This window comes from Pandoraea soli, from assembly GCF_902459595.1.
Lineage (GTDB): Bacteria > Pseudomonadota > Gammaproteobacteria > Burkholderiales > Burkholderiaceae > Pandoraea > Pandoraea cepalis.
The window spans coordinates 114,932-172,602 of the sequence record NZ_CABPSG010000009.1 but is presented as its reverse complement, the minus strand read 5'-3'; the positions used below and the strand labels follow the sequence as shown (position 1 = coordinate 172,602).

The window sequence follows — 57,671 nt, the reverse complement described above, 5'->3', positions numbered from 1 at the left end:
AAGGCTCGGCACCGTCCGCACAGACGGCCGGCGCCCAACCGGGAGCCCAGCGGTGAACACACGCTTTTGCCTGATGAGCGCCGTGGCAGCGGCCGCCGCGCTCGTTGCCGGATGCACGACGGTGGGGCCTGACTATCATCTGCCCGACAACGCGGTGATGCGCTCACCCGAGGCGAACGGCCCCATTGCGCACGCGGCCCAACACGGTGTCTCGATGGGTGCGGTGCCCGACGACTGGTGGCAACTCTACGACGACCCCAGGCTCGACGCGCTCGTGAAAGCGGCGCTGGCGGCCAACACGAACGTTCGTGTGGCGGCTGCCAACGTGCAGCGCGCGCTCGCGATGTACCACGAAGTCGAATCGGAGAACCTGCCGCAAGGCGGCGTGCAAGCCGAAGCGGCGCGCGCCCAGATGTCCGGCGAGAGTTTCCTGAAGGAAGAAAAGCTGCCGGTGGTTAATCTGGCGGCTGCCGCCCTGTCCATCTCTTATCAGATTGATTTCTTCGGCAAACTGGCCCGCGCGGATGAAGCCGCGCTGGCGGCTGCCGAAGCCAGTCAGGCGGCCCTCGACGTCGTGCGCGTGAGCGTGGCCGCCGAAACGGTGCGCGCCTATGTGCAAGGCTGCGCAGCCAACCACGAGTTCGACATCGCCAACGAGCAACTGACGTTGCAGGAAAAGAGCGTCGCGATTACGCGCAAGCTCGTCGACGCCGGGCGCGATCAGCCGACCGATCTGCTGCGCGCGCAAGCGCAGGCCGACACCTTGCGCGCCGCCTTGCCGCGTTTCCAGGCGCAGCATGACGCGGCGACGTACCGACTGGCCGTCATGCTCGGCAAGGTGCCGGGCACGCTCGACCCAAGCGCGGCGCAATGCCGCCGCATTCCTCAACTCGTACAATCGTTGCCGGTCGGCGACGGCACGGCGCTGCTCAAGCGCCGCCCCGACGTGCGTCAGGCCGAACGCGAACTCGCGTCGGCCACGGCGAAGATTGGCGTTGCCACGGCGGATCTCTACCCATCGATCCGTATCGGGGCGTCGGTCGGGGCAAGCGGTGTCCTGGAACACTTCGGACAAGGGCGCACCGAACAGTGGAGCGTTGGACCGATGATCACGTGGTCGCTGCCGACCAATGGCGTGCGATCGCACATCAAGGGCATGGAAGCCGGCGCCGACGCCGCACTCGCGCATTTCGACGGCGTCGTGCTCAAGGCCCTGCAAGAAACGCAGACGTCGCTCTCGGCTTACACGCGTGAGCTGCAGCGCGACGACGCCCTGCGCGACGCACGCGACAAGTCGCGCGCCGCCGCCGAGCAGAACCACAAGCTCTACCAGGCCGGTCGCGCGCCGTATCTGACGAGTCTTGACGCCGAACGCACGCACGCCAGTGCCGAGGCCGCGCTGGCCGCCTCCGAGACACAAGTCGCGCTGGATCAGGTCAATCTGTTCCTGGCGTTGGGCGGTGGCTGGCAATCGAGTGCCGCGAATGCCACGCGCGAGAAGGCGTCGCCGACGGTATCCCGTGTTACGGCCGGCGGCCCCAACACGCCGGCAACCTCCACGGCATCGTCGGCATCCACTCGTTGAGATGAGGCAGGCGGCGTCTTCGCGACGCCGTGCCTCCAGAAACACACAAGCCCCGTCGGGAACGAATCCTCGGGCGGGGCTGTGGTAGGACGCGCTACGGCGTCGGTGGGGTGATTCGCGCGGCGCAGGCGGGACTCGGTGGCGAGTCAGGCGGGCCGTCGGCGAATCCAGGCACTGCCATCGATAACCTGTCGACGGTTATCGCATCACCTTCAGTTGGCGGCCGGGGTCGCCGTCTGCTTGCGCGCTTCAATCTGGGCCGTCAGGTTCTGCAATTGGACCGACTGCTCATAGGTGTACGGGAAGTTGAATTCCGTCACCGGCGAGAGGCCCAGTTCACGGGCTGCCTGAAGTTCGGCGCGCACATGGGCGCGGGTGACACCGGTCGTTTGCGCCTGACCTTCGGCGAATACCGAGCCGGCAGCCATCGTCAAGCCAACGAGGGCGACAGCGCTCAACAGGTTCTTTTTCATGGAAAACTCCTTTTATCGTTCATCGGTTACGCATGGACACGAAAACCGCACTCAATCAGTTTTCGCCATAGGTAAATTATAGTTTTCCCTCATTAATGAACCAGCCCTAAAGCGACAACACACTGTTTCACAAACGCTGTGAAATGCTCGTAATCCGATGAAGGAATTACGCGAAAACGAAACAAAACCGGGGCGGAGATGGCAGGCGAAACGACCGCGCGAGCGTCAAGTCGAGGACGCTCACGGGAGATGACGGCATCGACGATGCCTCAGGGTGATATCGCCCCACTGCTGATCGCCGCGGCAATGGCCTGGTGCCGATTGACCGCACCGAGCTTGCGCTTGGCGTTATTGAGGTGAAACGTCACCGTATGCTCGGAGATACGCAGAATCAAACCGATCTCCCACGCGGTTTTGCCGCGTGCCGCCCACAGCAGACTTTCGATCTCACGCGGGCTGAGTTTGCCGGTGCTGCGACTCGCCACCCATTGCATGTCGAGCTGCTGAATCGCCTGGTGAAAATACACTGCCGTCAGATAAATCTCGCCGAGCATGCGCGCTTCGTGCTCGGCCGATGCTGCCGGCGACGCGGCCGTCGCGGCACTGAAGATCGCGCGCTCGCCGGTCGCACCATAAATCGGAATCGACACCCCGGACCCGAGGCCGTGTGCGCGCGCGTCCGCGAAGATGGGGTGCGGCCGCGCCTGTGCGAGGAAGGTTCGCCAGAGAATCGGCAGCGGCGACAAATTCGCGGCAATCAATACGGGATCCACTTCGGCATATCCCACGCTTTGATAGCGCTCGATCCAGGCGGCCGGAAACGTCGTGAAAATGTGCCGGCTAGGCATTCCCTGCGAGGTAATGCGCTGGTCTCCCATCTGGAATGCAGCCGCCTCCCGTTCGCGACGCGGTGACAGCGGCGCATAGAACAACGCTTCATATCCCAGGGATTGCGTCAGCTTCTGAAACTCGGCGTCGAGTGCATCGACCGAACGGGCACCGAGCAGCCCTTCATATCGATAAAGGTGATGGTGCATTGCGAATTGCGCGCTTCTCAATGATTTCCGGCAAATTTCCCGTATTCTCGCATGGTAGTCCTATCTTTATGCGGTCACGGTTGGCAATTCTACGTTACCGGGCCACAAACTGATTTACCGTGAATTACCGATCATTTCCGCATTGCCATCACATCGCCCTCAGGCGGCATTGCCCAACGCCTCAAATGCCGACGCGACCCTGCGCAATCCCGGTGTCAGCGGTTTGTCGCGGCGCATGACGACCGCAAGCGTTCTCGTCAACCCCGGTGTGAGCGTCGAGACACGCAAGCCCCGCCGGTAGTGCGCCGCGTTGACGGAAAGCCTGGGCACGATGCTGTAACCCAAGCCGGCCGCGACCATTTCCTTGATGGCTTCGATGCTGCCCAGCGCCATGACCGGCCGCACGCGCAATCCCGCTTGCAGAAACCATTCATCGATCAACAGCCGGGTGCTGCTCCCCGGCTCGAATGCGACCATCGGTGCCGCGGAGAGCATCTGCGGCGTGACCTCCGTCGCCCAGTGCGAGTCGCCTGCCGGCGCGATGGCGACGAACGCGTCGCGCAATACGGGCGTGATATGCAGGCTCCGCCCGGCGGTGGGCAACGTGACAAGACCGATATCGAGCCGGTTCTCGCTCACGGCGGCGACCACCTCGTCGGTGTTCCCGGTGCTCACGCGGATGTCGAGCATCGGGTAGCGCTTGCGCATCGCTCGCAATATCGGCGGCAGCAAATGAATGCAGGCCGTCGCTCCGGTGCCGATCGCCACTTCACCGACTTCGCCGCTCGCATGGCTGGACAGCGCATGCATGGCGTCTTCGACGACAGCATCGATGCGGCGGGCATGGTCCAGCAGCGCCAGCCCGGCGGACGTCGGCTTGAGCCGCTTGCCAACGCGCTCAACCAGCCGGACGTTCAATCGCTGTTCCAACTGGCGAACCTGCAAGCTCACGGCGGGCTGCGACAGATCGAGCCGCGCGGCGGCCGCGGAGAAACTCCCCGCGTCGAGGACTTCGGAAAACGTGTGAAGCTGATCCAGATTCAGGCGGCGCATCTCAAGGTTTTCCTTATGAACCGTGTGGCATTCCAAGACTTTACCAAGAGATGCTTTCGATGCGCCATGTCGATGTTCTGCCCGCCATTCGGTCCCGCCGCTCACCGTCTCAGGACGTGCCACCCTCCGGCTGCCATCCTCCGCCCAACGCTCGGTACAGCGCCACATGGTTGACGAGTACCCGCTGCTTCACATCGATCAACTGTTGCGCCGCATGAAACGCACTGCGCTGCGCGTCGAGCAGTTCGAGGTAGCTCGCCACACCGTTGGTATAGCGATGATGGGCCAGACGAAGCCGCTCGCGCTCGCCGTCCGACACGCGCTTTTGCGCCTGGAACTGGCGCGATAGCAGCCCTTGCGCTGCCAGGGCGTCATCCACTTCGGCAAACGCCGTCTGAATCGCGCGCTCGTACGACACAACGGCCATCTCCTTGCGCACGTTCGCCAAATTCAACCCTTGCCGGTGACGCCCGCCCGCAAAAATCGGCACGGTAATCTGCGGCAGGAATGACCACACTCCGGTGCCCGCGCCGAACAGATCCGCAAAGCCCGCGCTGGCGGTGCCGACGTCGGTCGTCAACCTGATCGACGGGAAAAAAGCCGCACGAGCCGCGCCGATATCCGCGTTGGCCGCACGCAGTTGCGCTTCCGCCTGCCGAATATCCGGACGACGCATCAGCAACGACGACGGCAATCCGGCGGCCACGGGCACGACGAATGCATCGTCGAGCGACGCCGCCGCGACCGGCTTCGCACTCACATCGCCGGTCAGGACCTGCAACGCGTGCACGATCTGGCTGCGTTGCCGCTCGCGCTCGGCGAGCGATGCCCGCGCCACGTCGACCTGCGTGGTCTCGGCATTCAGGTCGAGATCGTCGACCAGCCCGCGCTCGGCGCGCAGGCGAACCACGCGAATGCCCTCCTCGCGCGCCGCCAGCACCTCGCGCGCGTACGCGATCTGTTCGTTGATGGCCACCAGTCCAATGTAAGACGTGGCCACTTCCGCCACGAGACTCACCTGCGCCGCCCGCTGCGCTTCCTCGCTCGCCAAATACGATTGCAGCGCCGCGTCGCTCAGGCTGCGCACGCGCCCGAAGAAATCGAGTTCAAATGCGCTCACGCCGAGCGTCGCTCGCAAGTCGTTGGCGACGTAACCTGCGGCGGTGCCTCTGCCCTCAGGCAGCCCCGCCGCCCCCGAGTACCGCTGACGGGAGAATGCACCGCCTGCCTGCACGCTCGGCAGCAGATTGGCCGCCTCGATGCCATACAGCGCACGCGCTTCCTGCACCCGTAGCGACGCCAGACGCAAGTCGCGATTCTGTGCGAGCGAGCGACGGATCAGCGTCTGCAAGGCGGGATCGGTGAATACGTCGGCCCAATCCGCGTCTGCCGCGAGCGACTCGGCGAGCGCCAGACGCGCACCGGTGCCCGACGGTGCCGCCTCGTACGTGGTCGGCACCGGTGCCGCCGGGCGCTCATAGGTCGGCGCCAACGTGCATCCGCCGACCAACGCCAGCAAGCACACGCCGGGCGCAGCTATCCCGCGCAAGCGGGGTCGAAACGTCTTCATACCTTCCCCTCGATGGCCGGTGCGGCATCGCCCGACGCGTTCGTCTTTGGCCGGCGCACGAAGCGACCGGCCCACAGGAAAAACAATGGCACCAGGAAGATCGCCAGCACCGTGGCCGTCACGATCCCGCCGAGCACCGCCACACCGATGGCGCGCTGTGCGCCCGATGCCGGGCCCGAGGCAATGGCCAGCGGCACCACGCCGAAGCCGAAGGCCAGCGACGTCATCACGATCGGGCGCAGGCGCAGACGCGCGGCTTCGACCGCCGCATCGAGCCAGGCCATGCCCTGTTTCGTCATATCGTTGGCGACTTCCACGATCAGGATGGCGTTCTTCGCCGACAGGCCGATGGTCGCAATCAACCCCACCTTGAAATAGATGTCGTTGGGCATGCCCAGCAAGCTCACCGCGCCGAGCGCCCCGATCACACCGAGCGGCACCACCATGACGACGGCCGCCGGAATCGCCCAACTTTCGTACAACGCCGCGAGCGCGAGGAAGACCACCAACACCGACAAGGCGAACAGCACCGGCGCCTGCGCGCCCGAGGTGCGCTCTTCGAGCGACTGGCCGCTCCACTCGTAACCGATGCCCTGGGGCAGGTCGGCCATCAGTCGCTCCATGCGCACCATCGCCTCGCCGCTGCTCTTGCCCGGTGCCGATTCGCCCTGGATCGTGAACGACGGGTAGCCGTTGTATCGCCTGAGCTGTGGCGAGCCGAGTTTCCACTTGAGCGAGACGAATGCCGAAAGCGGCACCATTTCGCCATTCGCGTTGCGCACGCGCAGATTGCCGACGTCCTCCGGCGACACGCGCTGACGTCCGTCCGCTTGCACGATCACGCGGCGATTCTCCGCGCCCAGCATGAAGTCGCCGACATAGTCGGAGCCGAACATCGTCGCGAGCGTCGTGTTGACGTCGTCCATCTTGACGCCGAGCGCTTCCATCTTGTGCCGGTCGATGGCGACGTCGATTTGTGGCACGTCGCCCTGACCGGCAAAGATCACGTTCCTGAGCACGGGATCTTGCGCCGCCTTCTTGAGCAGCGCGTCGCGCGCGGCGGTGAGCGCGTCCTTACCCACGCCGGCCCGGTCCTGCAAGCGCAGATTGAAGCCGTTCGACGAACCCAGTTCCGGCAGCGCCGGGCTGTTCATCGCCATCACCATGCGATCGGGCCGTCCGCCGAACTTGGCGTTGACGCGCTCGACAATGGCGCTCACCGCATCGTGTGCGGACGTGCGCTCGTGCCAGTCGTTGAGCGTGACAAAAAGCATGCCGCCCCCCGGGCCTGACCCGAACTCGTTCCACCCGCCCAGCGCAAAGACGTGCTTGACCGGCTCGTGCTGCATCAGATAGTGCTCGATGCGCTCGAGCGCCGTCATCGCCTCGGGCAACGTGGCGCCCTGCGGCTCGGACGCCATCACCATGAAGCTGCCGGTGTCCTCGTCGGGAATGAACGACGAGGGCAGACGCATGAACGCGAGCGGCACGGCGATCAACACCGCGCCATACACCAGCACCGCGCGCCACGGACGGCGCAGCGTCTTGCTCACGGTCCGTGTGTAGCGCTCGGTACCCAGCGCGAAAGTGCGATTGAACCAACCGAAGAAACCACGTTTGTCGTGATGACCGGCCGCGATCGGACGCAGCAGCGTGGCGCACAGCGCGGGCGTGAGCGAGAGGGCCAGGAACGCCGAGAAAGCAATCGACACCGCAAGCGTGATTGCAAACTGTCGATAGATGTTGCCCACCGCGCCGGGGAAAAACGCCATCGGCACGAACACCGCCACCAGCACCACCGTGATCCCCACGATGGCCCCGCTGATCTGCTTCATCGCCTTGACCGTGGCGGCATAGGGTGAGAGCCCCTCTTCCACCATGATGCGTTCGGTGTTCTCCACGACGACGATCGCGTCGTCGACGAGAATACCGATGGCCAGCACCATGCCGAACATCGTGAGCGTGTTGATCGAATATCCGAGCCCCAGCAGCACGCCGAAGGTGCCGAGTAGCGCGACCGGCACCACCAGTGTGGGAATAAGCGTGGCGCGCAGGTTCTGCATGAACAGGTACATCACCAGGAACACGAGCACCACGGCTTCGAGCAGCGTCTTCACGACCTTCTGGATCGAAACCTTGACGAACGACGCGGTCTCGTACGGGATCTGGTACGAAACACCGGCCGGAAACAGCGCCGATTGTTCGTCCATCACCTTGCGCACCGCCTTCATCACCGCGACGGCGTTCGAGCCGGCGGCCAGCTTGATGCCCATCGCGGTGGCCGGCATGCCGTCCACGCGCGACGAATAGGCGTAATCGGCCGCGCCCAATTCCACGCGAGCGACATCGCCGAGCCGGATCGCCGAGCCGTCGGCACGCACGCGCAACGGAATGCCGGCAAAGGCTTCGGGCGAGGAAAGCGAGCCTTCCGACACCACGTTGGCGTTGATCGGGGCCGACGCGGGCGTCGAGCCTGCGCCGATATCGCCGATGGTCACGCGCACGTTGTAGGCCCGGATCTTCGAGACGATGTCCGAAGCACTCAGGTCGAGGGCGACGAGCTTCGCTGTGTCGGGCCAGATACGAATCGCTTTCTCCGTGCCCCAGAACTGCACCTGTCCGACGCCCGGCACGCGTTTGAGCTGGTTGATGACCTGCGCCGCGGCGATCTCGCCGAGATCGGATTCGCCAATCGCTGGATTCGCAGACGCCAGCGTGACCACCATATGAATATTGTCGGCGGCGCGCTCGACGACGACGCCATCGCGGCGCACGACTTCAGGCAGCCGCGATTCGACCGTCTTCAACCGGTTCTGCACCTCGACGGCGGCCAGGTCGAGATTGGTGCCCTGCCGGAAGGTGAGGTTGACCGACGAACGACCGTTGCCGCTGGACGCCGACGTATACATCAGCCCCGGCGCGCCGTTCATCTGGCGCTCGATGATCGCCGTCACGGCGTCTTCGACCACCTTGGCCGACGCGCCCGGATAGCCGCTCCAGACACTGACCGTCGGCGGGGCGATGTCGGGGTACTGCGCAACGGGGAGCGCCCGGATCGCGAGCACGCCGACGAGCGTAATCAACAGGGCGATCACCCAGGCAAAGACCGGGCGATCGATAAAGAAGCGAGCCATGATTATTGCGTCTCCGCGTGGGAGGCCGGTCCGGCGCGCGCAGGCTCGACCGGTCCGCCATTGTCTTGCGGCTTCGCGTCACGGGACGTCACCGGCGTGGCCTTCGTGTCTTCCGTCTGCGTGGCCTCGGCCTTGACCTTGACGTGCATGCCGTCGGAGAACTGCGCGACGTTCTGCACGATGATCGTCTCGCCGCCCGCGAGGCCCTCCGTGACGAGCCACTCGCGGCCGTCGATCTCATCCGCATGCACCTTCGTGTCGCGCACCGTGCCCTGTGCGTCGACCACGCGCACCACGGCGCCATTGGCCGTGCGCGTGAGCGCCTCGCGGGGCACGCGGACAATATTCGGATTCACCGCCCCCTGCAGGCGCACCTGCACGAATGCGCCGGGCAGCAACACGCCGTCGGGGTTCGGCAGCACGGCGCGCATGGCGATCGTGTCCGTGCCCGGATCGACCGCCAGATCGGTAAAGAGCAATTTGCCCGGTAGCGCGTATCCACGGCCGTCGGGCAGCGTCACATGCACCGGCGGCGCGGCCGACGCGTTGCCGTGCTGCAGCTTGCCGGCGCGCAAATCGCGCGTCATCGCATACACCTCCGCGGCCGGCTGCGAGAAATTCACGTAGATCGGGTCGATCTGCTCCACGCGCGTGAGCAGCGTGGCCGAGTCGAGACCGACCAACGCCCCTTCCGTGACTTCGGCACGGCGCACGCGCCCCGCAATGGGCGAGACGACGCGCGTATAGCCGAGATTGAGTTCCGCCTTGCGGACCTCCGCGCGAGCGGCCAGCACCTCCGCGCGCGCACGCGCTTCGGCCGAGCGAGACTCGGCGTCCTCCCGGGCGCTGATGGCGCGCGCGTCTAGAAGGCCGCGATATCGCTCGACCTTGTCGCGAGTCGAGTCGTGGTCAGCTTGTGCCTTGGCGAGTGCGCCGCGTGCGGCGTCCAGCGCGGCCGACAACGGTTGCGGGTCGATGCGGAACAGCACATCGCCTTTGGCGACGGTCTGCCCTTCCTGATATCGGCGCTCGACGACGACCCCGCCCGCGCGCGCACGAACATCAGCGCTGCGGTAAGCGGCCAGACGTCCCGGCTGCTGCGTCGTAAGGGTCTGTGCACGGCGCTCGACGGTGCGCACGACCGCTTCCGGCGTCGCATCTGCCTCGTCCTTCGGGTCTCGGTCGATGCAGGCGGCGAGAACGAGAGCACTGGCGATCAGGCTGGCTGACACGCCGGTTAGCCGTCCGAAGCGAGTTCGGTAATGAATATTCGATGACATGTAAGTACGTTGGATTGACGACAACCGGTCGGGGTGTCGAGACCGCGCTTCGTGCGCGGCGTCGACCCATGGCGGAGCCACGGATGGGGTACCGGGGGCCCGCATCTCTCCAGGCTCGCCGTGGGTGGCAGGTGCGCATTGCGCGAAGGGGTCAGTACCCGAGACCACCGGACCGGAAGATCCGGTCGTCTGCCGCCTCGCCTATGTTGGCGATTCAATCTGGCGTCCTACATTGGAGAAGCGCGATTCTGCCGCGAAACTTCTGTTAGAAAAAGTTGGAACCTATCGATAAAATGGATGAATGAACTGGACAATAGAGCAATTGCGCTACTTTGTGGCTGCCGCGGAGGAAGGATCGATATCGGCTGCCGCCCGAAGACTCGGCAAAGCCCAGTCGGCGTTGAGTTCGGCGATTTCGCTGCTCGAGGCCGATTTGGGATTTGAACTATTCGATCGTAGCCGTCGCAACGCGAGACTCACCGCGCAGGGGGAGGTGATGTTGCTCGAGGCGAAGGAGTTGCTGCGTCAGGCGGAGGGCTTGAACCATCGGGCGAATGCGCTGGCGTTCGGCGAGCAGCCGCAGTTGTCGCTGGCGATCGACGAAGCGTTGCCGTATCAAGTCGTGAGCGAACTGGTGCGCGATCTTGCGTACCAGTTCGCTTATTTGGAGCTGACGATACTCAACGGGACCTCGACGGAAGTGGCCGAGTATGTGGAGAAGCAGCGCGCGGACATTGGCTTTCACGTGGATCGCGGCGCGATCTCGTTGGCGCTGGGGCACAAATATGTTGGGTCGGCCGTGCAAGGCGTATTTGTCGCTGGTGATCATCCGCTCGCTTACCGCGATCAGGTCACGCGCGGCGATTTGGCCAAGTACCGCCAGATTCTGCTGCAGATGGACGATTTCACGCCGTGGCAACTGAGCCCGTCAATCTGGCGGGCGGACAGTTCATACCTGATCGCCAGCATGGTGCTCGACAAACTCGGCTGGGCCGTGCTGCCGATCGACATTGCGAAGTACGATGAACTTCACGAACTGCGCTGCGACGACCTCGGCCTACCGCAACTCCCCGTGCGCATGCTCTGGCGTTTTGGGCGAGAGCCCAACGATGTGATGCAATGGTGCAACACTCGGTTTGGCGAACTGTTGCGGGCGAGTTCGGAAGCGGAGTAAGCCCGTTTTAGCGCGTTCCGGCGCGGATCGCTTACCGGCGCGACGCGCGATGACGGGCGAGGAAGCGATCGAGTTGCCCGGCGAACGATTGGCTGTCGCGCGCGCTGAAGGGGGCAGGACCGCCGGTCTCGATGCCCGCATTGCGCAGTTGATCCATCATGTCGCGCATGCTCAGTCGTTCCTCGATGTTTTCACGCGTGAACCAATTCCCGCGTGGATCGAGCGCCAGCCCCCCTTTGTCGAGCACCAGGGCGGCAAGCGGGATGTCCGCGGTAATCACCAGATCGCCCAGGACGACAAGTTCGACGATGCGGGCATCGGCCACATCGAAGCCTGCCGGCACCTGAATCGCCTTGATGAACGGTGACGGCGGCGTGCGCAGGAATTGATTCGCGATCAGCGTCACCCGCACCTCCTCACGTCGCGCGGCCCGGAACAATATCTCCTTGATGGCAAAGGGGCAGGCGTCAGCATCGACAAAAACTTGCATGGAAAGGTCGTTCCAGGGGAGTCAAAGACCGTTCATCATATGCCAACCGCCGATCTGCCACCTCGGCAGCAGGCGTTGTTGCCCCACTGGCAGGCCATGCCGACGCGCTTGCGCAACGCCCATTCATCCAATGATCTCTCGGCGCCCGGCCTCAGCCCGTATCGCCGCCGGCGACCGGCAAGACCGTACCGGTGATGTATCCGGCTTCGTCGGAGGCCAGGAAAAGAATGGGTGCGACTTGCTCGTCGAGGGTGCCGTAACGTTTGAAGAACGTCGATTCGGTCACCTGCGCGACCGCCTCGTTCATCCAGGCAACCTCTTGTTCGGTGTCGCCCGCGGCGTTACGTGGAGTCCGGCGTGGCGGCGCCGTGGTGCCCCCCGGCGCGGTCGCCGCGACGCGAATATTGTGTTCGGCGTATTCCATCGCCAGCGATTGCGTGATGGCGTTCACCCCGCCCTTCGCTGCGGAGTACGGCACGCGTCGAATTCCCCGAGTCGCATTCGACGAGACGTTGACGATCGTGCCGCCGCCACGCGTGAGCAGGTACGGCAGCACCGCGTGGCAGGTGTAGAGCGTTGGCATCAGCGAGCGGCGAATCTCCGCGTCGATCTGCGCCGGCTCGAACTCGGCGAACGGACGCATGCGAATCGCCCCGCCCACGCCGTTGATCAGAATGTCGATGCCCCCGAAGCGTTCGTTGGCGAACGCCATGGCCGCGGCAGCGCCTTCATACGTCTCGAGATCGGCGATGAATCCGGCCGACTCGCCGACCGCTTCGGCCGCCACTTCGGCAACGAATTCCGCACGATCCACGAAGACCACGCGCGCCCCTTCGGCCGCCGCGCGCAGCGCCACCCCGCGACCGATGCCTTGGGCCGCGCCGGTCACGACCATGACCTTGCCGGCAAATCGTGGTGTCGTCGTCATGCGTTCACCGTGGCAGCGTTGGGCGTGAATTTCTCGTAATGGAAGCTGTTGGGCTTCACGCCGTTGTCATCGAAGTATTTGCGCACAGCGTCGACCATCGGCGGCGGTCCGCACAAATAGACGTCAACGTTGCCGTCGTTGAGCGCATCCGCCGGGATATGTTGCGTCACCCAGCCCGTTCGCGGATGCTTCGATTCGGCGTCCGCCACCACCGTGGCAAAGGTGAAATTCGGCAGCTTGGCCGCGTAAGCCTCGATCGCTTCGACCTGGACCAGATCGAGATCCCGCGTCACGCCGTAGATCAGATGCACGCGCTGTTGCGACGACGAGCGCGCGAGGACTTCGAGCATCGACAGGAACGGCGCCAGCCCCGTGCCGCCCGCGAGGAACAGCAACGGGCGCTCGACGGCGCGCAGATAGAAGCTGCCGAGCGGGCCGGTCATCTCAACCGCATTACCGGGTTGCGCATGATCGAGCCACGAACTCATGGCCCCGCCCGGAATCTTCTTGATGAGAAAGCCGATACGCGACTCCCCCGGCGCGGACGAGAACGAATACGAGCGACGCACACCGCTGCCGGGCACATCGATGTTGACGTACTGGCCGGGCAGGAACACGGGCGCGGCGGCGCCCACATCGAGTTCAAGCACGACCGCCGCGTCGTTGTGCGTCTCGACCTTGGTGACGGTCGCGGCAAATCGGCTCTGCTCGGTCTTGCACGCCGTTGACGACGCCGGCACGGCAATCACGCAGTCGCTCTGCGGCACCATCTGGCATGTGAGCACGAGGCCGCTGTCCTTCTCGTCGGCGCTCAGGGCGTCCTCGATGTAGTCGTCGCCCATGTCGTAACTGCCGCTCTCTGCACGGCACTTGCAAGTGCCGCACACGCCGTCGGAGCAATCCATCGGCAGATTGATCTTGGCGCGGAAGGCCGCGTCGAGCACCTTCTCGCCGGCCTTGCATTCGACGAAGCGGGTTACCCCATCTTCAAAATTGAGCGCTACGTTGTAGCTGGACATATAGCCTCCTCGACTTCCAGTCCTGATGCGATAGTCAACGTCAAACGTGATAAACGTCGAGTACCTGACGGATATAGTCGTTCTTCAAAACGATCTTCTTCCTGGCGATCAACAGCGCATCGCCGTCGTGGCGCAACGTGACGAACATCGTGCCGAAGAACTGATCGGTCGCCTTGTAACGATGGCTCAGCGTGCTGAAGTTGTAGCGCACGTCGACTTCGTCGTCGCGTTGCGCCAGCACTTCCACATTCGCGACGGTGTGCGCGGTGCGGGGCTCCGGCATCGAGGCGCTGCTACGCTCGGTCTTGATGCGGAACACGCGATCCTCCAGCCCCCCACGGTCCGGGTAGTACATGAGCGAGATCTGGCTCTGGGGGTCGTCGGTCAGGCGATCGTCGTCGTCCCACGCCGGCATCCAGTACGTGACGTCGGTGGCGTAGCACGCCAGCCACTCATCCCACTGTCGGTCGTCGAGCAGACGGGCTTCGCGATACAGCGTGGCGCAGATCGTTGCGTAATCGAAGCTCATGCCGTGGCCTCCGTCTGTGCTTTCTTCAGGGCGTCGCGCATCACTTCGACCCAGTATTCGTGCTGGCAGACGAACAACCCTTCGTCTTCGCTACGCTCGCCGGACAGGCGCGGCGCCAGTCCCATCTTTTTGGCGTTGTCGTCCGGTCCGTCGATCCAAAGCGGTGCGCCGCGCGACAGGTCGTTCCACAGCGCCGTGGTGCCGGCATAGCCCGCCTGGCAGGCGCGGAATTCTTCGAGGTCGTCGGCCGTGCCCATGCCCGTGACGTTGAAGAAATCCTCGTACTGGCGGATGCGGTGGGCGCGCACTTCGGCACTTTCTCCCTTGGGCGCAAAGCAGAAGATCGAGACTTCCGTCTTGTCGACGCTAAGCGGGCGTACCACGCGAATCTGCGTACTGAACTGGTCCATCAGGAACACGTTCGGGTAGAGGCAGAGGTTGCGCGTCTGGTTGACGATGAAATCGGCCTTGACGTCGCCGACGCGAGCCTTGATTTCGTCACGATGCGCGTAGACCGGGCGAACTTCCGGATTCATCGTGTTGGTCCACAACAGGATGTGACCATGCTCGAAACCGTAGACACCCGCCACCGACTTGCTCCAGCTGTTGGCGTCGACGGCCTTCGTGCCTTCGTCCTTGCGTCGGCCCATGGTCGCCGCGTAGTTCCAGTGAACGGTGCTGACGTGATAGCCGTCGCAGCCGTTCTCCATCTGCATCTTCCAGTTGCCGTCGTAGACGTAAGAGGAATTGCCGCGCACGACTTCCAGCCCTTCCGGCGCCTGGTCGACGATCTGGTCGATGATCACGCGGGTCTCGCCGAGATAGTCCGCGAGCGGCATCGAATCGGGGTTGAGGCTGCCGAACAGGAAGCCACGATAGCTCTCGAAGCGCGCGACCTTGCGCAGGTCATGCGAGCCGTGCGTATTGAATTGCACCGGGTACTGCGTGGTCTTCTCTTCCTTCACCTTGAGCAACTTGCCGGTGTTGGAGAACGTCCAGCCATGGAACGGGCACGTGAAGCTGCCCTTGTTGCCGTGTTTGCGACGGCACAGCATGGCCCCCTTGTGCGCGCAGGCATTGATGACCGCGTGCAGCTCACCGTTCTTGTCGCGCGTGACGACCACGGGCTGACGGCCGATCCACGTCGTGTAGTAATCGTTGTTGTTCGGGATCTGGCTTTCATGCGCCAGATAGACCCAATTACTCTCGAAGATGTGTTTCATCTCGAGTTCGAACAACTCGGCATTGGTAAAAATGTCGCGACGGCAGCGGAAGACGCCGGCCTGCTTGTCGTCCTGGACGGCCGTATCGAGCAGCGCATCCAGTGGCGAGCGGGTTTGGGTGATGGAGGACATGGGGGCTCTCCCCGCGCGTGCTCCCACCGGGGAGCGATCGCGTCGGTATCAAAGGTGGAACGATGAGATGGGCGGCTGCGCACTGGCGCCGCCGCCGTGGCGGGCGGTTATGCCGCAGCCGAAGCGCGAAGGCGATGGACGATCTGGTTGTCCTTGCCATGCGTGAGCGGGCTCAACTGGATATCGAATTCGATTTCCTTGTAGTCGTCCGCCTTGAGACCGAGCCTGGCGCCACCGGTCTTCTCGACCACGTGCGGGATCAGGTCCTCGCGCGTCGCGTAGGCGAAGTCGTCCCAGATCAGCGGGTCGCCCTCGATGTTGATCTGCGTCGTGAGCTTGCGATGCGGCTCGCTGGTCACGAAGAAGTGCACGTGCGCCGGGCGATTGCCGTGACGGGCCAACGCGTCGAGCAGTTGCTGGGTGGCGCCTTGCGGCGGGCAGCCGTAGCCCACTGGCATCAGCGTGCGGAATTCGTACTGGCCTTGCGCATCGGTGCGCACGGCGCCGCGCAAATTGAAGGGCGATTGCGCGCCCGTCGGATCGAAGTGCGAATAGAAGCCGTTCGAGTTGGCATGCCAGCACTCGACGACAGCGCCCGCCACCGGTTGACCGTCAGGGCCGGTCACCTTGCCGCGAATCACCAGCGGGCCAGCGTCGGCATCTGCATCGAGGTCGATCTTCGACACCGTGTCGCGCAGCGGCGCACCGGCGACATAGAGCGGGCCTTCGATCGTGCGCGGCGTGCCGCCTTCAATCTCGGCGGCCCGGTCCTCGGCGTCCATGCGCACGTCGAGATACTTCTCGAGGCCGAGGCCGGCGGCCAACAGTGCCGCCTCGCCATCCTGGCCCAGTTTGTTGAAATAGTTGACGCCGGCCCAGATCTCATCGGGCGTAATATCGAGGTCGTCAATCGCCTTGAAAAGGTCGCTCAGCAAGCGATGCACGATTTGCTTGGTGCGCGCATCGCCGGACGGATTTCCGAGATTGGCAGCGGCGCTCAACAGCGCTTGCACTTCGCTCGTGTCGAATACTTTCACGCTCATGTCTTCTCCTACCTCTATTCGAATTTTGCTGGGGTTAACCCGTGCACCAAGCATTCATCGTCCATACGCGATAGGTATAATCGAGCACTGATGCAGAGCATGAAGTCAGGATAATGACGGGGTATAGCACCGTCCAACACTGATTTAGTATCGGCGCGATATCTGAAAGGTATGAAATGAATATTGAGTTGCGCCATATGCGCTACTTCGTGGCGGTTGCTGAAGAACGCAACTTCACGCGCGCCGCCGCACGGCTGCATATCGCACAGCCGCCGCTCAGTCGCCAGATTCAGCAACTCGAGGAGTTGCTCGGCGTTCAACTGTTCGAGCGCGACTCGCGTCCGCTCAAACTGACCGACACAGGGCGCTTTTTTTATTCGCACGCGGTGCAGTTGCTCGCGCAAACCTCCGAACTCGAATCGATGACGCGGCGCGTGGGCAAGATCGATCGCAGCCTGTCGGTCGGTTTTGTCGGCTCGACGCTCTACGGCATGCTGCCGAAGATCATCCGGCGTTTTCGCGAGGAGAACAGCACGGTTGCGCTGAGTCTGCACGAGATGTCGACAATGGATCAGATCCAGGCGCTCAAGGAAGGCCGCATCGATGTCGGCTTCGGCCGCATTCGCCACGAAGATCCGAGCATTCGTCGCGTGGTGCTGCGCGAGGAGCGCATGATCGTCGCCCTGCCGCTCGGCCATCCGCTGATCGACACCAAGCCGGTCCTGTCGCTGCACGACCTCGTGTCGGAAACGCTGATCATTTTTCCCCAAGCCCCTCGCCCGAGCTACGCCGATCAGGTGCTTGCGGCCTTCCACGATCGCGCACTCAAGCCGGAGCGCATCTACGAGACGCGGGAATTGCAGATTGCGCTCGGACTTGTCGCGGCCGGCGAAGGCATCGCCATCGTGCCGCAGAGCGTCAATGGCCTCAAACGCGACGACATCGCCTATAAGGAACTCGACGATCCCAATCTCGTATCGCCGATTATCCTGAGCATGCGATTGCTCGACGAGTCGCCCGATATTCGCGCCATGCTCGAATTGATCTACGACCTCTACGCCGAGGGGAACATGGAGCACCTCCCGCCCTCGGACCTCGGCTCACCCTAATCGACACCATACCCGGCAGGTATTGAACAAGACGCCATCGGTCTTGGACAGCGACATAACGCGGCTTGCATACTGCGATTCACTGTCCAACTGTATCTCCCGGGTATGAAACCAACCGTCAGCTCCATCGAGGCCATTCTGGTCGACCTGCCGACGATTCGCGCGCACCAGCTCGCGATGACGACGATGCAGAAGCAAACACTGGTGATCGTCAGGCTGCGTTGCAGCGACGGCATCGAAGGCATCGGCGAGGCCACCACGATCGGTGGGTTGTCCTACGGCGAGGAAAGCCCGGAGGGCATCAAGCTCGCGATCGACACCTATCTCGCGCCCGCATTGAGCGAGGTCGACGCCACCAATGTGCACTTGGCCATGGTGCGCCTGGACAAGGTCGCGCGCGGCAATCGCTTCGCCAAGTCTGCGCTGGAAACGGCCCTGCTCGATGCCCAGGCGAAACGTCTTGGCGTGCCGCTCGTCACGCTCCTCGGCGGCGCGGTGCGCGAGACGTTGCCGACGCTGTGGACGCTGGCCAGTGGCGATACCGCACGGGACATCGACGAAGCTGAGCGCCTGCTGGCCGAGCGTCGTCACAACACCTTCAAACTCAAGATCGGGCGGCGGGCCGTAAGCGATGACGTGGCCCACGTTGCCGCGATCAAGCGCGCCCTCGGCGACCGTGCGCGCGTCACGGTGGACGTCAACCAGGCATGGAACGAAGCGGAAGCGGCCACGGGCATCGCCGCGCTCGAAGCCGCCGGCGTCGACCTGATCGAGCAGCCGATCCCGCGCGACCAGCGCGCCGGTCTGGCGCGACTGGCCGCCCGCTTTGTCGTGCCGATCATGGCCGACGAAGCGATCCTCGGTGCCGAGGACGCCATTGAACTCGTGCGCGGCGGTTGTGCCGATGTGTTCGCGCTGAAGATCGCCAAGGCCGGCGGTCTTTACGGCACGCTGCGTGCCGCCGCCGTGGGCGATGCCGCGGGTGTCGCGCTCTATGGCGGCACCATGCTCGAAGGCACGATCGGCTCGATCGCGGCGGCGCACTGCTTCTGCACGCTTCGTCAACTCGCCTGGGGTACCGAGCTATTCGGTCCGCTGTTGCTCAAGGACGATATCGTCGTCGAGCGGCCGACCTACCGCGAGTTCGCCCTGCACCTGCCCACCGGCGTGGGCCTGGGCGTCACGATCGACGAAGACAAGCTCGCCCACTTTCGTCGCGACGCACAGCGCATCGTCACTGGCGCGCGATAAACCACGGTCTGCGAGCGACGTGCCTGTCGCGGGTCGTCAGGTGCTGCGCCGAGCGACACATGTACACATCCATCGCGTCCCATCCAAACCCTATGGCGCATCGAATTGCGGCGCACGCTTGCCGCATTTCACGCCGACCTTAGCGAGACACCGTATGCCTGCCATCCTCGACACAGCGAGCGCAACGCCTGGCGACACCCACATCGAAACGAGAAACGGCCGCTTTCGCGTCGCCATCTCCGGCCCGGCTTCGGCGCCAGTGCTGGTGCTGAGCAACTCGCTCGGCACGACGCTGGAGATGTGGGACGCGCAGGTGCCGGGTTTGGCGCGCGACTTCCGTGTCGTGCGATATGACACGAGGGGGCACGGCGGCAGCATCGTCACGCAGGGGCCTTACACCTTTGATCAATTGGGCGACGACGTCGTCGCGCTGCTCGACGCGCTGGATGTGCATCGCGCGAGCTTCTGCGGCGTGTCGATGGGCGGGCATACGGGCTTGTGGCTGGGGCTGCATGCGCCAACGCGCTTCAACGCGATTGCTGTGTGCAACAGCGCCGCCAGGATCGGCACGACTGAGGGCTGGACGGCCCGCGCCACGCACGTCCGTACGCATGGGAAGGCCGCGATGGCGGAATTGGCTGCGTCTTCGCCGTCTCGCTGGTTCACCGAGGGCTTCATCCATCGCGAATCGGCACGTGTGGCGCTTGCGCAGGCGAGAATTGCAACGCTTGCGCCGGAAGGCTACGCGTCGTGCTGCGATGCGTTGGCGACGTCGGATCTCAGTGACGAGATCTCGGCGATCAAGGTACCGACACTGTTGATCGCCGGCGAGTTCGACCCGGTGACGACGGTGGCCGATGCGCAGGCGATGCAACGCGCCATTGCCGGATCGACGGTGGTGTCGCTGCCCGCTTCGCACTTGTCGAACATCGAGGCGCCGACCCAGTTCGAGGCAGCGCTTGCGCAGTTCCTTGCCAAGGCACTCGCCTGACGCAAGGCACACCGGCGGTCGCATCGGGGGTGGTGCGGACCGTCGAACACGACAAGGGACCCGCCGGCGCCGACAGGTCCCATCAGAACAACCAGAGACACACGTCATGACAAAAATCACAAGTTTCTTTACCGAGCTGATGCGACGGTATCTGCCCGATCCGTTCGTCTTCGCCATCTTGCTGACGATCCTCACAATGGCACTGGCCATCGCGGTCGAAGGCCGCATGCCGCTGATGACGACCGTGGATTGGGGCAAAGGCTTCTGGAGCTTGCTGGCGTTCACGACGCAGATGGCCGTGATTCTCGCGATGGGATTTGCGCTGGCGGGCGCGCCGTTGGTCGAGCGGCTGCTTGACAGGATTGTGACGCGCGTGAGCACGCCCCGACAGGCGATCATCGTCGCGACGCTGGTCGGCTGCATCGGCAGTTACCTGAACTGGGGCTTCGGGCTGGTGATTGGCGGCATCATGGCCAAGAAGCTTGCGCGCAACGTCAAGGGCGTTCACTACCCGCTCATCATTGCCGCCGCGTACAGCGGCTTCACGATGTACGGACTTGGCTTGTCCGCCACGATCCCGGTGCTGATCTCAACCAAGGGACATGCGTTCGAGGGCAAGATGGGTATCGTGCCGCTGACGCAGACGATCTTCTCCGCACCGATCCTGACAGCCAGTCTTGCCGTGCTGGTCTTGCTGCCGCTGCTCAACGCCGCGATGCATCCGAAAGCCGGCGAACCCGTCACGGAAATCGATCCGGCGATCGACGGCGACGAAAAGAATTCGTCCGCCTCAGCCGATCTGCTGGGCGACAACACGCTGGCGTCGAAACTCAACCATAGTCGTCTTCTGAGCCTCGCCATTGGCGTGCTCGGCATGCTCTACGTCGGCCAGCACTTCTTGCAAGGCGGCACGCTGGACCTGAACCTGATCAACTTCTTCATCCTGTTCCTCGGCATCCTGCTGCTTGGCACGCCGATCCACTACGTCGAGAAACTCAACGAAGGTATCAAGACGGTCGGCGGCATCATCCTCCAGTTCCCGTTCTATGCCGGGATCATGGCCATCATGGCGGCCTCGGGCCTGGTGGGTCCGATCTCGGAGATGTTCGTCCATATCTCGACGCCCGCCACGCTGCCGTTCTGGGGACTGATCAGTTCGTTCGTCATCAACTTCTTCGCACCGTCGGGCGGCGGCCACTGGGTCATTCAGGGCCCGTTCATGATCGATGCGGCCGCGTCGATGGGCGCATCGATGGCGCAGACCTCCATGTCGGTGATGCTCGGCAACGCCTGGAACGATCTGGTCCAGCCGTTCTGGATCCTGCCCGCGCTGGCCCTGTCCCGGCTCAAGCTCAAGGACATCATGGGCTACACCGTCGTGTCGATGTTCCTGGTCGGGGCGATCTATATCACCGTCATTCTGGCGTGGCCCCACGTGTAACTGTCAAGGGCGCTACGCCCGCGTTTCAAGGAGAGTGAAATGCTGTATCTGGTTCATATGATCGTTCGGATTCCCGATACGGTGCCGACGGAAGAGGCTGCGCGTATCAAGGCGGCGGAAAAGGCGTATTCGCAATCGCTGCAACGCTCGGGCAAGTGGTCCAGCATCTGGCGCGTGGTCGGGGAATATGCCAACTACAGCATCTTCGATGTCGAGAGCAACGACGAGCTGCACACGCTGCTGAGCCAGTTACCCCTGTTCCCGTACATGGACATCTCGGTGACGCCGCTGGCGCGCCACCCGTCGGCGATTTGAGTTTGGGGCGGCGCGCCTGTCGCCGCCCTCGTCAGACAAGCCAGCGGAAATTCCGCCACTAGGCTCGCTCGCCCAGCACCGTGGCTCGCGTGAATGCCTCGATATTGTCCAACAGCGCATCGAGGGCGTCGCCTGCACGCTTCACTTCGCCCGCGGCAATCGCTTCCGCGACTTCCGCATGCAGGCGGGCCATCGTGGGCAAATCGGCCGCTTCCTTGTAGTGGTAGTACCAGAAGCGGCGCGCCAGTCCGTGCAATAAACGCATCGCTCCTTCGGCGAACTCGTTGCGCGCGGCGACCAGGCACAATTCATTGAATTCGCGGTCGGCACGGATAAACTCCACATCCTTACCGCTGCGTGCCGAACTCTTGAATTCCTTCGCCAGACGCGTGAAATGCTCGCGTTGTTCCGCCGTGGCTTTCTTCGCGGCGCTCCGGGCAATCAAGCGCTCCACCTCACGCCGCGTCTCCAGCAAACGCAGTTGCTTGGCGACGTCCATCGGCGGAATGAGTAGCCCGCGCTGCGGCAGCACCACGATCAAGTGCTCTCGGGCCAATCGCTGGACAGCTTCCCGGATTGGCGTTCTGCCAAAGCCCGTCATCTCGCTCAACTGCAACTCCGACAACGTCGAACCCGGCGCGAGCCGCAACGTCACGATCGCCTCTTCAATCCACTCGTAAGCCATGTCGACCATGCGACCTCGCGGGATGGATTCCCGCGCGTCGTCCGGTGCTTTGGTCTCCGGCTTCGCCGTGCGTTGCGTCGCTTTTTTTGTCGCCATTTGGTCAATGCTTCAGAGCAAATATTAATTGTATATCACCTGCTCTCAAGGCTTCGATGACGCACTGCGCTCAGCACGCCCAACGTTCGGACAGCCACGTGCGCCTTCCCTTCGTGACCCCACGCTCCCCCATCTACGCGTTTTCCCTCAGTATCGCCGACTTGCCCCATCCATCTAACATGCTATTATTAACCAACTAACATATTACTAATGCAAAGGGCGCTCGATGGATATACGTCGCATGGGAAAACCCGATGGCTTCCCGGTTGTCGCGCTGCACGGGATTCAAGGCACGAGCGACTCGTGGATCCCGGTGGCGACCGCGTTAGGCGACACGTTTGATTTCGTCTTGCCCAACATGCCGGGTCGCGGCGACGCCGAATCGCCAAACGAGCCAAAGGCATGCAGCGCCGACAACTTCGCGCGGATTGCCAGCTTGTCGATTGAACAGGAAATCGGCGCGCGTCCCTATGCGCTGGCCGGCTGGAGCATGGGTGTATCGGTCATCCTCGAGTTGATGGCGCAGTTGGCGAACGGCACGGCGCGTCATCACCCGCCGGCGGCCATTGTGCTGTTGTCCGGCACCGCGCAGTTGGACGAGGTTGCCTGGTTCAAGGCTTCCGAAGAGACGGCCCTACTCAACGAAATTCGGCACAGGCAAATGCGCTTGGGTCTGACGCAAGCGGCGGATCCGCTCACTGTGTCGTGGACATGGAATGCGCTGAAGCGGATTTCCCACCTCCGGCATCTGGCGCACGTCGACGTGCCCACGCTGCTCATCCACGGCAGCGACGACGAAGACTGTCCCGTCGAGCACGCACATCGCATGCGAGAGGGAATTCGCTGCGCAACGCTGCAAGTGATTCCGGGCGCGCGCCACTCGATCCTGACGCAGAACACGCAAGCGGTCTGCGTCGCCATGCGGCAATTTCTCACGCAATACAGCACGGCATCCCGATGCCCGAGCACCCCGGAGACGACTTCATGAGGCTTGACGATTGCATCCACTTTTGCGCCCCCTCCCGACTGATCATCGAGCGTGCCTACCGTCAAAAGCTTCCTGGTCTTTTGCAACGCATCGGCTATCGACGTGGCTTGCTCGTCACCGATCGCTTCTTTGCCGAGCAAACCCCTTGGGTGAGCGACTACGTGACGGCCTGCGAACGCCTCGGCATTCACGTCGATGTCTTTGCGGGCGGCCAACCCGACCCCACGACCGATCTGTGCGACCGTGCAACCGCCGAACTGCGCGTCCACCTTGACGGTCATCTGCCCGACCACATCATTTCCCTGGGCGGCGGCAGCAACATCGATCTGGCCAAGGCGCTGTGCGTCACCCTGACTGCAGGGCGGCCCATTCGCGACTTCAGTGCCGGCATTACGAGCGATACGCCGGTCATCGACCACGTATCGGTGCCCACGACGGCGGGAACAGGCTCTGAGCTGACCCCCGGCACCATTCTGTTCGACACGTCCACCGGTATCAAGACCGCCGTGATGGACAATCGGCTTCGCCCTGTCATCGCCGCCATCGACCCCGAACTCACTTTCACCTGCCCGCCCAAAGTCACCGCGGAATCCGGCATCGACGCCCTGACGCATGCCCTCGAGTCGTTTGTCACCCTTGACTCAAGCCAGTTCGAGCGAGGAGGCAACGTCGACCCGGGCTATAGCGGTCGCAGCGGCTTGACCATGATGTTTGCGCGCGAGTCCATCCAGCTTTGCGCCCGGTATCTGCTTCGTTCCTATCAGGATGGCAACGATGTCGAGGCGCGCGTGGGCATGTGCTATGCCAGCGTCTATGCGGCGATGTCCTACGGCAGTGCGGGGCTGAATGCGGTGCATGGCATCGCTTACGGCGTCGCCGCTCTGACGCACCAATCCCACGGGGCGACGAATGCCGTTGTCTTGCCCTATGTCATCGACGCCCTGCGCGAGTCCCGACATGCCGAACTTCTGGAGGTCGCCCGAATGTTCGGCATTCAGACGACCGACGAAGTCCAGGCGGTGCGCGCGTTACCGCACCAATTACGCGAACTGGTCGGCAAGCTTGGGATTCCCACCGATTTGAACGCGTTTGGCGTGGCGCGGACATCTCTACAGGACTTGCACACCGATTCGCTTGGCGTGACTCGGTTGGCGAAAGCGTTCCCGGTTGGGAATATTGAAGACAGCTATGCGGACATTATCAATAACGCGTGGCATAGCCGTTTTCAAGACGAGACGACAGCGAGATTCGCCGCAGACTGAGCATTTCGGCCCGGTGCTGTAGCGACGCAAAGACACCATTAAAATTCGGCCGGGCCTACCGGCCTCTTTGCGCCTCGATGTCTAACATGTTAGCTGATTATCAGCAACATACATTGGAGGAGACACAAGTATGGATATGTCCGTCGCCGCTTCGCGGCTGGGTGTTGGGGTTGCCGCGCGTCTAGAGCGGCTGCCGATGACCCACTACCAGAGAACGTTGTTCTCGATCATTGCCACCGCCTGGTTCTTCGATTCCATGGACCTGGGTCTGATGACCTTTGTTCTGGGGTCGATCAAGACGGAATTCGGTCTCTCGGCCTCGCAAACTGGACTGCTGGCCAGCGCCAGCTTCCTTGGGATGTTCGCCGGCGCCGCGATAGCGGGCCTGCTCGCGGACAAATTTGGCCGAAAGCCGGTCTTCCAGATCAGCATGATCTTCTGGGGCGTCGGTAGCCTGATGTGCGGCTTCGCGCACAACGTCGATTCGCTGATGTTGTATCGGGTGGTTCTGGGCTTTGGCATGGGCATGGAGTTCCCCATCGGCCTGTCGATGGTCTCGGAGATCGTGCCGGCCAAGAGCCGCGGCAAGTATGTAGCGATCCTTGAAGGTTTTTGGCCCATCGGGTTCATCGTTGCAGGCGCGCTCTCTTACTTCATGCTCCCGGTCATCGGGTGGCGTGGCATTTTCATCGCCTTGTCGGTCCCGGCCGTGTTTGTGTTCGTCATCCGGCGCGTGGTGCCCGAGTCGCCTCGGTGGCTCGAAGACACCGGACGGATGACCGAAGCCTCGGACGTGATGGACCGCATCGAGGCCAAGGTGGAGAAAGCCTACGGACGCAAGTTGCCCGCGCCCACATTGACACCGAGCGCCCCTCGCGCCCAAACCGGCAGGAAGGCGCTGTTCGCCGAGCTTTGGACCGGCATGTATGCCAAACGGACGGTCATGCTCTGGACCACGTGGTTCTTCGCCTTACTCGGTTACTACGGACTGACGACTTGGCTGGGGGCGCTGCTTCAACAGGCCGGCTATGAACTGACCAAATCGGTTCTCTACACGGTCTACATCTCGCTGGCGGGGATTCCCGGGTTCATGTTCTCGGCATGGTTGCTGGAGAAATGGGGCCGCAAGCCAACGTGCGCGCTGATGCTGCTGGGGAGTGCCGTGGCCGCCTATCTTTACGGTCAGGCCGCTGGCACCAAGGCCCCTATCGAACAATTGATTGCCGCCGGACTGATGATGCAATTCTTCCTGTTCGGCATGTGGTCGGTGCTGTACGCCTACACGCCGGAGCTCTATCCGACCCGCACGCGCGCGACAGGCTCCGGATTCGCGTCGTCCATCGGACGCGTCGGCTCCCTGGCGGGCCCCTTTGCCATCGGCGTACTGCTTCCTTCGTGGGGACAGGCGGGCGTCTTCACCCTGGGCGCCCTCTCCTTCGTCATTGCAGCGCTCGCCGTGTTGCTGCTGGGCGTGGAGACCAAAGGCCGATCGCTTGAGGACGTTTCGCATTAACGCGCGGGTATCGGCGGGCAATCGTGCCCACCGATACCCGCTATGCAGTGGCGGATGACCTGCCGAACCATAAGCGCCATCCGATTGATTTAAACGCAGGAGACAACCCATGATTACCGAGCGTCAACTGAAATTCCGAGAGCAGTACAAATCCGACATCAGCCCGATGTACAACGGCCTGTTGCACATCGTCGTGATGTATATCGTGGCCATCGGCGCGGTCGCCTATGCCGTCAGCCGATTGCAGCATCCGACCTGGGAATGGCTGTTGATCATTCCTGTCTTCCTGGCGGGCAACTTCGTGGAGTGGTTCATGCATCGCTTCGTGATGCATCGTCGCGTGAATGTCTGGGGCTTGCGCGAGATCTACAACCGCCACACTCGCCAGCATCACCAATACTTCAGCGACCAGTTGTCGACGATCGACACGACGCGCGAATTTCGCATCGTCTTCTTTCCGTGGCGCGTGCTGATGACGCTGGGTGTGGGCGGCGGCGCCCTGGGCTACGTGACCTCACTGATCCTGGGCACGAACGCCGGCTGGATGGTCTTTCTGACGATGGTCGGCCAGTATGTGATCTACGAGACGTTCCATTACTGTTGCCACTGCCATGAGAATTGGTTCGTGCGCAACATGCCGTTCATCAATACGATTCGCCGGCATCACACCGCCCACCACAACATGGGCATCATGATGAAATACAACATGAACCTGACGTTCCCGATTGCCGACTGGTACATGGGAAGCAGCGACTTGCGTCGGGGCCTGCTCGGCCACCTGTTCAACGGCTACAGCGAAAAGCACATCAAGAGCGAACTGAAGCCGATCATCGCGAAGTTCAAGGACGACCACTCCCAAGTCACTTTGGACGGTCCCATTCTCACGGAAGAGGAGCGGAGGGCGATGACAGCTATATGAGGTACTGATGTGCGTGGCAGCGGCGAGGGCGATCTCGCCTGAGTCGATCTGCGCCAGTAGATTGAGCGGCATCCCGGAACAATGCGAATTCGCCAACCCGGCGGTGCCTCACGGAATCGCTGAATCGCACTGGCCAGGATCGACGTCTGCGACGACTGTCAGTTTTCTCCACAGAGTACCCTTTGGGCACCCGCCGCGAACTTGTTCGGAGCAAACTCAATGATCTGATATTGAGCGATGCCTTCTCGGTAGAACGGATCCTGCGCCAACACGACATCCAACGCGTCCCGTCCTAGATTGCGCACAATGATAACGCCGCCAACCCGAGGTACTTGAGGCCCAGACGCCACGAAATGGCCGGCAGCGTATTGACGCTCAAGATACTCGCGATGCTCTTGAAGGAACGCCTCGATTTCGGCCAGCGGCTGAAGGTAATGCAAGAGAACAACGAACATTTTTCCTCCTGAAACGATCCGTGGAATTCTACCGAAAACCGAGCTTGCCTCATTTCGCTCAAGTTCCGAACCGGCTCATCCACGCCCACACAGTTCGGATGAAGAAATCGCCTTCGTCGATCCAACGACGACTTCCCGATATTCTCGCTTTGGCATGCAATACAAACACATCATGCTACACAGAAATAGTAGAGAACCCGCAATCGCCATTGCCGCGTGCATGCCATGCAAGAACGCGTGTGAAGCCGTGTCGCGAACCAGATAGCCAAACACGGCGACCCCTAACATTCCGCCGACCTGGCGCGCGGAATTAAGAACGCCGGATGCGATGCCTGCGCGCGACGCCTCCACCGATGAAAGTGTCACATTGGTCATGGTGGGAATCGTCAATGCGACGCCGCTACCCGCGATTAACATAGGTACGATCAGCATGCCGTAGCGCCCGTCGAAGCTTGCCAACAGCATCAGCAAATATCCACACGCGGCCAGCCCCAAACCAAGCACCATGATGCGACGCGCCCCGAGGCGTGTGATGAGCCTTCCCGCCACAATGTTTGCCGCGACCAATATGACGGTCATCGGCAAGAAGGCGAGTCCTGTCTGCTGAGGCGAAAACCGACACTGCGACTGGAAGAAAAGGCTCAGCACAAACACCAGGCCGTAATACGAGAAGTTCACGATCAGACCCGAAGCCGTTGAAGCCGTGAACGTTGGCGCACGAAACAACGTCATTGGCAACATCGGGTCTTGCGTGCGCCACTCGATCCAGATAAAGACAAACAGCGCGGCAACAGCCAGCAACAACCCCGATTGAACCCGCGTATCGCCCCATCCAAGGCTACTGGCTTCGATAAGGCTGGCAGTCAGCGACGCTAGTGCAAACACCACCGTTGCCTGTCCGGGCCAGTCCAAACGCCGTCGGTGACCTTCCCCGTCAGGCGTTACGTAGCGCAAGGTCAGGTAAATGCCAATCAACCCGACGGGTAGATTGACTAGAAAAATCGAGCGCCAACCCAAATGCGTCACCAGCAGGCCTCCCAGGACCGGACCGGCTGCCAGTGACAGGCCTCCCACTGCCCCCCACCATCCCACTGCGCGGCCACGCTCCTCACCCGGTTGGAACGCCCTTTGTAGTATCGAAAGCGAGTTGGGCACCAGCATTGCGGCACCCACACCTTGAAGCAGCCGCGCGGCAACTAACCCGCTCAGTTCATCCGTGAGCCCGCAGATGAGCGACGCCAATGTAAAAAGGATCAACCCCCAGGAAAAGACGCGCCGCGCCCCAAAGCGGTCGCCCATCGCTCCGCTAGTCAACAGCAACGCGGCAAACGCCAAGGTGTAAGCGTTGACCACCCACTGCAACCCAGCAACATCAGTCGAAAATTTCTGTCGCAAGGCCTCCAAGGCGACATTGACGACGCTAACGTCCAACAGCACAACGGCCAATCCCAAGGCGGAAGCCGCCAACGTACCACGCGACGAAGGTCTGGAAGAGAGCATGACGCACATCCTTGACGTAACAAACTGATGCCATGTTAGGCAGCCGATGTCTGTGCGTAAATTACCTATAATTGCAACTCAACCTGGAGAAAATGCACAGATGTTCGATTGGGAGAATTTACGTCATTTCATGGCCGTCGCTCATGCAGGAACCCTTTCCGGCGCAGCGCGTGCGATGCACGTCGATCACGCGACGGTGAGTCGGCGATTGAACGCTCTCGAGGCTGAACTGCAAATGTCTCTGATTGAACGGCTGCCGCGCTCGTGCCGATTGACGCCCGACGGAATGAAGGTTCTGGAACTCGCCAAGCATATGGAGACGGCTTCCTTTGACATTGCCCGACTTGCCCGTGCTCAACATGCCCCACTGGACGGGAAGGTCGCCTTGAGCGCGCCGCCGGTACTGGTCGCCCACTTCCTGGCAAAACGTCTGGCCAGCTTGCGTGAGACGCACCCCGGAATTCAACTCTCTCTATTGGCCCAGGCTCAGCAAATATCCCTTAGTCGCGGCGAAGCGGACATCGCACTGCGGTTGGTTCGGCCCAAAGAGCCCAGCAATGTTGCGCGGCGCATCGGCCGCATGCCCTTCGCGCTATACGCGCACAAAGATTACGCGCGTACGGTGCCGCCGGCCGATTGGACGTTTATTGCTTACGACGCATCGTTGGCCGACATGCCTCAGCAACATTGGCTATTGAAGATTGCCAACGGCCGCCCGGTGGGATGCACATTGAGCGACATCAGCGGCCATCTCGCCGCCGCGCGCGGTGGCGCCGGTGTCGCTGGACTTCCGTGCTTCATGGGCGATACCGAAGGGGATCTGGTTAGGCTGGAACACGACGGAAGCGCGTTCGCGCGAGATATTTGGCTGGTGGTTCATCGCGACTTACGCCGATCCAAACCTGTTCGCGTGGTGATGGATTACATCTCGACCATCGTTTCCGAAACCCCGATGTTGACCATCTAGATGCCTACGCTACGAGTTGTGTGCTAGCTGCCCGTGGACATGACGATGGTGCATTGGAAGATCGTTTGCGTCACCGATTATCGTCGGTCTTGGGGGGACTGCGTTGGGGTCGTCGACTGCGAGAAAGCCGGCGATGCGCCAGCACCGTCACGCAACACCAGCTTCACTGCTTGGTCTCAAAACAAGTTCGGACGAACCGACTGATGCATTCGATTCAGTCGTGCCGCAGATTCTCGAATTGTAGAAGCGTTGGCTTCCACACTTTCGGCCAACCTCTGCGCATGGGATTGCCGGAATCGCAGGCGGCCCCGGGGCAGCCCGGCTATGGAAATGCCCGCGTTACTGCTTCGTCCAAGAGACGCGACGCGCAAACTTCGCAATTTCGTCGGCCATCGCCTTCGGTTGCTCCGGGGCAAACGCATGACCGGCATTCGGCACGACCACTACGGTTACCCGATCTCCCAACATGGACTTGAGCACCATGGAGAAACGACGGGGAGCCACAGGATCGCTCTCTCCCTGCAAATCGAGAATCGGCGCGCTGCCGGCCGCAAAGTAGTCATCCACCGGCGTCACGTTTCGCGCGTGCGATTCAGCCTCGTGGGTATCGTGATGCCATCCGTCCAGCCAAACGGTCGGGTCATTGCCTGGCGCAAAAAATGCTTCCTTCAGGTAGATCAGGCGCTGGGCGCGCGATAGTCGAAGGTCTCCCGCACCGTCAATCGCCTTGCGCATTTCTGGACCAATCGGCTTCTCGGTCGAACCCGGCGGAACCTTGCCGGCGGATGCTGCGACGAGTACAACACCGCGAACCAAATCCGGGCGATCCGTCGCCACCTGGCGAGCCGGGAAGTTGCCCCATGCGTGCCCAACGACGACTGCTGGGCCCGCATGCTCGTTCTCGATCACGGCAGCGACGTCACGCGCAAAGTCGTGCATGTTCAGAGATTCCATCGGACCCACGCTTCGCCCAATTCCGCGCGGCTCAGGACGGATTACGCGGAACCCGTCAGCAACGAGTCGTGCCGCAACATCGTCATAGTCGCGTGCCGAGCGGCCAAGCGATGGCAACATCACGATCAACGGGCCTTTACCCTGGCGCATGACGTCAATCTGCACGTTGTCGTGCTTGACGAGGGTATGTTCCACGTTAGCGGCAAGCGCCCCGAAGCTCACGCCCAGCGCAACGACGGCAGCAGAGATGGTACGGATACAGGTCATTTTTCAAATCCTCAGTGAATGGTCTGGCAGTCAGAATGAATAACGATGGGTGGACTGGCGCTCCGGCTCAGTTGCGCGACGCGACGACCGAAGCACCATGTACGGCTCACAGCGCTGGCACAGTAGCCGGGGCTACACGTTGATGTAGTGAACTGGCGAGTGACGCACGTCCAAATTGGCGACGCCCCAAGCGATCAGCGATCGCGCGGTTGGATGCTGCGCATGCGTCGTCTCGATGACGGTTGAATCACCAGATCCCGTCATTGCTTCTGGCGACACGAGACACGGTCAGCGAAGCGTGTCCGACTGACCCGCAACGCCGTGAAAGCGTGGGGGAGCGGCCTACTTCGAGATCGGGTCCAGCCCACTGTGCGCCATCAGGGCACGCGCTTCGGGCGTTCGCAGATAGTCGATGAACGCCTGACCGGCTGCGCGTTCTCTAGCGTGCACGCCAATGGCCGCGGCAATCACGCTGGCCTTCTGCACTTGCGCAGGCAGCGGCCCCACGTACTGAATGCCGGAGATAGCGCGCAACTCGCTGATTTGCTGCAGACCCAGCTCCGCGTCGCCGCGGGCCAGTGCCGTGCCGACGAGTTCCTTGCCGCGGATAAGCACGCTCTTCGATTTCATCTGCTGTGCCACCCCAAGTCTCTCGAACAACGTTTGCGTGATGTAGGTACCACTCGCACCTTCCGAGAACGCCACCGACTTCGCCGCCAACAACGTCTTGCGCAGATCGTCGACCGTTGCCACGTTCGGCTTCGCCGCACCGGGAGCTACCGCAACACCAATGCCGCTACTCATCAGATCCACTAGCGACGCGGGGTCGAAGTAGCCTTGCTTGACATGATCGGTAAGCGCTGCGCCGATCATGAAACAGACATCCATGGGCTCGCCTGCGCGAATCCGCGTTGGAAGCGCATCGGCTGACGTGCCGTACGAGGGCCCCCACTCGATATCGACGTGATTGCCGGTCTCACGTTCGAACGCCGGTACGACCTGTGCAAAGGCAGCTCGCAACGCGCCGGTGGCGAGGACATGGACTTCCGCCGCCTGAGCAGCCACTGAAGCCATACACATGGCAAACCCACACATGCCAGAGGCAATAGCCGCGCGAGCGAATGGACGACGAATCATCAAGTTGTCTCCTACGTATCTCTTTTCTATTTATCGGTGGTCGGCGAGTCTGCTAGAAATCAGGTCATTCCGCGTGTGTTGACGAACAGGGAATATAGCGACGACGTCGCCGCCATGAAGAGACGATTGCGATGGCGACCACCGAAGCACAAGTTGGCGCAACGCTCAGGCAAGTCGATGTGACCGATCGGCGATCCGTCAGGCGCGAATACCCGCACACCATCGAGTTCGGCACTGCCTGTGCCCCAACCACACCAGAGGTTGCCATCGACATCGACACGGAAGCCGTCCGGCGTTCCGTCCTTCGCATCGATCAACACGCGCGGATGACGCAATGCCGCGCCACCCACCACATCAAACGCCATGATCGTTCGCGGACGCGCGCGTGACGCCACCACGTAAAGCATCGTCTCGTCGGGAGAGAACGCGAGCCCGTTGGGTCCCGGGATGTCGTCCGCCATACACGCGAGCTCACCGCTATGCGGGTCCAACCGGTAGAGGCCCCACGGCAGTTCGGCTTCCGCAACTTGCCCCATGTAGTCGCTTACCAGACCGAACGGCGGATCGGTGAACCACACGGCGCCGTCCCGCGCGACGACCACATCGTTGGGCGAGTTCAAGCGCTTGCCCTGGTAGCGGTCGGCGAGCACCGTGATACTGCCGTCGTACTCGGTGCGCGTCACTCGACGCTCGCCATGTTCACAGGCAATCAGGCGTCCTTCGCGATCACGTGTCAGCCCGTTGGCCTTGGTCGATGGGGCGCGATAGGCGCTCACGCTCTCGGTCACTTCGTCCCATCGAAGGATTCTGTCGTTGGGCAGATCGGTCCAGTACAGTGCGCGGGCGTCCCCAAACCAGACGGGGCCTTCCGCCCAGCGCGCGCCGGTCCACAAGCGCTCGACGCGCGCGTGAGGCAAGCGGTAGTGCGCGAATCGCTCGTCCAGGACCCGAATCGCCGGATCGGGGGTACGCAAGTTGGGCTGCCACGTATCGATCATGGTGTGTCAGGCCTCCTTGACCTGTGTCTTGAGATAGGCCGAGAGCAGCGTCGCGAGAACGAGCATCCCGCCCATCCCCATCAAGCCGGCATTGAACGATCCGGTTACGTCCTTTAGCCAGCCGACCATGGCCGGCCCGACCAGGCCGCCCAGACTGCCCACTGCGTTGATGAATGCGACGCCACCGGCCGCTGCCTGCTTGTCGAGGAAGGTCGCCGGAATGCTGTAGAAGCAGGTCCGCACGGACGACAGGCCCACAATCGCCACTGTCAGGCCGAACATGGCGGGCAACAACGAGCTGGACGCCACCGACGCAAAAAAGCCGATGGCCGCCACGGCGCACGTCAGCACGAGATGCTTGACGTAGCGACGCTTCCTGGCGAGCACGCGCGCCCACGCCAGCATTGCCAGGCTGCCGACAATGTACGGAATGGCCGTTGCAAGGCCAACCTGCATGTCGGTGAGATGATGTGTCTTGAGGATCGTGGGCATCCACACGCCGATCCCCAGAATCCCGATGATGTAGCTGAAGAGAATCGCGGCGAGCAGCCAAACGCGCGAATCCTTGAGCGATTTGCGGAAATCTCGCTCGTGCGTCGTTGAACGCTCGCGCTCCAATGCGTCCTGCAGCGCCCGCTGCTCGTCATCGGTAAGCCACTTCGCGTGCGCAGGCCCGTCGGGAAGCGCGAACAGACACACCACGCCAAGCACGCACGCGGGCAGACCTTGCAGAACGAAGAGCCACTGCCAACCGTGTAGTCCGAGGACGCCGTCGAGTTGCAGCATCGAGACGGAAAGCGGGCCGCTGAACACCGACGACAACGGAATGGCGGCTAGAAAAATGGCCATCATTCGTGTGCGAAACTGCGACGGAAACCAAAGCGTCAGGTAGAAGATCACGCCGGGGAAAAAGCCGGCTTCGCCAATGCCGGCCATCAATCGGATGAACGCGTAACTCGTCGGGCCGACGGCGAAGCTCGTGGCGGCCGCGAACAGTCCCCACGTAATCATGATACGGGCGAGCCAGCGACGCGCACCGTACCGATAAAGTGCCAGGTTGCTGGGCACTTCGAATAGGCAGTATCCGACGTAGAAGATCCCGGCGGCCAATCCGAAGGCCGATGCGCTCAGGCCCAGGTCCCGGTTCATGGTCAACGCGGCAAAGCCAACGTTGGTGCGATCCAGATAGTTGACGAAATAAGCAAACGCCAGCAGCGGGATCAACCGCCACGCGGCCTTTCGGCATGCGCTTTGCTCAGCGCTGTCTCTCGACGTGGAATTCAGAGCAATCGGTGTGGACATCGATATTCTCTCAGACGTACAACTTCAGCGGGTTATCGCAGAGCACCGCTTGCGCGGTAGCCTCGTCGGCGCACACCAGGCGAACGAATGCTAGTAGCGCATCGTCGTCAGGCACATCCCCCTTAATATTCGGATGCGGCCAATCCGAGCCCCAGATCGCCCGATCGGGCGCCACCGCGAGGAGGCGACGCGCGAGCGGCAACGCGGCATCCCACGGAGGTGGCGTGCCTTGCATCAATCGGTCGACGCCGGAGAGTTTGACCCAGCGCATTGGGTTTTCCAGGTGTCGTTCCAACGCTTTCATCGCGACTTCGTCGATCGGCAGCGTAGCGTCCTGCCGCCCCATGTGATCTACGACGATAGGAATATCCAGATCCGACCACGCGTCGAGCACAGGAAGGATCTGATCGAGACGACCGTGAACCAGAACGTGCCAATTCAATGCCTTCACACGCACCGCGGTCTCACGCAGTCGAGCGAAGTTGCGCTCGCCTGGCAGGTGCCCCATGAAGTTGAAACGAACGCCGCGCACGCCCCCTTGGTCGAGACGATGCAGTTCGGCGTCCGTGGTGGCATCGTCGACGAGCGCAACGCCGCGGTACCGCCCCCCCGACATGGCGATACCGTCAAGCAAGGCGCTGTGATCGCGTCCATAGCAAGCCGCTTGGACCAGCACGCCATGCGATACGCCAATGCGATCGTGCATGGCCAATAGATCGTCCATGGGCGCGAGAGCAGGCAGATAGGCGGCACCGTCAGGGAGCGGGAACGCTTTCCAAGGTCCGTAGATATGGGTATGGCAATCCCAGACGCCGCGATGTGTCGACATACGTCTGCGCTACCTCAATCGCAACGTGCGGTCATGCCGCCGTCGACCACCAGTTCGGTTCCCGTCACAAAACGGGCCTCGTCGGAGGCAAGGAACAATGCGGCATAAGCGGTATCTCGACCGTCGCCCATGAAGCCCAGCGGAATACGTGCAAGGCGGGCTTCCAGCAGCTTGTCGATATCGCCGCCCGTACGCTGACCGGCCAGACGCACTTCCACCATCGGCGTGTGCAATTGGCCAGGAACGACGGTATTCACACGAATGCCCTTCTTCGCATATTCGACCGCGACAACCTTCGAGAGCTGGATCACGCCAGCCTTGCAAGCGGCGTAGGCCACTTGCGCGGAGCCCGTCCAGCGAATGCCGGACGTCGATGCCGTATTGACGATGGCACCGCCCCCGGCACGTTCGAGTTCTGGAATAACGTGCTTACATGCCAGGAAGACGCTTTTCAGATTGAAAGCGACTTGGGCGTCCCACTTCTCTTCAGACAGATCTACCGGACCACCGGAGGCGGAGCCGCCCACGTTATTGACGAGTACGTCGACCTTGCCGTAGGTTTCGACACACGCCGCTACCATGGCCTTGACGGCCACAGAATCGGTGACGTCACACGTGTAAGGCGTCACCTCTCCGCCGGCCTCACGCACACGGCGAATGGTTTCCTCCATTGCGTCGAGACGCTTGTCGACGGCGAAAACGCGTGCGCCGGCCATTGCAAACAGCACGGTCACCGCACGACCGTTGCCCCAGCCCGGCCCGACGCATCCGGCGCCAGTCACAATTGCCACCTTGCCTTGCAGACGACCATTAGCAAGCGCGGCTTGCAGCTCAGTATTCGATTGCACGATTGATCCTTGTTACAGAGAAATGGGCAGTTCAGGCGCGACGCCAGCCGGCGCCGGCACGTTGAAGACCTTGATAGTCATGGAGATGAGCGTGTAGTAGCCCGCGATGCCGACAAGATCCACCAGGCCGTCCTGACCGATCTCGTCGATCAGCGCGGCATACAGCGCATCTCCGATGCTGCGTTGCGCGTGAAGCTGCGTCATGAATTCGTAGATCAGCGCCTCGTCGCGATTCACGAACTGCGGCGCCTTGCCGTCACGCAACGCATCGAGCACCTCGGGCGCAACCCCGGCTTCCAGCGCGAACGGCTTATGGGCGGCCCACTCATATTCGGCAAGCCAATGGCGGCCCATGCACATGATGGCAAGCTCGGAGAGTCGCGGCGGCAGGCTGCTGTCATAACGGCAGTAGCGCCCCAGTGCTTGCGCGCGATCAGCCAGAAGCGGTCGATGCAACCAGACCGCGAGCGGACCACGCACGCCCTTGCGGGGACCCGAGGCAATGGCGTCGTAGACGATGCGCTGCTCCGGCGAGAGTTGCGTCGGGTCGATGTCGGGAAGACGAAGTTCCATGGTGATTATTTCCGGCAGAATCAATTCGCCTGCGCAGCGGCTGCCGAATCCGGCGCGCCAGCAGACAGTTTCAGAAGCGAAGGGCGCGCGCGACGGCCGGTTTCCTGAGCAAACGCGTCGGCATCGAATGCGCCTTCCCAGCGGGCGATGGCGAATACGGCGACGGTGTTGCCGACTACATTCACGAGCGCTGTGGCGATAGCCATGATCCGGTCAATCCCGAAGAGCAGGCCGAGGCCGGCTACCGGCAGCGTGCGCATCGATTGCAGCGTGGCTGCGAGCTTCACGAAAGCACCGCCCGCGACGGTGGTACCGCCCTTGGAGGTCAGGCTGAGAATCGCCAGCAGGCCGAGCTGCTGCCAGAGCGAGAACGGCGTATCAGTGGCCTGCGCAATGAAACCGACAGCGATAGCCATGTAGATGGAAGTGCCGTCGAGGTTGAAACTGTAGCCCGCCGGCAGGACGAAGCCGACCACTGCCTCGTCACAGCCCGCACGACGCAGCTTCTCAATCAGTCGCGGGAAGGCCACTTCACTTGATGCCGTGCCGAAAATCAGCAGGATCTCGTCACGAATCAGGCGCAACACGCCGAAAAACGGCAGACCAATACCGGTGCTGATCGCGCCAAGGACGCCGAAGACGAAGATCAGGGATGCGGCGTAATACAGAATGATGACCTTGAGGAGGTACAGGAGCGTCGCGCCGCCGTAGCTGCCCACCGCTGCGGCCATCGCACCGAAGGCGCCGAGCGGGGCCAACTTCATGATGAAGCCGAGCATGCGGAACAGCACCGACGTGGCTTCGTCAATTCCGCGCAACAGCACCGAATCCGCACCGACCGACAGGTTCAGAGCCAGGCCGGCCAGCACCGAGATGATCAGCACCTGCACGATATCGCCCTTGGCAAAGGCATCGACCAGCGTGTGCGGAATCAGGCTAAGCAGGTAACTGACTGCGGAGACGTTGTGCGCACCGGAAGTGACCTTGGCGGCGTCGGCGGCTTCGGCCAGATTGCTCGCGTGCAACCCGACGCCCGGTTGAAAGACGTTGACCAACACAAAACCGAGCACCATCGCGATCGTGCTCACCACTTCGAAGTAGATCAGCGATTTGATGCCCATGCGTCCAAGCATGCGCAGATCACGCACGTGGGCCAACCCCTGGACGAGGGTGCAGAAGATGATCGGCGCCAGCATCATCTTGAGCAGCGCGATAAAGGCAGTGCCGATCGGTTTCATGGCGATTGCCCACGCGGGCGCCACCAGGCCGAGCGCGATCGCGCACGCAAGCGCAATGAGGACCTGAATGTGTAGCTTCTTGAGATGCTTCATGTTGTCTCCTGAGCCGACAGTACGTTCTCGCGCAGCGATCGCTGCAAACGCCGTCCGACTTCTCATATCGTTAGGTGCGATCCGACCATCAAGCCAGGATCACTGCGGAACAGCGTCGTCAGCTTTGTGAACTACCACGCTGCTCGCCATTCTCGGTATTTGTTAAAAGCATAGTTCTACGTAGATCCGCTGACAAACACCGTATAATCATAAGAAGCTATAACATGCAGGAATATCTTAGACGCTATGGAAATCAGGGAGCTGCGTAGCTTTATTCGGGTGGCCCGTGCCGGCAGCCTGAGCCGAGCGGCCGCCGAGCTTTATGTGGCTCAGCCAGCCCTCAGCCGGCAGATCGCGAAGCTTGAGGCCGAAATTGGTGTTCCCTTGTTCGTGCGCCACGGTCGTGGGGTTCGGATGACAGCTGCCGGCGCTCGATTGCTTGAGCGCGCAGAGATGATCACGCACCTGCTCAACGAAACGACCGAGGAGGTACGGGCAAGTGCCGATGAGGAGCGAGGTCACTTGGCAGTCGGCCTGCCTCCGACGATGAGCGTGCTGATCGGCGCAGAATTGACGCGCGAATTTCGCACTCAGTGGCCTAATGTGTCGTTGCATGTTCGCGAAGGGTTGAGTACTTCGTTGCAGGAGTGGGTAATGGACCGACGTGTAGATCTTGCCGTGGTCTACAACCAGCCGCCCCTCGAGGCATTTCAGATCCAGCCGCTCTATAGCGAGCCCATGATGCTTATCGGACCGCCTGGAGACGGCGGTGGATCTCGCAGCTACCACATTCGAGATCTGGCAAACACGCCACTAATTCTTCCCGGCATGCCCCACAGCAACCGTCTTCTGGTTGAACAGGCAGCGGCTCAGCATGGCGTGAGGCTCAGAGTTGCACTCGAAGTGGACAGCGTTGCCCTTACCAAGCAGTTGGTGAAGTCTGGCGAGGGGTATTCGATACTTGCCTATATCGCGGTTCAGCAGGAAATAGCGTCAGGCGAGCTCATTGCGCATCGCATTGAGCGACCGTCCATTCGGTCCAGCGTTGCCGTGACAACCCTGAGGGATACGTCTGCGTCGCGCTTCGCTCTGGCCTGGATCGAGTTGCTTCAGCGACACTTGAAGCGTTTTTTGGCGCTAGCACCGTGGGGTGCGGAGGTGCAGTGGATGGGCGTTCCCCTTGAGAAGTGAATCAACACGGCATGTGTCACCACCGGGAGGCGGGCTTCACAATGCTCCCAACGCCAAAGTCATTGCACGATCCGGGGGCGAACGTCGCGAGTCTTGGGCGTCGGAAAGCCGAAATACGGAAACGGCTTCCCTCAGGTTTGACGCTTGCTCCTCAAGCGATTGTGCCGCCGCGGCGGCCTCTTCGACGAGAGCGGCGTTCTGCTGGGTGCTTTCATCCATCTGCATGAACGCCTGATTGGCCAGTTCTATGCGCTTGCCCTGATCCGACGAGGCGGCGGCGATCTCTCCGACAATACTGGACAACTCGTTTATCGCTTGCCTTACGCGCCCCATTGTCGTGCCGACGTCGTGCGCCTGCCGCGAGCCGTCTGCGACGAGCGTTGACGAAGTCTCTATCAGCGCTTTTATGTCGCGCGCCGCACACGCTGCGCGCTGTGCCAATGCTCTCACCTCAGATGCAACGACGGCGAAGCCACGCCCGTGGGCGCCGGCGCGGGCCGACTCGACGGCGGCGTTGAGCGAAAGAATATTGGTTTGAAACGCGATCGCTTCTATCATTCCCGTAATCTCCGAGATCTTCGCCGAGCTTTCGCTGATTCGCCCGATCGTCTGGAGCATCGCTGCCACGGCCTGATCACCGGCATCAGCCAGACCGGCCACATTCGCAGCGAACATATCGGCGCGGCAGGCGTTATCGGCGTTATGTCTGATCGTACCGGCCAACTCGGCCAGGTTGGCGACAGTCTGGTTGAGCGAGACTGCCTGCGCCTCGGTTCGGATCGACAAATCGACATTCCCGCCGGCGATTTCATGTGCGGCAATAGACACCGACTCAGCAGACACCTTGATGACGCGAATCGTTTCCGCGAGGTGGTCCCGCATCCGCTTCATCGAGTGAAGCAAACTGCCGCTGCCCGCACGCTCGTCTTGCACTACAAACGCCAAGTCGTTCTCCGCGATGCGCGTGGCGATCTCAGCCGCGTACTTGGGCTCCCCGCCAAGCGAGCGCCATATCCCGCGGTTCACCCCGACGACGGCGATGCTCAGAAGCGTGCCGATGACGGCAAATACACCCAGGCTCCGCACGAGCGACGCGTAGAAGGCGGCATTGATGTCGTCGACATATACGCCCGTCATCAATATCCATTGCCATGGTCGATACGCGTCGTTGTAGGAGATTTTCGGAAAAATTCCGGTCGCGCCCGGCTTGCCGAAGGCGTATCGGGTAAAGCCGCTACCGTCCCGGTGGATCTGGTTCAGCACGTTCTGATTGAATGGTTCGCCATTCCGATCTCTGAAGCCACTGACGTTTCGCCCTTCGTCCTCCGGTTTCGTGGCACTCATGAGCAGGACACCGTCCGGGTTGAGGATCGTGAAATAGCCTTTCCCCCCGGCGTAACGCATCTTGCGGATCACACCGATCGCGCTGCGCTTGGCTTCATCGATCGTCAACGTCCCGGTGGCTGCCTGGTCCGCGTAGCTTTGGATGACGGACTTTGCAAGCTCCATCGCGTGAACGAGACCGGATTGCCTCTCTTCGAGACGAATTCCCCGACTACTAATGGCATCCGATATCGAAAGGCACGCAAAGCACGCGAGACTTAAGATCAGCGGCAGCCACAACTTCTGCGAAAACGACAACTTCATGTCTTCTCTCGAAAGGGAGCTTCAATCACAGAAACAGGTCAGTCCTGCACCTTCGTGACTCGTCGCTGCATGCGCAAGCGAAAGCGCATGAACAACGAATCGGAACCCCACGCGAGATATGAGCCAGCCTGCCAGAACACGATGATTGCGCCGATTCCAAGGACGGTCGCGCTGATGGGGCGATTCACGAAGACTCCCAGATCTCCATGCGACAGCAGGAGCGCGCGGCGTACATTCGATTCCAACATCGGGCCGAGCACGAAGCCCAGCACAATGGGCGCGATGGGAAAATCCAGGACCATGAACAACGCGCCAACGAGTCCAAACGCGGCAACGGAAGCGACGTCGAACAAGTCATTGCGCATGCTGTACACGCCGACGCAAACGAAAAAGACTGCGGCAGGATAAAGAATCCGGTAGGGGACCTGCAGCAGCTTGACCCACACCCCAATGAGCGGGACGTTCAGAATCATCAGGATGGCATTGCCAATCCAGAAGCTCGCGATCAAACCCCAGAAGATGTCGCGATGCTCGGTAATCAGCAACGGTCCGGGCTGGATGCCTTTCAGAATCAAGGCCCCCATGATCAGCGCCATAACGGCGTCGCCTGGGATACCAAGTGTCATCGTGGGGATGAAATCGACCTGTGTCTTTGAGTGCGAAGCCGCCTCCGGGCTGGCGACGCCTTCAATGGCGCCCTTGCCGAAACGACTTGGATCCTTCGCGATCTTTCGTTCCAGCGCGTACGCGATGAAGGTCGTGATTGTCGGCCCCGTTCCCGGCATGCCACCAAACAGAACGCCGACCAGCGTGCCACGAAGCGTAGGCGCGACCGCCTTGCGCAAATCGGCAAGCGAGGGGCGCATGTCACGCGCACGTACCTTCGCCCGCGTCACGACAATCTTCTCCCGATTAACGTGCATCAGAAAATCGGCGATGGCGAATACCCCCATGCAGATCGCGCCAAGTTCCACGCCGTCGTATAACGAAGCGCTGCCGAAGGTAAACCGGAACGTGCCTGTGATGAGGTCAGTCCCAACCGTTCCACACAGCAGCCCGAACAGCGTCATGGCGATCCCCTTGAGCGGCGAGCCCCGCGACATGGTCGAGCCGGAGATTAGTCCGAGAACCATGATGGCGGCAATCTCGGTGGGGCCAAACTTGAATGCCACACTCACCAGCAGCGGGGACAGGAAAATCATCACCAGAATGCCAACGGTGGCGGCAAAGAATGACGACAGCATGGCGACACCCAAGGCGGCGCCGCCCTTACCTGCACGCGTGAGCGGATAACCATCGATGCATGTGACGGCGTGAGGCGGATGACTTGGCAGATTCAGCAGGATTGCGCCAATTGCCCCACCGTACTGCGATCCATAGAAGATCCCGGCGAGCATGATGATCGATGGCACTGACGCCATAAAATAAGTCAGCGGCAGAAGGATCGAGATCGCAGTAATGGGCCCCATTCCAGGCAGCACGCCGATCAGGTTTCCCAACAGCACCCCAACGACAGCCCACATTAAATGAGTCGGCTGCAACGCGACGCTGAAGCCGTACATGAGATCCATGATGGTCTGGTGCATGATTACCACTCCCAGCGAAACGCCGGAAGTTGCAGGTGCAGCCCCCAACTGAAAACGACAAAGCAGAATACGGTAAGCACCGCGGCCATCAAAAACACGTCGCGCACGGGGTTACGCTGATCGGCAAAGCCCGCGATCACAACGGAGATGAACGTCGCCGGCAGCAATCCCATGTGCGCGGCAATGCCAACAAATGCCAAAACAGACAACAGCACAAGCCCGGCACCTCGCCATGCCTTGACAGACGGCTTCGCCAGTACTTCGGTATTTTTCGACGTCGCTGCAATCAGCGTTCCGATTAGCAGCAACAGGACGCCCAGGGCGGCGGGAAAGAAGCCCGGCCCCATCTGACCAAGCGTGCCGAAGCCGTAGCTCTTGCTCTCGAACAGTACAGCGCCCCCCAATAGAACGAGCAGCAACCCAGCCCACAAGTCCCGCCTTATCCACGCGTGTCTAGTCATTTTGTGTCTCCAATCTGTTCTGTATTGCTATTCGGCGCCAGGCCCTCGATCGGGGTCTACGGCGAAATTCAGGTGTTCAACGCAATCGTCACCGAATCTATTGCGGCCGCGTCCCCAACAACGATTGACGCATTCCGCCGTATGCTCAAGCGCCTCCGAGCCCAGCGACGTCGGGTCGATCTTCAAGACTCCACAACTGGCCCAGCAAATTGCGGGCCGACACCGCGCCAACGACAGGCGACACCAGTTCCATGAACTTCGCGTTCAATTCTTCGTCGCTGAGCGGTAGCTCGGGATCGCCCCTGCGGTGGCGCTGTACATGAACCAAACGCTCTCCCCCTTCCAACGTCACTTCCACGCGTGCTGAACGCTCACCCGGAAACGCCGCGTCCAATTCCGGACTCACGGTGACTTCCGTACAGGTCATCAAACGGCGAACAGTTGGGTCTGTCAGTTGCGCGGGCGAAAACGCCTGCTGGCGCACACTTCCATTGATCAGTGCTGATGCGACCATGTAGCGCATGCTGAAGCGGGCTTCATTGGGCGTCAGCGGGTTGACGTGGCACGCGATCTCGACGGCGGGGCGATACGTCTCGATGGCGATGCTGCGAACCTCATCAACGGCGAAGGACGCATTCCGGCGCAGTTCGATTGCCGCGTCCACTGCTGCAAACGTGTGACCACACCCGACGTGGTTTTTGACCGTGAGTCGAGCGATGTGAAAATCGCGTCCCAAGGTCAGCGCAATGTCGGACCAGTCCGCCTGACCGCTCATCGCCACCCCAAGACCGCCCTCCCCTTCCAGCACATCTCGTCCGCCCGTAACACCGACAGCGGCGAGCTGTGCTGCTAGATATCCCCCCTCGGCGGCCCGGCCGGTATGGAGGGGTTTTGACATCGAGTCTGTCCGGAACGCCTGCTGCAGTCCGGCCGCAAATGTTGCGGCAGTCGCGAGTGCATGCCCATGGCCGGCTTCACCAAGTGACAGGGCGACCCCGGCGGCAGTCGCTGCGCCGAACGTTCCCACTGTTCCGCTGTTATGCCAATAGCGGTAATGGGCACGTCCCAGCGCAACACCGATGCGGGTCGATATCTCGTAGCCGGCAATCACAGCATGCAGAAAGCGCAGTCCGCTGCATCCTGACTGTTGAGCGGCGGCCAGGGCTGCGGCCACCGTCGCCGCACCGGGGTGATACATGGCATCCCGGAAGCTGTCGTCCACCTCTGCCGCGTGCGCTGCGGCGCCGTGAATCAATGCGGCCGCACGTGCCGTTGCCTTCCCGCCGTTCAGCAAACATGCTCGACCATGCCCGAGGTCATCCGCCAGGACCTGCGCGAGCATCGGCGTCGGCGGCGTGTCCAACCCCGCGAACGCGGATGCAAACCAATCGACAACGGCGCGTTTCGCGTGATGCACGACCGCTTCCGGCGGGGGCGAGGTTTCCAATGAGCTGGCATAGCGCGCCAGGGCTTCCGTCACCTGCATACAATCATCTCCTGCTAATCTCGATGTGCTCGCGCAACCCGCGCTGGGCGCAAAACCATTGCCGGCCGTGCGACGCACGTATCGAACGGTCGGATTTCACACGCGTTCGACTATGACGGCCACACCCTGCCCTACGCCGATGCACATGGTGCACAACGCATAACGCCCTCGAATACGATGCAACTGTCTGATCGCGGTGGTCGCGAGGCGTGCGCCGGACGCGCCCAGCGGATGCCCCAAGGCGATGGCCCCACCGTTCGGATTGACACGCGGATCGTCGTCGGCAAGTCCCAAGTCGCGCAGGACCGCCAGACCTTGTGCAGCAAATGCCTCGTTGAGTTCGATCACGTCGAGATCGTCCAAACGCAAGCCCGTCGCCGCGAGTACCTTTCGCGTGGCCGGCGCCGGCCCCATCCCCATGATTCTCGGAGGAACGCCCGCGGTCGCCATTCCCACGACACGTGCCAGCGGCGTGAGTCCATGCATCGTGGCGGCACGTTCGGTTGCGAGCAGCAGGGCGCAGGCACCATCGTTCACCCCTGACGAATTGCCCGCAGTCACAGTTCCATCCGAAGCCACCACACCTTTAAGCCGCGACAACGCCTCCAAGCTGGTTTCCCGCGGGTGCTCGTCATGCTCCACAAGCACGGAGTCCCCCTTGCGCTGCGGAACAACGACCGGTGTAATCTCCTGGGACAGAATCCCCGACGCGCGGGCCGACAGCGCTTTGCGTTGTGACGCCAAGGCCATACGATCTTGGGCATCGCGCTCAATGCCAAACTCTCGCGCTACGTTCTCCGCCGTCTGCGGCATCGAATCGACACCGAACCGCGCTCGCATCGCGGGATTGACGAACCGCCACCCAATCGTCGTATCTTCGATCGAGTTGGCGCGCGAGAACGCGGTGTCGGCCTTTGGTAGAACGAACGGCGCCCGGCTCATGCTCTCGACGCCGCCGGCAATCATCAGTCCCGCTTCGCCGGCCTTGATCGCTCGTGCCGCAGTTCCCAATGCGTCCAGCCCCGATCCGCACAGCCGGTTAATCGTCGACGCGGAGGTCTGCTCGGGTAGCCCGGCAAGCAGTGCGCTCATGCGCGCAACGTTGCGGTTGTCCTCGCCGGCCTGATTGGCGCATCCGAAAATCACGTCGTCGATGGCTTCCCAATCGACGTTGGGATTGCGCTCCATCAACGCCTTGATCGGGACCGCGCCAAGGTCATCGGCGCGGATTGAGGCAAGTGCCCCGCCATAACGGCCGAAAGGTGTTCTAATTGCGTCGCAAATGTAGGCTTGCATGACTCAGGTTTGACTCTCGCTCAATGGGGATGGGTGGGGCGAAGCGGCCACCGAGGGCGCGCCAGTGTCGTTCTCCCGCCCCGTCAACTCTGCAAAACCGCGACGCCATCCACCGCACGCACGCCCCGCCCTGCCGGCAATACGATGACAGGATTGATCTCAGCCTCGACCAACCGTTCGCCCAGCTGCGCTACCATGCGCGAGAAGGCGACAATTGCCGCGACCATCATGTCGACGTCGGCTTTCTCAGCGCCGCGGTAGCCATCCAACAGCGGCCAGGTCTTGAGTTCGCGCAGCATGGCGCTGGCGTCTTCTTCCCTGAGTCCTCCTTGCGGCGGCATCAAACGAAGGGTGGTGTCTTGAAGCAATTCGGCACCCGTGCCACCCGCTCCCAGCAGGATCGCCGTACCAAGCGCGTCTCGATGCATGCCCAGGATCAATTCGACACCACCACTCACCATCTCCTGCACGAGGAAACGCTCGGGGCGAAAACCGGCTCGTCGTTCCACTTCGGCGCGCATCGTTTCGAGGCGCCCTCCCACCTCGGTCGCACTCAGGTTGAGCGCGACGCCGCCGACATCACTCTTGTGTGAAGTCTCGGATGCCAAGAGCTTGAGTGCGACACGTCCGCCGATCTGCGCGGCGGCCTCCGCGGCCTCCGCCGCATTGGTCACCACGACTTCGCACGGACCGGTAATCCCAAATTTGGCGAACAATGCCTTGGCCTGGGATTCGTCCAGCGCCCCCTTCGGCAGATCCTCAAGCGCGATGAGTTCGAGCGCCGGTTCGTCGTCGGCTCCCACCCACTGCGCATGCTGCAGCATTGCGCCAAGCGCTGCCGCGCATCCTTCTGCGGTGGTGAGCGCGGGAACACCTCGGCGGTTAAGCAGTGCGCGAATCTCCGGCGCGTGCGGACTCACATACGCCAAGACCGGCTTGTCGGACGTGTGCATGCAATCCTGGATCGCACCGACCACCAGCTCGGGCATCGCCAGCGCCGACGACCCGACGATGCTGATCAGAGCGTCGTAGCTCGCGCTTTCCAGCAACGTGCGAATGGCCCCGCGCAGCAGGTCGGGACGCAATCCGGCCAACGTCACGTCGATGGGATTGCGATCGAGCACGGCGTGGTCGCCGGTCTGAAGCGCGCGCAACGCCTCGCTCGTGGGTTCGTCGGGGGCCGGCGTCTCGAACGCCGCCACACCGAGTTCGTCGGAGACCAAGGTCCCGGCACCGCCCGTCGAGGTCAGGACGGCCACGCGGCGGCCTTGCAATCGGCGCCCAACGGCCAACGCGGCGGACACATCGAGGAGGTCGTCAAAACTCTTGGCTCTGATAATTCCGACTTGCTTGAACAATGCGTCATACATGCGATCGGCACCGGCCATTGCGCCGGTATGCGACACGGCCGCCTTTGCACCTGCCTCGGAACGGCCAATCTTGAACGCGACGATCGGCTTGCCGGCGTGGGCTGCGCGCAAGGCGGCCGTCCGGAATTTGGCCGGATTTCTTACCGTCTCCACGTACAGCGCAATCACGCGCGTCGCGTCGTCGTCAACGAGATGATCGATGAAATCGGCAAGCTCCAGATCGGCTTCGTTGCTTGTGGAGACCAATTTGGACAGTCCGATGCCCCGTGCCGCGGCGCGCGACAGGAACGAACCCAATATCCCGCCGCTTTGGGACACAACGCCAATGGACCCGACGGGGAACTGTTCCATTTCCAGCGCCCCCGTGGCCGATAGCACGATGCTGTCGGTCAGGTTGACGAGGCCAATCGTGTTGGGCCCGAGCAAGCGCATGCCACCAGCGGCATCCAGCAACTCCTGCTGCCGACGCTCCCCCTCTCCTCCCGCCTCCTTATAGCCGCTAGCGAGCACGATTGCCGCCGCAGTACCGCGGCGTGACAGGTCGCGCACCGCTTCAAACGCGCGCTCGGCCCCGAGCAAAACGATGCCGACATCCGGGACGGCGGGAAGCGCAGCAATAGTCGGATAGCACGCCAGGTCTCCAATGTGGCTGACCTTGGGGTTTACCGGATAGATATCTCCAGCAAAGCGGTGCTTGAGCAAATAAGAGACCGGGCGGCCAGACGTCTTGGCGGGATCCGCCGAGGCACCGATGACGGCAACGCTGCGCGGCTTCAACAGGCGATCAATCGCATCCATGGTGGGTCAATCCTTAGTGGCGGTTTTAGAGAGAAATGCTTGCACCGCCTCTCTGTGTTCGGTACTCGTGTAGCAAATGCCTTGCGCCTGGCTTCCTTGCGCAAAGATTTCGTGCACGCCAGACTCATAAGACTTGTTAAGAATCCCCTTGGCCAAGGCAAGCGCGGTTGGGGATGCGGCGCTAAGCTCGGACGCCCAGGCCTTGGCGTCCGCCAGCAAGGTGTCGGCGCCCGCCAAACGGTCGGCAATGCCGAGCCGCAAGGCCTCGTCGGATGACACTTTGCGCCCGGTAAACACCAGTTCCTTAGCTTTGGCAGGCCCGACGCGACGCGGCAGAAAATACATCCCACCGCCGTCCGGAATGATTCCACGAAGCACGTACGACCAAGCAAAGCTCGCGTACTGGCTAGCCATAATGAAATCGCACGCCAGTGCAATATCGGCCCCCAACCCTGCGGCCGCGCCGTTTACGGCGGCGATGGTCGGCTTGGGCATCGAGTAGAGCAGCGTCTGCGCGTGATGGACGCGCTGTTGACGGTGCCAGCCGTTGAATCCCACTTCGCCGGACGGCGCACTCATGCGACGTTGCATGCCGGCAATGTCCCCGCCAGCACAGAAGCCCTTGCCTGCGCCGGTCAAGATCAATGCCCGAATGCTCTTGTCGTTCGCCACCGCTTCAAGGGCGTCGATGAACTCGCTTCGCATTTCGTCGCTCATCGCATTTCGCTTATCGGGACGATTGAACGTAATGGTGGCGACCGAAGCGTCGCACTGATAGTCAATGAGTTCGTAGTTCATGAGTTGCTCGGCGATTCGACGCCGTCAGTTGGATTCAATGTGGTTTTCAACGATGACCTTGTGCCAACGTGCTTGTTCGGCCCGCACGAAACTCTCGAGCTCCTCGGGGGTACTCGCCGTAATGGACAACCCTTCATGCTTGATTTTTTCGGCAAACTCGGGCGTGTGCGTGGCTCGCGCCGCCGCGGCGCGCAACTTCTCAACGACCTGGGGCGGCGTACCGGCCGGGGCGAACAGGCCGTACCAGGCCTCGATCGAATAGCCAGGGACCGTTTGGGCAACCGTGGGAATTCCCGGGAATGCGGGCGATGGATTGGCGGTCGTCACAGCCAACGCACGCAGCTTGCCGGCTTTCACCAGGTCGGATACTGCGGCCGCAGTGCCGAACATGATTTGCACGTGTCCGCCGAGCAGGTCCGTCAGTGCCGGGCCGGCGCCCTTGAAAGGCACCTGGGTCAACGAAACTTTGGCAAGGTTTTGGAGCAACTCGCCCGCCATGTCTGCCGATGTACCAATACCTTGCGTCGCAAATGTCACGCTGCCCGGATGCGATCTGGCTGCATCAACGATATCCTTCACCGACTTGAACGGACTGTTGATCGGAACCACAAGCACCGTCGGTCCACGGGCAATCAACGAGATCGGCGCGAAGCCTTTCTCGGTCGAATAAGGCAACTGCTTGTGCAGACTGGGATTCACGACGAACGCGAACGTGTGCATCACGACGGTGTAACCGTCCGGCTTGCTGCGCGCAACCTCATTGGCGCCGATGATGGTGCCTGCCCCGGGACGATTGTCGATGACGACCGGTTGACCGAGCGTGCTTGCCATGCCGACACCGAGTGCTCTGGAGATCAAATCGGTGCCTCCGCCCGGAGAGAACGGTACGACGATGTGCACCGGCTGATCCGGGTACGCCGCGTGAGCCAAGGGAATAGTGACGCCGGTGGAAACGACCACGGCGCCCAGGCCGATCAGGGCCTTGCGCATCAATGCAAACATGCTTGTCTCCTATCTACGATTCGGTCTTATGCCTAAAGCCCCTCACGGTTCATGCACGGGCATGCCGAGTTGGGTAAAGCCAGTCTAGCCGCGGAGCCCACGAAATCCGATGGGCGATTTTCAAAGAGTGAAATTTCAATGCAGTGTCGATGCTGTTGGGGCAAAATGCCGTTCAGGCGCACAGAAGCGCAACAGTGACGCGCAGCAGCAAAAGTAGAGGGTGCCCAGACGCCTTCTGGCGCCAACATCGACATCGATCCGTCGATACGAGGCCTAGGACTCTCCTTCCTAAAAGGGATTGCCATCCATGACACGTCAGATCTCGCAAAGCGCGGCAAAATCGCTCCAGCCCGGCAAGCCGGGGCGCTCGCCTGCGAACCGCTCGCTTGAGCGAGGTATCGAAATCCTTCGCGCCTTTCGCCCGGGTTCGGAAGTCCTTGGCAACGGCGAACTCGCGGAGCGCACCGGGTTGTCGCGCGCGACGGTGACCCGCCTGACGCAGACGCTGACCGGTGCCGGCTACCTGCAACTCGATCGCAATGCTCGAGCGTACCGACTGGCGCCCGCCGTTCTGAGCCTTGGACATGCGATGAAGACTGGCTCTGGGCTACTGAAGATCGCCGCCCCCTTTATGCGGACGTTAGCGGAAAGTCAGCGCATCAACGTGGGCATCGCGGCACCGGATCGTGACGAGATGGTCTATCTCGAATCCATTCGGTACAGTCGCAGAGTGGCATTGCGCCAGGTGGTATCGGGCCAACGCGTGCCAATGGAGCTCACATCGCTCGGGCGCGCGTATCTGGCGACGCTCACCGACACGGAACGTCATGCGCTCCTCGGGTTCTTCGAGCGCAAGTGCGGAGCGCATTGGTCAACGATTTCCAAGGGGATCGACTTGGCGGCCGAGCAAATTGCCGCTCACGGATACTGCGCGGTTTCGTGGCAACCCGAAGTCGTTGCGGTGGCAAGTCCAATACGTTTGTCTGGCGCCATCTATGTGCTCAACGTCAGCACGTCCACCAGCGATGCAATGCAGCCTGAGATCGAGCGCCTGGCCTTTCATTTGTTGAAGCTCATGCGGGACGTGCGCCAAGGACTGGAAATGGAGCATCCGGGAGACATCGGATGAAGGCCGCGCCCCCCCATTCCTGAGATCGGGAAATGAGATTTCCCGGCCGCTTTAGCCAGCTTGAACGCCCAAGACCCACACCGTTACCTCCGCCGGTTCCAGACGCCGGATCTGCCGAATCAATTTCAATGTATGGAATTGCTCTCTTGTAGACCGCTGCGCAGACGAACTAATAATGATCATGTGCGCTAAGCACATGACTCAAATAATGACGGAGACAAACGATGCACCCACCCAATTCCGGATCATCACGGCGAGCAATCCCATTCGTCCGTGCTTACCCCTCCATGGACAAGGCACACGCGCAGATGCGTGCTGCCACGATTCGCTGAGGGGGCTCCCATGAAAGACACGACCCGGTCGAGGATTCCGGCAATACTCCGCGTGGCGAGCGGAAACTTCATGGAGATGTTCGATTTCTTTCTCTATGGTTTTTACGCGCGATACATATCTGCCGCTTTCTTCCCTAGCGAAAATCATTATGCGTCGCTCCTTCTTACGTTCGCTACATTTGGCGCGGGATTCCTGGTTCGACCGATCGGCGCCATCGTACTTGGCAGTTACATCGACCGCGTGGGGCGCCGAAAGGGGTTGACCGTCACACTCGGCATCATGGCGATTGGCACTATCTCAATCGCCGCCGTGCCCAGCTATGCCAGTATCGGGATCATTGCGCCGATCCTTGTGGTGCTCGGACGGTTGATCCAGGGCTTTTCAGCAGGAGTGGAACTCGGCGGCGTGTCCGTCTACCTTTCGGAGATCGCACCGCCGGACCAAAAGGGATTCTATGTTGGCTGGCAGGCGTCTAGCTTGCAGGTCGCGACGATGGCCGCCGCAGGGCTCGGTTACCTCTTGAACACGCTCCTGTCGCCCGAGGTCATTCACGCGTGGGCTTGGCGCATCCCCTTCTTTATCGGCTGTCTGATCGTCCCGCTGATCTTTGTGCTGCGACGCTCGCTGGAAGAAACCGAAGCGTTTCTGGCCCGCAAGCGTCCGCCGACGTTCGCGGAGATTACAACTTCGCTGATCACGAACTACCGACTGATTGTCATTGGGATGATGCTGGTGGTGATGACGACTGTGACGTTCTATCTGGTCGCTGTCTACACCCCAACGTTCGGGCGAAGTGTGCTTGGGTTGAGCGCCGCCGACAGCCTGCTCGCCACGTTCTGCGTCGGGTTGCTTAGCTTCTTTTGTGTCCCCGCCATGGGCGCGCTCTCCGATCGAATCGGCCGTCGACCGCTGCTGCTCACCACCACCGGCTTGGCCATCGTGACGGCATACCCGCTGCTGTCGTGGTTGGTCTCGAACATTAGTTTCGGCAATCTGTTGATGACGGAACTCTGGTTCGCGTTCCTCTACGCGGCCTACAACGGCGCCGCGATGGTAACGCTCACGGAAATCATGCCGCCGGAGGCCAGAACAGTCGGTTTTTCGTTCGCTTTCAGCCTGGCCGTCGCCATTTTCGGGGGATTCACTCCGTTGATTTCGACCTGGTTGATCCATGCGACCGGCGACAAGGCTTCGCCCGCGTATTGGCTGATCTTTGCGGCGATTTGCAGCGGCATCGCAACGTTCATGCTACCGAAATCGAAAGCCGCGGCCGTTACGCCAAATGATTCATTTTCCCAATTGATTCCTTCCGCATCCCGGTCGGAAGACTAATCCCACTGAACAAGGCAACTCGACCGGGCTTTGCTCGGTCGCTTGCCAACCACCGCCTTTTCCCGACCACACAATAATGAGCGACACTCTCGAGAACGAACTGAAGGTTCTGACAACCGGAATCCTCAAGCAGCCTCTACGCGAACTTGCAAGGCAATTCGAAGCCGATCACGGATGCCGGGTTGCGGCTTCCTGGGGACCCTCCGCCGGTAACTCTCCCGAGGCCAACCAGGTTCGAATCAAAAATGGTGAACACGTCGATGTCCTGTTAATGGTCAGCACGGGCATGGACAATCTGATCCGCGAGGGCCATTTCACGCCCGTCGTCCGCCAGGACGTAGTGACTTCGAAGATTGGTGTCGCGGTACGTCAGGGACATCCGAGCGTGGATGTCAGTAGCGTGGAGGCATTACGGCAGGTGCTTCTGAACGCGCACTCCATCGGGTATTCCGAGGGCGCGAGTGGGAGCTATGTCGAGAACACGCTATTCAAGCGCATTGGAATTCAGTCGGAACTTGCCGGCAAGATGCATCTCGTCTTGGGGCAAAAATTCGTCGGAGAAGCTGTCGCGAGCGGTGAGGTAGAAGTCGGAATACAACAGATCAGTGAATTGAAGCTCGTATCAGATATCACTATCTTGGGGCCGTTGCCCGACGCGGTTCAATACACGAGCGTGGTGTCCGGCGCGGTGTCATCAAAAGCGCGCTGTCAGGACCTTGCCACGCGTTTCCTCGATTTTCTCTGCTCCGACGCAGCAACCGATACGTTGCTCAAAGCCGGGCTCGAAATTGCGCCGCGCCAGATCGCTCCGTAAGCGGCAGTGGGGGCGAATGTGATTTGCCGCCCCGCGCTTAGGGGCTCCCAGCCCCCGCTGGGTTGACACCGCAACATGGCCCCCAGCGAGCATCGCGCGAAATCACCCACTCGTCGGACGTATGCCGACGCCCACCGCCGGGGTGACGATCTAACCGTCATCCCGTATGCAGCAGGACTCCCCACGACCATGGAATCCAAAAATCTGATCCGTCATTTGGCTCAGCATGTGCACTCGACACGCTTTGAGGACCTGACGCCAGCCGAAGTCGATCGCACCAAGCAATGCCTTCTCGATTGTCTCGGCAATATGCTGGCAGGGCGGTTCAGCGGTAAAGCGGACGGATTTCTTCGACACGCAGCCAGTAGCATCCAGCCTGATGGCGCGACCATCTTCGGGTTCCAGAAAGTGACCCTTGAGAAGGCAGCCTTCTGCAACGCTGCCTTTTCCAGAGTCATGGACCTTGACGACGGACATCGCCGAGCCATGGGACATCCGGGTGTCGTCATCATTCCCACCGTGCTCGCCGTGGGCGAAGTACTACACGCCACCACCCAGGAAGCCATTGCGGCCATTGTTTCTGCCTACGACGTGTATGTCGAAATCGGTATGGCGATCAATCCGTATTCATACACCGTGAAGGGCTTCGATACTACGGGTGTCGCGGGAACCGTTGCCGCTGCGGCAGCCATTGCGAAGCTGAAGCACCTAGATATGGAGACGACCAAGCACGCCATGGCCATCGCGGCCCTGCATAGCGGTGGCTTTATCGAATATCTGAGTGACGGCTCTTCGGGAAAGTTGCTTTGCCCTGCGTGGACCGCGGCAACCGGGCTCAGAAGTGTCGAAATGGCGGAATGCGGCTTCACTGGCCCCGACAGTGTGCTTGAGGGAACGCATGGGCTATTCCGATGCTTTTCCGAGAATGCCGACCTATCGAACTTCGGCGCGACGTTGGGTACGACGCGACACATCATGACGGCCTACTTCAAGGCACATGCGTGCCTGCGACGCCTTCATGCCGCGATTGACGCGCTGCTGGCCGCACGCAAGCAGCATGCGCTTTCACTGGAGAACGTTCGGCGAATTGTGGTTAGCGCCGGCGACTTCGTCCTCAAGGCGGATGCACGGCGGCCATCAACGCTGGTGGCCGCGCAAGGCAGCATGCCATTCGTGCTTGCGGTGGCGTTGAAACATGGCAAGGTATCGCATGAGTCGCTACAGACGTCCATGGGCGACCCCGAGCTTGAAGCGGTCCAGGACACTATCTCGCTCAACTTCTCGGAGGCAATCTCGGCGCGCCAGGCTTCCGATTCCAGCCTATGGGGAGAAGTTCAACTGGAGATCGAAGCGACAGACGGCCGCGTCATTACTCAACATGCGGCGTTTGGCTCGGGAGAACCTGAGGCACCCATGTCATGGGACGAACTGCAAAGGAAGTTTGTGGATCAACTCCAGCGCACGCCCGCGGCGTCTGACGCGCTCCGACTGGCGTCGTTTGTCGCCCAGTTCGACGCTATTGCCGGCGTCGACACATTCGTCCAGACGATTTCGCTTGCGTGCCCCGCCCCGAACGCTGCGAACCCAGCCATAGCGCAGGGCAGTTGACGACTTCAGTGCCCGCCATCGACTTGCGTTGCCGGTCATCGGGCGCGGGAACTTGACGACCGGCGCTATCGCGGCGTGCTGAACCGCACGCCGCGACGAACCATCAACGCATCAGGACGGATTCGAGGTCGCCCAAGACGAATCCGTGCCCGGCTTCCGCCGCCAGTGCCTTCAGTTCCGCTTCCATCGCCGTGCGGTCTTGCTGCCGAGCCCAGAATACAGGCCCGCCTTCCCATCGAGGAAAGCCATAACCCTGCACCATCACCACATCGACATCGCTCGGGCGGCTTGCCACACCTTCCGCTAGCAGCAGCGCAGCTTCATTCACCATCGATAGCAAGGCGCGCCGCTGGATTTCGAGCGGCGATAGTTCCCGACGGACAATGCCGCGCGCTGCGCTTGCCCGCTCAATCAGCGCTCGAACGTGACTATCGGCCGTTCTCGATTGCTTGCCGTCAACGTAAGTGTAGTAGCCCGCTCCCGCCTTCCGACCGATGCGCCCCGCTTCGCATAGCTGGTCTGGAACGGTGACGTAGCGCTCGCGCGGATCGCGCGTCGATGCCCGTGCCTTGCGCATGCGCCACGCAATATCAAGTCCTGAGAGATCAGCGACCGCAAACGGCCCCATGGCAAAGCCCATCGTCGTCAAAGCGTTGTCGATGTCCTCCGGCCATGCACCGTCCTCAAGCATGAACTCGCACTGTCGCCGATATGCACTGTAGATACGGTTGCCGACAAAGCCGAACGCGTTGCCTGTCATTACCGGGATCTTTTTGAGGGCAACGGCGAAATTCATACCAGTCGCCATCACGTCGGCAGCAGTGTCGCTACCACGAACCACCTCGATCAGCTTCATCACCTGCGCAGGACTGAAGAAGTGCACGCCAAGCACGTCCCGAGGGCGCGATGTCACCGCAGCGATCGCATCAACGTCCAGGTACGATGTATTTGTCGCCAGAATGGCGCCCGCTCGCGCGTGGGCGTCGATCTGGCGGAAGACTTCCTGCTTGACTGCGAGATCCTCAAAGACCGCTTCTATCACGAGGTCTGCCTGCTCCAGCAGTGCCCATGACGTACTCGTGCAAAGTCGCTGTGCATTCGACGTAGCGGTATCGCTCAGAAGTTTGCCGGCAACCACGCGCGATTCATAATGTTGGAGAATGCGCTCGCGGCCTCGCGCAAGCGCTTCGTCATTCTGCTCAAGCAGTAGCACATTCAGACCGCAATCGAGTGCCGAGATCGCAATGCCGGAACCCATCGTTCCCGCGCCAATTATCGCAACGCACTTTATCGGGCGCGCAGTAACCTGAAGGTCAGGCGGCAGCCTTGCAGCGTCCCGTTCCGCCTTGAACTGGTAACGAAGCGCTTGCGCGGCTGTCGTTTGCATGAGCGCGAGGAACAGTTCGCGCTCCCGGTTCATGCCCTCATCGAATGGCAACGACGACGCGCTAAGCGCATCAAGCAGCGCAGCGTACGCCGGCTGCAACCGTTGCCGCACCGTCAATTTTTCCCGCTGCGCCTTGATGGCATCCTGGACTACACACACGTCAAGTGAGCGATCGCGTGCGCGCGGATAAGGGGTTCGTCGTTCGGCCATTTCGCTGGCCAGCGCAATGGCCGCGCCGATGACGTCGCTTGCCACAACCTCGTCAAACAGACCGATGTTCGCAAGTTGACGAGCCAACTGGGGAATTCCGCTGGACATCAGCGCGTGAGCCTGTTCGATGCCAATCAGGCGAGGCAACCGTTGCGTCGCGCCCGAGCCAGGGATAAGCCCCAAGTTAATCTCTGGCAAGCCAATCCGCGCATTCTCTTGAACGACGCGACCGTGACAACCGAGGGCGAGCTCCAGTCCACCGCCCAACGCCACGCCGGCGATGGCGGCAACGACGGGCTTCTCGCTCGTTTCGAGGCGCGTAATCACCGTGCGCAGGATCGGTTCCTTCAGTTGAATTGGCTTCCCAAACTCCCCGACGTCCGCACCCGCGGAGAAAGCGTTGTCATTGCCCGTCAGAACGATCCCACGAATCGCGGGATCTGCCAAAGCGGTGTCGAGTTCATCGAAAATGCGCTCGCGCAGCGCGTGGGACAGACAATTGACAGGCGGATGATCGAGCGCGATGACCGCGATGCCGTTCAGGTTGTTGTACACGCTCACGCCCTCGTCATCGTGCGGATGTGATGGCGCTCGCTTGCTCGCCCTCGATGTGGATCAAGCTCCGTCGTGGTGTTAGACGCGATAGTCATGAACCGCGCGCGCGCGTCGGTTTTCCCATCGATAAGCAAACGCCCCACGCGAATTAAGCGCTGAGCGGTTTCAGTTCCGATTTCGCCGGTTTCTATGGCAAATGGCATTACGTCTCCTTGTGAACCCAACGTATTCTTCACTCATCGATTCGACTTGACAATCACAAGGATC

At 61.6% G+C, this 57,671-nt stretch carries 50 protein-coding genes and 1 pseudogene (1 of these 51 cut by a window edge); 18 read left to right on the top strand and 33 right to left on the bottom strand.

Annotation, left to right across the window (positions count from 1 at the left end; all coding sequences use genetic code 11):
- Positions 1 to 56 carry the 3' end of an efflux RND transporter periplasmic adaptor subunit gene (locus PSO31014_RS16585; RefSeq protein ID WP_150552616.1) on the top strand. 889 nt of this gene lie to the left of the window's left edge, so only the last 56 of its 945 coding nucleotides appear in the window; the start codon falls outside the window, past its left edge; the stop codon is at positions 54 to 56.
- A gap of 17 nt (positions 57 to 73) precedes the next feature.
- Complete coding sequence (locus tag PSO31014_RS16580) at positions 74 to 1,585, top strand: efflux transporter outer membrane subunit (RefSeq protein ID WP_150552651.1); 1,512 nt, start codon at positions 74 to 76, stop codon at positions 1,583 to 1,585.
- A gap of 212 nt (positions 1,586 to 1,797) precedes the next feature.
- On the opposite strand, the gene PSO31014_RS16575 is transcribed toward PSO31014_RS16580, so the two are convergent.
- The 6 genes from PSO31014_RS16575 to PSO31014_RS16550 all read right to left on the bottom strand — a co-directional run bounded on the left by PSO31014_RS16575 (position 1,798) and on the right by PSO31014_RS16550 (position 10,084).
- Positions 1,798 to 2,058 carry a DUF4148 domain-containing protein gene (locus tag PSO31014_RS16575; RefSeq protein ID WP_150552615.1) on the bottom strand — a complete coding sequence of 87 codons (261 nt, stop codon included), beginning with the start codon at positions 2,056 to 2,058 and terminating at the stop codon, positions 1,798 to 1,800.
- Positions 2,059 to 2,327: 269 nt separating this feature from the next.
- Positions 2,328 to 3,095 carry an autoinducer binding domain-containing protein gene (locus PSO31014_RS22515; RefSeq protein ID WP_150552614.1) on the bottom strand — a complete coding sequence of 256 codons (768 nt, stop codon included), beginning with the start codon at positions 3,093 to 3,095 and terminating at the stop codon, positions 2,328 to 2,330.
- A 159-nt stretch (positions 3,096 to 3,254) separates the two neighbouring features.
- The gene (locus tag PSO31014_RS16565) at positions 3,255 to 4,148 is read right to left on the bottom strand and encodes a LysR family transcriptional regulator (protein WP_150552613.1); all 894 of its coding nucleotides are present in this window, start codon (positions 4,146 to 4,148) and stop codon (positions 3,255 to 3,257) included.
- Between the two features lie 109 nt (positions 4,149 to 4,257).
- Positions 4,258 to 5,718, bottom strand: coding sequence for an efflux transporter outer membrane subunit (locus PSO31014_RS16560; RefSeq protein ID WP_150552612.1), 1,461 nt, complete (start codon positions 5,716 to 5,718; stop codon positions 4,258 to 4,260).
- Complete coding sequence (locus tag PSO31014_RS16555) at positions 5,715 to 8,852, bottom strand: multidrug efflux RND transporter permease subunit (protein ID WP_150552611.1); 3,138 nt, start codon at positions 8,850 to 8,852, stop codon at positions 5,715 to 5,717. The genes PSO31014_RS16560 and PSO31014_RS16555 overlap by 4 nt, the downstream gene beginning before the upstream one ends.
- Positions 8,853 to 8,854: 2 nt before the next feature.
- Positions 8,855 to 10,084, bottom strand: coding sequence for an efflux RND transporter periplasmic adaptor subunit (locus tag PSO31014_RS16550; RefSeq protein ID WP_246176723.1), 1,230 nt, complete (start codon positions 10,082 to 10,084; stop codon positions 8,855 to 8,857).
- Positions 10,085 to 10,433: 349 nt separating this feature from the next.
- Here PSO31014_RS16550 and PSO31014_RS16545 point away from each other — a divergent pair, with 349 nt between their 5' ends.
- Positions 10,434 to 11,306, top strand: a complete 873-nt coding sequence (locus PSO31014_RS16545) for a LysR family transcriptional regulator (RefSeq protein WP_026131947.1) — start codon at positions 10,434 to 10,436, stop codon at positions 11,304 to 11,306.
- A gap of 31 nt (positions 11,307 to 11,337) precedes the next feature.
- Here the strand turns inward: PSO31014_RS16545 and PSO31014_RS16540 are convergent, their stop codons facing one another.
- The 6 genes from PSO31014_RS16540 to catA form a co-directional block, all read right to left on the bottom strand.
- Complete coding sequence (locus PSO31014_RS16540; RefSeq protein WP_017233919.1) at positions 11,338 to 11,796, bottom strand: YaiI/YqxD family protein; 459 nt, start codon at positions 11,794 to 11,796, stop codon at positions 11,338 to 11,340.
- Between the two features lie 151 nt (positions 11,797 to 11,947).
- A complete protein-coding gene (gene benD, locus PSO31014_RS16535; protein ID WP_150552610.1) occupies positions 11,948 to 12,724 on the bottom strand; it encodes a benzoate diol dehydrogenase BenD in 777 nt (258 codons plus the stop codon).
- Entirely contained in the window at positions 12,721 to 13,743 is a 1,023-nt protein-coding gene (gene benC, locus PSO31014_RS16530) for a benzoate 1,2-dioxygenase electron transfer component BenC (protein ID WP_150552609.1), read from the bottom strand. Before benC ends, benD begins: the two co-directional genes overlap by 4 nt.
- Positions 13,744 to 13,783: 40 nt before the next feature.
- Entirely contained in the window at positions 13,784 to 14,272 is a 489-nt protein-coding gene (gene benB, locus PSO31014_RS16525; protein WP_150552608.1) for a benzoate 1,2-dioxygenase small subunit, read from the bottom strand.
- Positions 14,269 to 15,627 (bottom strand): Rieske 2Fe-2S domain-containing protein, encoded by a 1,359-nt coding sequence (locus PSO31014_RS16520; RefSeq protein WP_150552607.1) that lies wholly within the window; start codon positions 15,625 to 15,627, stop codon positions 14,269 to 14,271. The genes benB and PSO31014_RS16520 overlap by 4 nt, the downstream gene beginning before the upstream one ends.
- Positions 15,628 to 15,734: 107 nt before the next feature.
- The gene (catA, locus tag PSO31014_RS16515) at positions 15,735 to 16,670 is read right to left on the bottom strand and encodes a catechol 1,2-dioxygenase (RefSeq protein WP_150552606.1); all 936 of its coding nucleotides are present in this window, start codon (positions 16,668 to 16,670) and stop codon (positions 15,735 to 15,737) included.
- A gap of 182 nt (positions 16,671 to 16,852) precedes the next feature.
- Between catA and PSO31014_RS16510 the strand changes: the two genes are divergently transcribed.
- The 5 genes from PSO31014_RS16510 to catC all read left to right on the top strand — a co-directional run bounded on the left by PSO31014_RS16510 (position 16,853) and on the right by catC (position 21,777).
- Positions 16,853 to 17,779, top strand: coding sequence for a LysR family transcriptional regulator (locus tag PSO31014_RS16510; RefSeq protein ID WP_150552649.1), 927 nt, complete (start codon positions 16,853 to 16,855; stop codon positions 17,777 to 17,779).
- A 105-nt stretch (positions 17,780 to 17,884) separates the two neighbouring features.
- Positions 17,885 to 19,030 (top strand): muconate/chloromuconate family cycloisomerase, encoded by a 1,146-nt coding sequence (locus PSO31014_RS16505; protein WP_150552605.1) that lies wholly within the window; start codon positions 17,885 to 17,887, stop codon positions 19,028 to 19,030.
- 154 nt (positions 19,031 to 19,184) lie between these two features.
- Positions 19,185 to 20,021 (top strand): 3-oxoadipate enol-lactonase, encoded by an 837-nt coding sequence (gene pcaD / locus PSO31014_RS16500; protein WP_150552604.1) that lies wholly within the window; start codon positions 19,185 to 19,187, stop codon positions 20,019 to 20,021.
- Between the two features lie 106 nt (positions 20,022 to 20,127).
- Positions 20,128 to 21,462, top strand: coding sequence for a short-chain fatty acid transporter (locus PSO31014_RS16495; protein ID WP_150552603.1), 1,335 nt, complete (start codon positions 20,128 to 20,130; stop codon positions 21,460 to 21,462).
- Between the two features lie 39 nt (positions 21,463 to 21,501).
- Positions 21,502 to 21,777: a muconolactone Delta-isomerase gene (gene catC / locus PSO31014_RS16490; protein WP_150552602.1), complete on the top strand. Its 276-nt coding sequence runs from the start codon at positions 21,502 to 21,504 to the stop codon at positions 21,775 to 21,777.
- 58 nt (positions 21,778 to 21,835) lie between these two features.
- Here catC and PSO31014_RS16485 read toward each other — a convergent pair whose 3' ends face one another.
- Positions 21,836 to 22,558, bottom strand: a complete 723-nt coding sequence (locus tag PSO31014_RS16485) for a GntR family transcriptional regulator (RefSeq protein WP_425494885.1) — start codon at positions 22,556 to 22,558, stop codon at positions 21,836 to 21,838.
- A gap of 241 nt (positions 22,559 to 22,799) precedes the next feature.
- On the opposite strand from PSO31014_RS16485, the gene PSO31014_RS16480 reads away from it, so the two are divergent.
- The 4 genes from PSO31014_RS16480 (at position 22,800) to PSO31014_RS16465 (ending at position 27,240) form a co-directional block, all read left to right on the top strand.
- A complete protein-coding gene (locus tag PSO31014_RS16480) occupies positions 22,800 to 23,546 on the top strand; it encodes an alpha/beta fold hydrolase (protein ID WP_246176719.1) in 747 nt (248 codons plus the stop codon).
- Positions 23,543 to 24,808, top strand: coding sequence for an iron-containing alcohol dehydrogenase (locus PSO31014_RS16475; RefSeq protein ID WP_150552647.1), 1,266 nt, complete (start codon positions 23,543 to 23,545; stop codon positions 24,806 to 24,808). The genes PSO31014_RS16480 and PSO31014_RS16475 overlap by 4 nt, the downstream gene beginning before the upstream one ends.
- 130 nt (positions 24,809 to 24,938) lie before the next feature.
- Positions 24,939 to 26,321 (top strand): MFS transporter, encoded by a 1,383-nt coding sequence (locus tag PSO31014_RS16470; RefSeq protein ID WP_150552600.1) that lies wholly within the window; start codon positions 24,939 to 24,941, stop codon positions 26,319 to 26,321.
- A 109-nt stretch (positions 26,322 to 26,430) separates the two neighbouring features.
- Positions 26,431 to 27,240 carry a sterol desaturase family protein gene (locus PSO31014_RS16465; protein ID WP_150552599.1) on the top strand — a complete coding sequence of 270 codons (810 nt, stop codon included), beginning with the start codon at positions 26,431 to 26,433 and terminating at the stop codon, positions 27,238 to 27,240.
- Positions 27,241 to 27,261: 21 nt separating this feature from the next.
- Here the strand turns inward: PSO31014_RS16465 and PSO31014_RS22720 are convergent.
- The 3 genes and pseudogenes from PSO31014_RS22720 to PSO31014_RS16455 all read right to left on the bottom strand — a co-directional run.
- Positions 27,262 to 27,395: pseudogene (locus tag PSO31014_RS22720) on the bottom strand (LysR family transcriptional regulator); the annotation flags it as partial.
- A 3-nt stretch (positions 27,396 to 27,398) separates the two neighbouring features.
- A complete protein-coding gene (locus PSO31014_RS16460) occupies positions 27,399 to 27,695 on the bottom strand; it encodes a YciI family protein (protein WP_150552598.1) in 297 nt (98 codons plus the stop codon).
- A gap of 75 nt (positions 27,696 to 27,770) precedes the next feature.
- A complete protein-coding gene (locus tag PSO31014_RS16455; RefSeq protein ID WP_150552597.1) occupies positions 27,771 to 29,195 on the bottom strand; it encodes an MFS transporter in 1,425 nt (474 codons plus the stop codon).
- A 100-nt stretch (positions 29,196 to 29,295) separates the two neighbouring features.
- Here PSO31014_RS16455 and PSO31014_RS16450 point away from each other — a divergent pair, with 100 nt between their 5' ends.
- A complete protein-coding gene (locus PSO31014_RS16450; RefSeq protein WP_150552596.1) occupies positions 29,296 to 30,162 on the top strand; it encodes a LysR family transcriptional regulator in 867 nt (288 codons plus the stop codon).
- A gap of 339 nt (positions 30,163 to 30,501) precedes the next feature.
- On the opposite strand, the gene PSO31014_RS16445 is transcribed toward PSO31014_RS16450, so the two are convergent.
- From PSO31014_RS16445 to PSO31014_RS16410, 8 genes are all read right to left on the bottom strand, one after another.
- Positions 30,502 to 31,383: an alpha/beta fold hydrolase gene (locus PSO31014_RS16445; protein ID WP_150552595.1), complete on the bottom strand. Its 882-nt coding sequence runs from the start codon at positions 31,381 to 31,383 to the stop codon at positions 30,502 to 30,504.
- A gap of 342 nt (positions 31,384 to 31,725) precedes the next feature.
- A complete protein-coding gene (locus PSO31014_RS16440) occupies positions 31,726 to 32,520 on the bottom strand; it encodes a substrate-binding domain-containing protein (RefSeq protein ID WP_150552594.1) in 795 nt (264 codons plus the stop codon).
- Positions 32,521 to 32,579: 59 nt separating this feature from the next.
- Positions 32,580 to 33,518, bottom strand: a complete 939-nt coding sequence (locus PSO31014_RS16435) for an SMP-30/gluconolactonase/LRE family protein (protein ID WP_150552593.1) — start codon at positions 33,516 to 33,518, stop codon at positions 32,580 to 32,582.
- Between the two features lie 6 nt (positions 33,519 to 33,524).
- On the bottom strand, positions 33,525 to 34,820 hold the full coding sequence (locus PSO31014_RS16430; RefSeq protein WP_150552592.1) for an MFS transporter: 1,296 nt from the start codon (positions 34,818 to 34,820) through the stop codon (positions 33,525 to 33,527).
- Positions 34,821 to 34,830: 10 nt separating this feature from the next.
- A complete protein-coding gene (locus PSO31014_RS16425; protein WP_150552591.1) occupies positions 34,831 to 35,649 on the bottom strand; it encodes an amidohydrolase family protein in 819 nt (272 codons plus the stop codon).
- 14 nt (positions 35,650 to 35,663) lie between these two features.
- Entirely contained in the window at positions 35,664 to 36,497 is an 834-nt protein-coding gene (locus PSO31014_RS16420) for an SDR family NAD(P)-dependent oxidoreductase (RefSeq protein WP_246176717.1), read from the bottom strand.
- 12 nt (positions 36,498 to 36,509) lie between these two features.
- Positions 36,510 to 37,070 carry a carboxymuconolactone decarboxylase family protein gene (locus PSO31014_RS16415; protein ID WP_150552590.1) on the bottom strand — a complete coding sequence of 187 codons (561 nt, stop codon included), beginning with the start codon at positions 37,068 to 37,070 and terminating at the stop codon, positions 36,510 to 36,512.
- Between the two features lie 20 nt (positions 37,071 to 37,090).
- Positions 37,091 to 38,401 (bottom strand): cation:dicarboxylate symporter family transporter, encoded by a 1,311-nt coding sequence (locus PSO31014_RS16410; protein WP_150552589.1) that lies wholly within the window; start codon positions 38,399 to 38,401, stop codon positions 37,091 to 37,093.
- A gap of 246 nt (positions 38,402 to 38,647) precedes the next feature.
- On the opposite strand from PSO31014_RS16410, the gene PSO31014_RS16405 reads away from it, so the two are divergent.
- Positions 38,648 to 39,592: a LysR family transcriptional regulator gene (locus PSO31014_RS16405; protein ID WP_150552588.1), complete on the top strand. Its 945-nt coding sequence runs from the start codon at positions 38,648 to 38,650 to the stop codon at positions 39,590 to 39,592.
- A 36-nt stretch (positions 39,593 to 39,628) separates the two neighbouring features.
- On the opposite strand, the gene PSO31014_RS16400 is transcribed toward PSO31014_RS16405, so the two are convergent.
- The 8 genes from PSO31014_RS16400 to PSO31014_RS16365 form a co-directional block, all read right to left on the bottom strand.
- On the bottom strand, positions 39,629 to 41,239 hold the full coding sequence (locus PSO31014_RS16400) for a methyl-accepting chemotaxis protein (RefSeq protein WP_150552587.1): 1,611 nt from the start codon (positions 41,237 to 41,239) through the stop codon (positions 39,629 to 39,631).
- A 38-nt stretch (positions 41,240 to 41,277) separates the two neighbouring features.
- On the bottom strand, positions 41,278 to 42,825 hold the full coding sequence (locus PSO31014_RS16395) for a tripartite tricarboxylate transporter permease (protein ID WP_174976545.1): 1,548 nt from the start codon (positions 42,823 to 42,825) through the stop codon (positions 41,278 to 41,280).
- A gap of 2 nt (positions 42,826 to 42,827) precedes the next feature.
- The gene (locus PSO31014_RS16390; RefSeq protein ID WP_150552586.1) at positions 42,828 to 43,286 is read right to left on the bottom strand and encodes a tripartite tricarboxylate transporter TctB family protein; all 459 of its coding nucleotides are present in this window, start codon (positions 43,284 to 43,286) and stop codon (positions 42,828 to 42,830) included.
- A 145-nt stretch (positions 43,287 to 43,431) separates the two neighbouring features.
- The gene (locus PSO31014_RS16385) at positions 43,432 to 44,772 is read right to left on the bottom strand and encodes an MmgE/PrpD family protein (RefSeq protein ID WP_150552585.1); all 1,341 of its coding nucleotides are present in this window, start codon (positions 44,770 to 44,772) and stop codon (positions 43,432 to 43,434) included.
- A gap of 96 nt (positions 44,773 to 44,868) precedes the next feature.
- Positions 44,869 to 46,068: a 3-oxoadipyl-CoA thiolase gene (gene pcaF / locus PSO31014_RS16380; protein ID WP_150552584.1), complete on the bottom strand. Its 1,200-nt coding sequence runs from the start codon at positions 46,066 to 46,068 to the stop codon at positions 44,869 to 44,871.
- Positions 46,069 to 46,151: 83 nt separating this feature from the next.
- Positions 46,152 to 48,236 carry an acetate--CoA ligase family protein gene (locus PSO31014_RS16375; protein WP_150552583.1) on the bottom strand — a complete coding sequence of 695 codons (2,085 nt, stop codon included), beginning with the start codon at positions 48,234 to 48,236 and terminating at the stop codon, positions 46,152 to 46,154.
- Between the two features lie 6 nt (positions 48,237 to 48,242).
- Entirely contained in the window at positions 48,243 to 49,034 is a 792-nt protein-coding gene (locus tag PSO31014_RS16370; RefSeq protein ID WP_150552582.1) for an enoyl-CoA hydratase/isomerase family protein, read from the bottom strand.
- Between the two features lie 24 nt (positions 49,035 to 49,058).
- Positions 49,059 to 50,024, bottom strand: a complete 966-nt coding sequence (locus PSO31014_RS16365; protein ID WP_150552581.1) for a Bug family tripartite tricarboxylate transporter substrate binding protein — start codon at positions 50,022 to 50,024, stop codon at positions 49,059 to 49,061.
- A 319-nt stretch (positions 50,025 to 50,343) separates the two neighbouring features.
- Between PSO31014_RS16365 and PSO31014_RS16360 the strand changes: the two genes are divergently transcribed.
- The 4 genes from PSO31014_RS16360 (at position 50,344) to PSO31014_RS16345 (ending at position 55,252) form a co-directional block, all read left to right on the top strand.
- Positions 50,344 to 51,165: an IclR family transcriptional regulator gene (locus PSO31014_RS16360; protein ID WP_150552580.1), complete on the top strand. Its 822-nt coding sequence runs from the start codon at positions 50,344 to 50,346 to the stop codon at positions 51,163 to 51,165.
- A gap of 342 nt (positions 51,166 to 51,507) precedes the next feature.
- On the top strand, positions 51,508 to 52,830 hold the full coding sequence (tcuC, locus tag PSO31014_RS16355; RefSeq protein WP_150552579.1) for an MFS transporter: 1,323 nt from the start codon (positions 51,508 to 51,510) through the stop codon (positions 52,828 to 52,830).
- Between the two features lie 76 nt (positions 52,831 to 52,906).
- Positions 52,907 to 53,644, top strand: a complete 738-nt coding sequence (locus tag PSO31014_RS16350; RefSeq protein WP_150552578.1) for a substrate-binding domain-containing protein — start codon at positions 52,907 to 52,909, stop codon at positions 53,642 to 53,644.
- Between the two features lie 189 nt (positions 53,645 to 53,833).
- On the top strand, positions 53,834 to 55,252 hold the full coding sequence (locus PSO31014_RS16345; protein ID WP_174976544.1) for an MmgE/PrpD family protein: 1,419 nt from the start codon (positions 53,834 to 53,836) through the stop codon (positions 55,250 to 55,252).
- 103 nt (positions 55,253 to 55,355) lie between these two features.
- On the opposite strand, the gene PSO31014_RS16340 is transcribed toward PSO31014_RS16345, so the two are convergent.
- On the bottom strand, positions 55,356 to 57,404 hold the full coding sequence (locus PSO31014_RS16340; RefSeq protein ID WP_150552576.1) for a 3-hydroxyacyl-CoA dehydrogenase NAD-binding domain-containing protein: 2,049 nt from the start codon (positions 57,402 to 57,404) through the stop codon (positions 55,356 to 55,358).
- Positions 57,405 to 57,671 lie beyond the last annotated feature (267 nt).

Coding starts and splice junctions, on each gene's coding strand:
- PSO31014_RS16450 (WP_150552596.1), top strand. CDS start 29,296: ATGTTCGATTGGGAGAATTTACGTCATTTCATGGCCGTCGCTCATGCA.
- PSO31014_RS16470 (WP_150552600.1), top strand. CDS start 24,939: ATGGATATGTCCGTCGCCGCTTCGCGGCTGGGTGTTGGGGTTGCCGCG.
- PSO31014_RS16545 (WP_026131947.1), top strand. CDS start 10,434: ATGAACTGGACAATAGAGCAATTGCGCTACTTTGTGGCTGCCGCGGAG.
- pcaD (WP_150552604.1), top strand. CDS start 19,185: ATGCCTGCCATCCTCGACACAGCGAGCGCAACGCCTGGCGACACCCAC.
- PSO31014_RS16560 (WP_150552612.1), bottom strand. CDS start 5,718: ATGAAGACGTTTCGACCCCGCTTGCGCGGGATAGCTGCGCCCGGCGTG.
- PSO31014_RS16410 (WP_150552589.1), bottom strand. CDS start 38,401: ATGAAGCATCTCAAGAAGCTACACATTCAGGTCCTCATTGCGCTTGCG.
- PSO31014_RS16520 (WP_150552607.1), bottom strand. CDS start 15,627: ATGTCCTCCATCACCCAAACCCGCTCGCCACTGGATGCGCTGCTCGAT.
- PSO31014_RS16400 (WP_150552587.1), bottom strand. CDS start 41,239: ATGAAGTTGTCGTTTTCGCAGAAGTTGTGGCTGCCGCTGATCTTAAGT.
- PSO31014_RS16465 (WP_150552599.1), top strand. CDS start 26,431: ATGATTACCGAGCGTCAACTGAAATTCCGAGAGCAGTACAAATCCGAC.
- PSO31014_RS16505 (WP_150552605.1), top strand. CDS start 17,885: ATGAAACCAACCGTCAGCTCCATCGAGGCCATTCTGGTCGACCTGCCG.
- PSO31014_RS16430 (WP_150552592.1), bottom strand. CDS start 34,820: ATGTCCACACCGATTGCTCTGAATTCCACGTCGAGAGACAGCGCTGAG.
- benD (WP_150552610.1), bottom strand. CDS start 12,724: ATGACGACGACACCACGATTTGCCGGCAAGGTCATGGTCGTGACCGGC.
- PSO31014_RS16405 (WP_150552588.1), top strand. CDS start 38,648: ATGGAAATCAGGGAGCTGCGTAGCTTTATTCGGGTGGCCCGTGCCGGC.
- PSO31014_RS16365 (WP_150552581.1), bottom strand. CDS start 50,024: ATGCGCAAGGCCCTGATCGGCCTGGGCGCCGTGGTCGTTTCCACCGGC.
- PSO31014_RS16580 (WP_150552651.1), top strand. CDS start 74: ATGAGCGCCGTGGCAGCGGCCGCCGCGCTCGTTGCCGGATGCACGACG.
- PSO31014_RS16345 (WP_174976544.1), top strand. CDS start 53,834: ATGGAATCCAAAAATCTGATCCGTCATTTGGCTCAGCATGTGCACTCG.
- PSO31014_RS16390 (WP_150552586.1), bottom strand. CDS start 43,286: ATGACTAGACACGCGTGGATAAGGCGGGACTTGTGGGCTGGGTTGCTG.
- PSO31014_RS16455 (WP_150552597.1), bottom strand. CDS start 29,195: ATGCTCTCTTCCAGACCTTCGTCGCGTGGTACGTTGGCGGCTTCCGCC.
- PSO31014_RS16460 (WP_150552598.1), bottom strand. CDS start 27,695: ATGTTCGTTGTTCTCTTGCATTACCTTCAGCCGCTGGCCGAAATCGAG.
- PSO31014_RS16360 (WP_150552580.1), top strand. CDS start 50,344: ATGACACGTCAGATCTCGCAAAGCGCGGCAAAATCGCTCCAGCCCGGC.
- benC (WP_150552609.1), bottom strand. CDS start 13,743: ATGTCCAGCTACAACGTAGCGCTCAATTTTGAAGATGGGGTAACCCGC.
- PSO31014_RS16395 (WP_174976545.1), bottom strand. CDS start 42,825: ATGCACCAGACCATCATGGATCTCATGTACGGCTTCAGCGTCGCGTTG.
- pcaF (WP_150552584.1), bottom strand. CDS start 46,068: ATGCAAGCCTACATTTGCGACGCAATTAGAACACCTTTCGGCCGTTAT.
- PSO31014_RS16480 (WP_246176719.1), top strand. CDS start 22,800: ATGGGAAAACCCGATGGCTTCCCGGTTGTCGCGCTGCACGGGATTCAA.
- PSO31014_RS16485 (WP_425494885.1), bottom strand. CDS start 22,558: ATGGCGACAAAAAAAGCGACGCAACGCACGGCGAAGCCGGAGACCAAA.
- PSO31014_RS16415 (WP_150552590.1), bottom strand. CDS start 37,070: ATGGAACTTCGTCTTCCCGACATCGACCCGACGCAACTCTCGCCGGAG.
- PSO31014_RS16475 (WP_150552647.1), top strand. CDS start 23,543: ATGAGGCTTGACGATTGCATCCACTTTTGCGCCCCCTCCCGACTGATC.
- catA (WP_150552606.1), bottom strand. CDS start 16,670: ATGAGCGTGAAAGTATTCGACACGAGCGAAGTGCAAGCGCTGTTGAGC.
- PSO31014_RS16385 (WP_150552585.1), bottom strand. CDS start 44,772: ATGCAGGTGACGGAAGCCCTGGCGCGCTATGCCAGCTCATTGGAAACC.
- benB (WP_150552608.1), bottom strand. CDS start 14,272: ATGAGCTTCGATTACGCAACGATCTGCGCCACGCTGTATCGCGAAGCC.
- catC (WP_150552602.1), top strand. CDS start 21,502: ATGCTGTATCTGGTTCATATGATCGTTCGGATTCCCGATACGGTGCCG.
- PSO31014_RS16575 (WP_150552615.1), bottom strand. CDS start 2,058: ATGAAAAAGAACCTGTTGAGCGCTGTCGCCCTCGTTGGCTTGACGATG.
- PSO31014_RS16435 (WP_150552593.1), bottom strand. CDS start 33,518: ATGATCGATACGTGGCAGCCCAACTTGCGTACCCCCGATCCGGCGATT.
- tcuC (WP_150552579.1), top strand. CDS start 51,508: ATGAAAGACACGACCCGGTCGAGGATTCCGGCAATACTCCGCGTGGCG.
- PSO31014_RS16540 (WP_017233919.1), bottom strand. CDS start 11,796: ATGCAAGTTTTTGTCGATGCTGACGCCTGCCCCTTTGCCATCAAGGAG.
- PSO31014_RS16375 (WP_150552583.1), bottom strand. CDS start 48,236: ATGGATGCGATTGATCGCCTGTTGAAGCCGCGCAGCGTTGCCGTCATC.
- PSO31014_RS16565 (WP_150552613.1), bottom strand. CDS start 4,148: ATGCGCCGCCTGAATCTGGATCAGCTTCACACGTTTTCCGAAGTCCTC.
- PSO31014_RS16445 (WP_150552595.1), bottom strand. CDS start 31,383: ATGACCTGTATCCGTACCATCTCTGCTGCCGTCGTTGCGCTGGGCGTG.
- PSO31014_RS16440 (WP_150552594.1), bottom strand. CDS start 32,520: ATGATTCGTCGTCCATTCGCTCGCGCGGCTATTGCCTCTGGCATGTGT.
- PSO31014_RS16495 (WP_150552603.1), top strand. CDS start 20,128: ATGACAAAAATCACAAGTTTCTTTACCGAGCTGATGCGACGGTATCTG.
- PSO31014_RS22515 (WP_150552614.1), bottom strand. CDS start 3,095: ATGCACCATCACCTTTATCGATATGAAGGGCTGCTCGGTGCCCGTTCG.
- PSO31014_RS16350 (WP_150552578.1), top strand. CDS start 52,907: ATGAGCGACACTCTCGAGAACGAACTGAAGGTTCTGACAACCGGAATC.
- PSO31014_RS16425 (WP_150552591.1), bottom strand. CDS start 35,649: ATGTCGACACATCGCGGCGTCTGGGATTGCCATACCCATATCTACGGA.
- PSO31014_RS16555 (WP_150552611.1), bottom strand. CDS start 8,852: ATGGCTCGCTTCTTTATCGATCGCCCGGTCTTTGCCTGGGTGATCGCC.
- PSO31014_RS16370 (WP_150552582.1), bottom strand. CDS start 49,034: ATGAACTACGAACTCATTGACTATCAGTGCGACGCTTCGGTCGCCACC.